The organism is Cellulomonas sp. zg-ZUI22 (assembly GCF_017353535.1).
Classification (GTDB): domain Bacteria; phylum Actinomycetota; class Actinomycetes; order Actinomycetales; family Cellulomonadaceae; genus Cellulomonas; species Cellulomonas wangleii.
Genome location: NZ_JAFMUZ010000001.1, coordinates 112,239 through 169,528, shown reverse-complemented (window position 1 = coordinate 169,528; position 57,290 = coordinate 112,239). Strand labels below are relative to the sequence as shown.

At 75.2% G+C, this 57,290-nt stretch carries 47 protein-coding genes (1 of these 47 only partly in view); 23 read left to right on the top strand and 24 right to left on the bottom strand.

From position 1 onward, the window contains the following. The 5 genes from J1G43_RS00795 to J1G43_RS00775 all read right to left on the bottom strand — a co-directional run. Positions 1–173, bottom strand: partial view of a hypothetical protein gene (locus J1G43_RS00795; RefSeq protein WP_207340138.1) — the 5' portion only. 40 nt of this gene lie to the left of the window's left edge; the window shows 173 of its 213 coding nt (coding positions 1–173); the start codon lies at positions 171–173; its stop codon lies off the left edge, out of view. 51 nt (positions 174–224) lie between these two features. After that, positions 225–830: a DNA-3-methyladenine glycosylase I gene (locus J1G43_RS00790; RefSeq protein ID WP_207340139.1), complete on the bottom strand. Its 606-nt coding sequence runs from the start codon at positions 828–830 to the stop codon at positions 225–227. A gap of 124 nt (positions 831–954) precedes the next feature. Further along, complete coding sequence (gene hrpA / locus J1G43_RS00785) at positions 955–5,538, bottom strand: ATP-dependent RNA helicase HrpA (RefSeq protein ID WP_207377752.1); 4,584 nt, start codon at positions 5,536–5,538, stop codon at positions 955–957. A gap of 156 nt (positions 5,539–5,694) precedes the next feature. Further along, entirely contained in the window at positions 5,695–6,420 is a 726-nt protein-coding gene (locus J1G43_RS00780) for a DUF1361 domain-containing protein (RefSeq protein WP_207340141.1), read from the bottom strand. Positions 6,421–6,498: 78 nt separating this feature from the next. Then, entirely contained in the window at positions 6,499–8,280 is a 1,782-nt protein-coding gene (locus J1G43_RS00775) for a lipase family protein (RefSeq protein WP_207377751.1), read from the bottom strand. A 151-nt stretch (positions 8,281–8,431) separates the two neighbouring features. On the opposite strand from J1G43_RS00775, the gene J1G43_RS00770 reads away from it, so the two are divergent. The 5 genes from J1G43_RS00770 (at position 8,432) to J1G43_RS00750 (ending at position 14,545) form a co-directional block, all read left to right on the top strand. Further along, on the top strand, positions 8,432–8,983 hold the full coding sequence (locus J1G43_RS00770) for a hypothetical protein (RefSeq protein ID WP_207377750.1): 552 nt from the start codon (positions 8,432–8,434) through the stop codon (positions 8,981–8,983). A 43-nt stretch (positions 8,984–9,026) separates the two neighbouring features. Beyond that, a complete protein-coding gene (locus J1G43_RS00765) occupies positions 9,027–9,545 on the top strand; it encodes an aminoacyl-tRNA deacylase (protein WP_207377749.1) in 519 nt (172 codons plus the stop codon). 200 nt (positions 9,546–9,745) lie between these two features. Beyond that, entirely contained in the window at positions 9,746–10,099 is a 354-nt protein-coding gene (locus J1G43_RS00760) for an STAS domain-containing protein (protein ID WP_207340145.1), read from the top strand. Positions 10,100–10,154: 55 nt separating this feature from the next. Continuing rightward, entirely contained in the window at positions 10,155–11,324 is a 1,170-nt protein-coding gene (locus tag J1G43_RS00755) for an exonuclease SbcCD subunit D (protein ID WP_207377748.1), read from the top strand. Next, positions 11,324–14,545 (top strand): AAA family ATPase, encoded by a 3,222-nt coding sequence (locus J1G43_RS00750; protein WP_207377747.1) that lies wholly within the window; start codon positions 11,324–11,326, stop codon positions 14,543–14,545. The genes J1G43_RS00755 and J1G43_RS00750 overlap by 1 nt, the downstream gene beginning before the upstream one ends. An 18-nt stretch (positions 14,546–14,563) precedes the next feature. Here J1G43_RS00750 and J1G43_RS00745 read toward each other — a convergent pair whose 3' ends face one another. Then, positions 14,564–14,980: a hypothetical protein gene (locus J1G43_RS00745; protein WP_207340148.1), complete on the bottom strand. Its 417-nt coding sequence runs from the start codon at positions 14,978–14,980 to the stop codon at positions 14,564–14,566. Positions 14,981–15,135: 155 nt separating this feature from the next. On the opposite strand from J1G43_RS00745, the gene J1G43_RS00740 reads away from it, so the two are divergent. From J1G43_RS00740 to J1G43_RS00730, 3 genes are all read left to right on the top strand, one after another. Then, positions 15,136–15,819 carry a DUF2993 domain-containing protein gene (locus J1G43_RS00740; RefSeq protein ID WP_207377746.1) on the top strand — a complete coding sequence of 228 codons (684 nt, stop codon included), beginning with the start codon at positions 15,136–15,138 and terminating at the stop codon, positions 15,817–15,819. Beyond that, on the top strand, positions 15,816–16,547 hold the full coding sequence (locus J1G43_RS00735) for a M50 family metallopeptidase (RefSeq protein ID WP_207377745.1): 732 nt from the start codon (positions 15,816–15,818) through the stop codon (positions 16,545–16,547). The genes J1G43_RS00740 and J1G43_RS00735 overlap by 4 nt, the downstream gene beginning before the upstream one ends. Before the next feature lie 107 nt (positions 16,548–16,654). Then, on the top strand, positions 16,655–17,467 hold the full coding sequence (locus J1G43_RS00730; protein WP_207377744.1) for an IclR family transcriptional regulator: 813 nt from the start codon (positions 16,655–16,657) through the stop codon (positions 17,465–17,467). A gap of 130 nt (positions 17,468–17,597) precedes the next feature. Here J1G43_RS00730 and J1G43_RS00725 read toward each other — a convergent pair whose 3' ends face one another. Together J1G43_RS00725 and J1G43_RS00720 are read right to left on the bottom strand one after the other, a co-directional pair. After that, positions 17,598–18,320, bottom strand: a complete 723-nt coding sequence (locus J1G43_RS00725; protein WP_307859432.1) for an HNH endonuclease family protein — start codon at positions 18,318–18,320, stop codon at positions 17,598–17,600. A 151-nt stretch (positions 18,321–18,471) separates the two neighbouring features. Then, positions 18,472–18,975: a hypothetical protein gene (locus J1G43_RS00720; RefSeq protein WP_207377742.1), complete on the bottom strand. Its 504-nt coding sequence runs from the start codon at positions 18,973–18,975 to the stop codon at positions 18,472–18,474. Between the two features lie 160 nt (positions 18,976–19,135). Between J1G43_RS00720 and J1G43_RS00715 the strand changes: the two genes are divergently transcribed. The 4 genes from J1G43_RS00715 (at position 19,136) to J1G43_RS00700 (ending at position 23,405) form a co-directional block, all read left to right on the top strand. Next, a complete protein-coding gene (locus J1G43_RS00715) occupies positions 19,136–20,677 on the top strand; it encodes an amino acid permease (RefSeq protein WP_207340154.1) in 1,542 nt (513 codons plus the stop codon). Between the two features lie 134 nt (positions 20,678–20,811). Further along, positions 20,812–21,279 (top strand): NfeD family protein, encoded by a 468-nt coding sequence (locus tag J1G43_RS00710; protein WP_207340155.1) that lies wholly within the window; start codon positions 20,812–20,814, stop codon positions 21,277–21,279. An 84-nt stretch (positions 21,280–21,363) separates the two neighbouring features. After that, positions 21,364–22,833 carry a flotillin family protein gene (locus J1G43_RS00705; RefSeq protein WP_207340156.1) on the top strand — a complete coding sequence of 490 codons (1,470 nt, stop codon included), beginning with the start codon at positions 21,364–21,366 and terminating at the stop codon, positions 22,831–22,833. A gap of 119 nt (positions 22,834–22,952) precedes the next feature. Next, positions 22,953–23,405, top strand: a complete 453-nt coding sequence (locus tag J1G43_RS00700; protein WP_207369632.1) for a nitroreductase family deazaflavin-dependent oxidoreductase — start codon at positions 22,953–22,955, stop codon at positions 23,403–23,405. A gap of 55 nt (positions 23,406–23,460) precedes the next feature. Here J1G43_RS00700 and J1G43_RS00695 read toward each other — a convergent pair whose 3' ends face one another. The 3 genes from J1G43_RS00695 to J1G43_RS00685 are packed head-to-tail and all read right to left on the bottom strand — an operon-like array spanning position 23,461 to position 25,981. Continuing rightward, positions 23,461–24,327: a metal ABC transporter permease gene (locus J1G43_RS00695; protein WP_207340158.1), complete on the bottom strand. Its 867-nt coding sequence runs from the start codon at positions 24,325–24,327 to the stop codon at positions 23,461–23,463. Then, entirely contained in the window at positions 24,327–25,058 is a 732-nt protein-coding gene (locus tag J1G43_RS00690; protein WP_207369631.1) for a metal ABC transporter ATP-binding protein, read from the bottom strand. Before J1G43_RS00690 ends, J1G43_RS00695 begins: the two co-directional genes overlap by 1 nt. Further along, a complete protein-coding gene (locus tag J1G43_RS00685; RefSeq protein WP_207369630.1) occupies positions 25,055–25,981 on the bottom strand; it encodes a metal ABC transporter substrate-binding protein in 927 nt (308 codons plus the stop codon). Before J1G43_RS00685 ends, J1G43_RS00690 begins: the two co-directional genes overlap by 4 nt. Positions 25,982–26,061: 80 nt before the next feature. Between J1G43_RS00685 and J1G43_RS00680 the strand changes: the two genes are divergently transcribed. From J1G43_RS00680 to J1G43_RS00665, 4 genes are all read left to right on the top strand, one after another. Then, positions 26,062–28,455 carry a glycoside hydrolase family 31 protein gene (locus J1G43_RS00680; RefSeq protein WP_207377741.1) on the top strand — a complete coding sequence of 798 codons (2,394 nt, stop codon included), beginning with the start codon at positions 26,062–26,064 and terminating at the stop codon, positions 28,453–28,455. A 90-nt stretch (positions 28,456–28,545) separates the two neighbouring features. Continuing rightward, a complete protein-coding gene (locus tag J1G43_RS19505; RefSeq protein ID WP_207377740.1) occupies positions 28,546–30,204 on the top strand; it encodes an OmpA family protein in 1,659 nt (552 codons plus the stop codon). Between the two features lie 44 nt (positions 30,205–30,248). Then, complete coding sequence (locus tag J1G43_RS00670; protein ID WP_207378249.1) at positions 30,249–31,526, top strand: alpha/beta fold hydrolase; 1,278 nt, start codon at positions 30,249–30,251, stop codon at positions 31,524–31,526. 103 nt (positions 31,527–31,629) lie between these two features. Continuing rightward, a complete protein-coding gene (locus J1G43_RS00665; RefSeq protein ID WP_207377739.1) occupies positions 31,630–33,240 on the top strand; it encodes an OmpA family protein in 1,611 nt (536 codons plus the stop codon). 85 nt (positions 33,241–33,325) lie between these two features. Here J1G43_RS00665 and J1G43_RS00660 read toward each other — a convergent pair whose 3' ends face one another. From J1G43_RS00660 to J1G43_RS00650, 3 genes are read right to left on the bottom strand one after another with little or no spacing between them, the layout of a single operon-like run. Next, entirely contained in the window at positions 33,326–35,296 is a 1,971-nt protein-coding gene (locus tag J1G43_RS00660) for a carbohydrate-binding domain-containing protein (RefSeq protein WP_207377738.1), read from the bottom strand. A gap of 24 nt (positions 35,297–35,320) precedes the next feature. Next, positions 35,321–36,136, bottom strand: coding sequence for a polyphosphate polymerase domain-containing protein (locus tag J1G43_RS00655; protein ID WP_207377737.1), 816 nt, complete (start codon positions 36,134–36,136; stop codon positions 35,321–35,323). Next, positions 36,133–36,741, bottom strand: coding sequence for a DUF4956 domain-containing protein (locus J1G43_RS00650; protein ID WP_307859429.1), 609 nt, complete (start codon positions 36,739–36,741; stop codon positions 36,133–36,135). Before J1G43_RS00650 ends, J1G43_RS00655 begins: the two co-directional genes overlap by 4 nt. A 198-nt stretch (positions 36,742–36,939) precedes the next feature. Between J1G43_RS00650 and J1G43_RS19500 the strand changes: the two genes are divergently transcribed. Continuing rightward, positions 36,940–38,622, top strand: a complete 1,683-nt coding sequence (locus J1G43_RS19500) for an OmpA family protein (protein WP_207377736.1) — start codon at positions 36,940–36,942, stop codon at positions 38,620–38,622. A 40-nt stretch (positions 38,623–38,662) separates the two neighbouring features. On the opposite strand, the gene nrdI is transcribed toward J1G43_RS19500, so the two are convergent. Together nrdI and fabG are read right to left on the bottom strand one after the other, a co-directional pair. Then, positions 38,663–39,088 carry a class Ib ribonucleoside-diphosphate reductase assembly flavoprotein NrdI gene (gene nrdI / locus J1G43_RS00640; protein WP_207340167.1) on the bottom strand — a complete coding sequence of 142 codons (426 nt, stop codon included), beginning with the start codon at positions 39,086–39,088 and terminating at the stop codon, positions 38,663–38,665. Positions 39,089–39,282: 194 nt separating this feature from the next. Beyond that, the gene (gene fabG / locus J1G43_RS00635) at positions 39,283–40,044 is read right to left on the bottom strand and encodes a 3-oxoacyl-ACP reductase FabG (protein ID WP_207369622.1); all 762 of its coding nucleotides are present in this window, start codon (positions 40,042–40,044) and stop codon (positions 39,283–39,285) included. 146 nt (positions 40,045–40,190) lie between these two features. On the opposite strand from fabG, the gene J1G43_RS00630 reads away from it, so the two are divergent. Then, positions 40,191–41,096, top strand: coding sequence for an ATP-grasp domain-containing protein (locus tag J1G43_RS00630; RefSeq protein WP_207340169.1), 906 nt, complete (start codon positions 40,191–40,193; stop codon positions 41,094–41,096). 363 nt (positions 41,097–41,459) lie between these two features. After that, positions 41,460–43,043: a M20/M25/M40 family metallo-hydrolase gene (locus tag J1G43_RS00625; protein ID WP_207340170.1), complete on the top strand. Its 1,584-nt coding sequence runs from the start codon at positions 41,460–41,462 to the stop codon at positions 43,041–43,043. Between the two features lie 508 nt (positions 43,044–43,551). Here J1G43_RS00625 and J1G43_RS00620 read toward each other — a convergent pair. The 4 genes from J1G43_RS00620 to J1G43_RS00605 are packed head-to-tail and all read right to left on the bottom strand — an operon-like array spanning position 43,552 to position 46,077. Beyond that, positions 43,552–43,890: a helix-turn-helix transcriptional regulator gene (locus J1G43_RS00620; protein ID WP_249670682.1), complete on the bottom strand. Its 339-nt coding sequence runs from the start codon at positions 43,888–43,890 to the stop codon at positions 43,552–43,554. Continuing rightward, positions 43,883–44,743, bottom strand: coding sequence for an ABC transporter permease (locus J1G43_RS00615; RefSeq protein ID WP_207340171.1), 861 nt, complete (start codon positions 44,741–44,743; stop codon positions 43,883–43,885). The genes J1G43_RS00620 and J1G43_RS00615 overlap by 8 nt, the downstream gene beginning before the upstream one ends. Then, on the bottom strand, positions 44,740–45,651 hold the full coding sequence (locus J1G43_RS00610; protein WP_207377735.1) for an ABC transporter ATP-binding protein: 912 nt from the start codon (positions 45,649–45,651) through the stop codon (positions 44,740–44,742). The genes J1G43_RS00615 and J1G43_RS00610 overlap by 4 nt, the downstream gene beginning before the upstream one ends. A 33-nt stretch (positions 45,652–45,684) precedes the next feature. After that, positions 45,685–46,077, bottom strand: coding sequence for a VOC family protein (locus tag J1G43_RS00605; protein ID WP_207340173.1), 393 nt, complete (start codon positions 46,075–46,077; stop codon positions 45,685–45,687). Between the two features lie 131 nt (positions 46,078–46,208). On the opposite strand from J1G43_RS00605, the gene J1G43_RS00600 reads away from it, so the two are divergent. Next, positions 46,209–48,323, top strand: a complete 2,115-nt coding sequence (locus J1G43_RS00600) for an alpha/beta fold hydrolase (RefSeq protein ID WP_207377734.1) — start codon at positions 46,209–46,211, stop codon at positions 48,321–48,323. A 69-nt stretch (positions 48,324–48,392) separates the two neighbouring features. Here J1G43_RS00600 and J1G43_RS00595 read toward each other — a convergent pair whose 3' ends face one another. After that, the gene (locus tag J1G43_RS00595; protein WP_207377733.1) at positions 48,393–49,541 is read right to left on the bottom strand and encodes a hypothetical protein; all 1,149 of its coding nucleotides are present in this window, start codon (positions 49,539–49,541) and stop codon (positions 48,393–48,395) included. Next, positions 49,541–50,116, bottom strand: a complete 576-nt coding sequence (gene dcd, locus J1G43_RS00590) for a dCTP deaminase (protein WP_207340176.1) — start codon at positions 50,114–50,116, stop codon at positions 49,541–49,543. The genes J1G43_RS00595 and dcd overlap by 1 nt, the downstream gene beginning before the upstream one ends. Before the next feature lie 324 nt (positions 50,117–50,440). Between dcd and J1G43_RS00585 the strand changes: the two genes are divergently transcribed. The 3 genes from J1G43_RS00585 to J1G43_RS19300 are packed head-to-tail and all read left to right on the top strand — an operon-like array spanning position 50,441 to position 55,161. Beyond that, positions 50,441–52,909, top strand: a complete 2,469-nt coding sequence (locus J1G43_RS00585) for a GH36-type glycosyl hydrolase domain-containing protein (protein WP_207340177.1) — start codon at positions 50,441–50,443, stop codon at positions 52,907–52,909. A gap of 46 nt (positions 52,910–52,955) precedes the next feature. Next, positions 52,956–53,957 carry an aldose epimerase gene (locus J1G43_RS00580; protein ID WP_207340178.1) on the top strand — a complete coding sequence of 334 codons (1,002 nt, stop codon included), beginning with the start codon at positions 52,956–52,958 and terminating at the stop codon, positions 53,955–53,957. 49 nt (positions 53,958–54,006) lie between these two features. Further along, a complete protein-coding gene (locus tag J1G43_RS19300) occupies positions 54,007–55,161 on the top strand; it encodes a GNAT family N-acetyltransferase (RefSeq protein ID WP_207340179.1) in 1,155 nt (384 codons plus the stop codon). Positions 55,162–55,252: 91 nt separating this feature from the next. Here the strand turns inward: J1G43_RS19300 and J1G43_RS00570 are convergent, their stop codons facing one another. Both J1G43_RS00570 and J1G43_RS00565 read right to left on the bottom strand, forming a co-directional pair. Then, complete coding sequence (locus J1G43_RS00570) at positions 55,253–56,551, bottom strand: YibE/F family protein (RefSeq protein ID WP_307859428.1); 1,299 nt, start codon at positions 56,549–56,551, stop codon at positions 55,253–55,255. Positions 56,552–56,635: 84 nt separating this feature from the next. After that, on the bottom strand, positions 56,636–57,235 hold the full coding sequence (locus J1G43_RS00565) for an N-acetyltransferase (RefSeq protein WP_207340180.1): 600 nt from the start codon (positions 57,233–57,235) through the stop codon (positions 56,636–56,638). Positions 57,236–57,290 lie beyond the last annotated feature (55 nt).

Below are 57,290 nucleotides of genomic sequence, written 5' to 3'. Positions count from 1 at the left end.
GTGCGCTGGTGCGGCAGCCCCGGGGACGAGGTGGGGACCAGGACGGGGACCGCCAGCAGACCGTGCTGGACGGCCTCGAGCACCACGGCGTCCGCGTCGTCCTCGCTCAGCCACGCGTCGTGCGCGGCCCGTACGGCCGCGTACCGCCCGTCGAGCTCCCGATCCTCCGCCATGCGGGCACACTAGCCGCGAGGTGGGCCCGTGCCGAGCCCGTGGGCGCGCTGTCACCCTGGGGGAGTATCGGCGCCCGTCGCGGCGGCCGCCCCCCGCCGCACCACGACGCAGCCCTCGAGGTGGTCGTCCACCACCCCGCACGCCTGCATCGCCGCGTACGCGGTGGTCGGGCCGACGAACCGAAACCCGTGGCTCTTGAGCTCCTTGGCCAGCGCGGCGGAGTCCGGCGTGCTGGACGGCACGTCCGCGAACGTGCGGGGCCGCGGCCGCGGCCCGGGCGCGTACGACCACAGCAGCTCGTCGAGGGTGCGCCCGGACGCGTGCAGCGCGAGCACGGCGCGCGCGTTGGCGACGGTCGCCTCGATCTTGGCGCGGTTGCGCACGATCCCGACGTCGGCGAGCAGCCGCTCGACGTCGTCCTCGCCGAACCGGGCCACCGCCTCGGGGTCGAACCCGGCGAACGCCTCCCGGAAGGCGGGCCGCTTGCGCAGGATCGTGATCCAGGCGAGCCCGGACTGGAACGCCTCGAGGGCGAGGCGCTCGTACAGCGCGTGCTCGTCGTGCACGGGCACGCCCCACTCGTCGTCGTGGTAGGCGGTGTAGAGGGGGTCGCTGCCACCGAAGCAGCGGAACGGCGGCGTGGGTGCTGACGTCATGCCCCGAGTCTGGACCGGCCTCCCGACGGCCCGCGCCCCGCGCGGCGGCGCGGTGGGGACCCGCGCGCGCCGCAGGGCTGTGGGCGGCCGGACGAGCGCCGGGGCCGCCGGCGCACGGGAGCCGTCAGGTCAGGCCGGCGAGGGTCTTGCGGATGCGCGTGGGGCTCACGGGCACCGGCGTGCCGAGCTGCTGGGCGAACAGGCTGACGCGCAGCTCCTCCAGCAGCCAGCGGACGTCGTCGAGCGTCGCGTCGCGGGCCGGGTCGGGGGAGGCGGTCCGTGCGCGCTCGCGGGCGCCCGTGTACAGCTCCTCGACGTCGTGCACCTGCCAGGCCAGGTCGGCGTCGCGGGTGGGGTTCTCCGCGGCCTTGGCCAGGCGGTGCCGCGCGGCGCGCAGGTAGCGGACCAGCTGCGGCAGGCGCTCGGCGCCGACCTCGGAGACGAACCCGTCGTGGACCAGGCGGGCCGACTGCTCCCGCACGTCCTGCGCGGTGGCGAGCAGCGCGAGGCTGTTCGCGCCGCGGACCTCGGCGTCGAGCTCCCGCGACGCGGTGAGCACGGTGACGAGGTCGCCGACCACGCGGTGCACGTCGTCCTCCAGGCCGTCGCGGACGGTCGCGCGCAACGTCGCGTACGCCTCGGCGTCGCGTACGTCCCGTGCCGTCCGCCCGCCCAGGTGGCGGGCCACGAGCCGGTCGATCGACGCGAGCTGCACGTCGGCGACCAGCGCGTCGGTGCTCGGGTACGGCGACGCGGCCAGGGCGAGCGCCTGCGTCCCGCTCCAGCGGCTGGTCACCCGTGCGGTCGCCAGGCCGACGTCGAGCAGCAGCAGCCGGCGCAGACCGCGGCGCGCGGCCGCCTGCGCGACGGCGCCGTCGGCCAGGACGCGCAGCGCGACGCCCGCCCGCGGGCCCGTGCCCTCCTCGACGATCGTCGGGTAGGCACGCACGACGCCGCCGGCGGCGGTGGTCGCCTCGACCACGTCCGGCAGCGGGGCGGGCAGGTCGGGCCAGGTCGTCAGGCCGGTGCGCTCCAGGTCGGGGGTCGGGGCGCCACCGGGGCCGGGGGTCGGTCCGGGACGTCCGGTCGCGCGCGGGGTGCCGCCCGGGCCCGGCTGCTTCCCCGCGTCGGCACCGCGGGCCGGGCGACCGGACCGCTCGGCGTCCCCCGCAGCCGGGGTGGTGGTCGCGGGCACGCCCGCCTGGGCGGCGGCCTCCTCCATGGCGGCGCGCACGGCCGTGCGGACGGCGGACGCGACGGCGTCCTGCGCCCGGTCGGCGTTGCGGCGCTGCAGGGCGAGCAGGTCCTTGCCCTCGTCGATGACACCGCCGCGGTCACCGACCACGCGGAACGTCATGCGCAGGTGGGCGGGCAGGCGGTCCTCGTCGACGGCGTCGGGGGGCACCTCGACGTCACGCAGCGCACGCACGGCCCGGGCGAACATCTCGCGGAACGACGGGGCGGCGTCGCCGGCGCGCACGGTGTCGACCCACGACGCGGAGTGCTCGTCGAGCCACGCGTCGACAGCCCGCGCGACGTCCGGCGCGGGCACGAGCTGCACGCGCACCGGCTTGGGCAGCGCGCGGATCGTCGCCGTCAGCAGCTCGGCGCGCATGCCGGGGACCATCCAGTCGAACCCCTCGGGCCGCACGCGCGGCAGCTGCGAGATCGGGATGTGGACGGTGACCCCGTCGGCCTCGGTGCCGGGCTCGAACTGGTACGTCAGCGGGAACGACAGCTCACCCTGCGGCCAGCGCGACGGGAACGCGTGCTCGTCGATCTCCGCGGCGTCCTCACCGACCAGCAGGTCGCGCGTGAACGACAGCAGGTCGGGGTCGGCGCGCCTCGCGGATTTCCACCAGGTGTCGAAGTGCCGCGCGGAGACGACCTCCGGCGGGATGCGCGCGTCGTAGAAGTCGTACAGCGCGTCGTCGTCGACGACGAGGTCCCGGCGGCGGGCGCGCGCCTCGAGCGCCTCCGCCTCGTCCAGCAGGCGGCGGTTCTCGTGGAAGAACGCGTGGTGCGTCGTCCACTCGCCCTGCACGAGCGCGTGCCGGATGAACAGCTCGCGGGCCTGCTCGGGGTCGGTCCTCGCCAGCAGCACGCGGCGCTGCGCGACGACGGGCACGCCGTACAGCAGCACCTTCTCGTTGACCATGGCCGCGCCCTGCCGCGTCGACCACGCCGGCTCCGAGTACGTGCGCTTCACCAGGTGCGCGGCCGCCTCCTCGACCCAGTCCGGGTCGACCTTCGCGACGTCGCGCGCCCACAGCCGGGACGTCTCGACGAGCTCGGCGGCCATCACCCACGACGGGGGGCGGCGCGACAGGCCGGACCCGGGGAAGATCGCGAAACGCGCTCCGCGCGCGCCCAGGTACTCGTTGCGGGCGCGCGCGTCGGGGCGGCGCGGCTTGCCGTCGCGGCCCTTCGGCGCGTTGCCGGCGGCCACGTCGGTGACGAGCTGCATGCCGATCTGGCTGAGCAGGCCGGGCAGCATCGCGCGGTGGATCGCGTCACCGTCCCACGTCCAGCGGGTCTGCACGGCATCGGGACGCTCGACGGTGCCGGCGTCCTGCGTCGGTGCGCCCGTCGGGGTGTGCCGGCCGCCGTCGCGGCGCCCGTCGCGCCCGTGCCCGTCGGCCGCGGGGGCGTCGTCGGACGTCGGGGTGGGGGCGCCCTTGGCGTGCACGCCCAGGCCCTTGGCCATCTCGCGCAGCTGCGTGACGACGTCCTGCCACTCGCGCACGCGCAGGTAGTGCAGGTGCTCGGCCTTGCACATGCGCCGGAACGCGGAGCCGGACAGCTCGCGCTGCCGGTCGCGCAGGTACGTCCACAGGTTGAGGTAGGTGAGCAGGTCCGACGACGGGTCGGCGAACCGCCGGTGCAGCGCGTCGGCCGTCTCACGGGACTCGGCGGGGCGCTCGCGCGGGTCCTGGATCGACAGGGCCGCGGCGATGACGAGCACCTCGCGCGCGACGCCGCGGCGGCCGGCCTCGACGACCATGCGCGCCAGGCGCGGGTCGATGGGCAGCTGGGCGAGCTGGCGGCCCGTCTCGGTCAGGCGCGTGCGGCCGTGGACCTCCTCCAGCGCGTGCAGCTCGGTCAGCAGGGCGACGCCGTCGCGGACCGACCGCACGTCCGGCGGGTCGACGAACGGGAAGTCGACGACCTCGTCCGGGGACGTCACGACGCCCACCGCGATCATCTGCAGGATCACGGACGCCAGCGACGTGCGCAGGATCTCCGGCTCGGTGTACTCCGGGCGGGACTCGAAGTCCTCCTGCGAGTACAGGCGGATCGCGATGCCGGGCGCCACACGCCCCGAGCGCCCCGACCGCTGGTTGGCCGACGCCTGCGAGACCGGCTCGATCGGCAGCCGCTGCACCTTCGTCGCCTTGGAGTACCGCGAGATGCGCGCGGTCCCGGGGTCGACGACGTACCGGACGCCCGGCACCGTCAGCGACGTCTCGGCGACGTTGGTCGCCAGGATCACGCGGCGGCGCGTGTGCGGCTCGAAGACGCGGCGCTGCTCGGCGGCCGACAGCCGCGCGTACAGCGGCACGATGTCGACGCCGTTCGGGTGCTTCGGGTCGACACGCGGGCCGAGCGAGCCGCGCAGCGCGTCCTCCGCGTCGCGGATCTCGCGCTCACCGGACAGGAACACGAGGATGTCGCCGGGGCCCTCGGCCATCAGCTCGTCGACGGCCTCGGTGATGCCCGTGACCATGTCGCGGTCCGGGCCGTCGTCGGGGGACAGCGGCTGGTACCGGATCTCGACCGGGTAGGTGCGGCCGCTGACCTCGACGACCGGGGCCGGGACGCCGTCGGGGTGCTCCGCGGTGGGCGGGCCGGCGAAGTGCCGCGCGAACCGGTCGGAGTCGATCGTCGCCGACGTGATGACGAGCTTGAGGTCCGGGCGCTGCGGCAGCAGCCGCGTGAGGTACCCGAGGATGAAGTCGATGTTGAGGCTGCGCTCGTGCGCCTCGTCGATGATGAGCGTGTCGTACATCCGCAGCATCGGGTCGCGCTGGATCTGCGCGAGCAGGATGCCGTCGGTCATCACCTTGACGAGCGTCGAGTCGGACGACTCGTCGGTGAACCGCACCTGGTAGCCGACGACGCCGCCCAGCGGGACGTTCAGCTCGTCCGCGATGCGCTCCGCGACGGTGCGGGCCGCGATCCGCCGGGGCTGCGTGTGGCCGATCTGGCCGGCGCGGCCGCGGCCGAGCTCGAGCGCGATCTTCGGGATCTGCGTCGTCTTGCCCGAGCCGGTCTCACCCGCGACCACGACCACCTGGTGGTCGCGCAGGGCGTCGGAGATCTCCCGGCGGCGGGCCGAGACGGGGAGCTGCTCGGGGTAGACGATCGCGGGGAGGGCGACCGCGGCGCGGGCCTCGGCGGTGCGCGCGAGGCGGGCGTCGTCGCGGCGGGTGCGGTCGGCGCGGGCGGGCTTGCGACGCTCGTCGCGACGAGGGCGGCCGCGGTCGTCGTCGGCGCGGCCGCGAGATCCGTCACCGGCGGCACGTTCGTCGCGACGTCGCCCCTCGTCGCCACGTCCCGGACCCTGACCCCTGCCGCGGCCGCCGCGACGACGACCCGTGGGCGTGCTGCGGGCGTCCGTGCCGGTCGCGTCCGCGCCACCCTGCGCGGCAGCGCCCCCGGGGGACGTGCCCTCGGGGGCGGCGGGGGTGGGATCGGACGTGCTCACGACCGTCCATCCTCGCAGGACTCTGCGCGACGGCTCATCCTGATACCGCCGACGGGCGCACACGCCGGGCGTGCGGGGTCCCCTGTGCCGAGAGTCCTGGCTCCACGACTGCACCGCGTACGGCATCGTGCGGGAGATGTCGCACACGGCCTGCCATCAGGTCGTCGCCTGCCGCACGGACTCCACGTCGACGAGCCCCTGCACCACGGGCCCGATCATCACCAGGTACATGAGCGCGAAGAACAGGGCCCCGAGCAGCGTGAAGCCGATCGCGTTGCCGACGGCGCCGGGTCCGCGCAGGTGGCCGAGCACCTTGCGGACGAGGTGCGGGGGGTGCTTGACGTCCCAGGAGTTCAGGCGCACGTGCCGGCCCAGGTAGATGCCGAACGCGACGAGCACCAGGAGCACGCCCTCGATGACGCGCGCCGACGTGCCGGCCAGGGGTGTCGCGGTGTCGTCCCCGCCGACCACGAGCAGCACCAGCACCATGAGGAACACGTTGAGCACGGTCGTCAGCACGCCGGACATCGCCAGCACGAGGACGAGCAGCACGTCGTACCACTCGGGCACGCGCTCGCCCTCGCGGCGGTGGTTGAGGTTGAGCTCGGTGATGAGGTAGCCGGAGTTCGGCAGCAGCAGCAGCCACACCAGGCCGAGCACCACGGCGACGGCCCACACCGCCGGCCGCGGCACGCCCACGACGACCAGCGGCAGCACCACGACGACGGCGAGCCCGAGGACCACCAGCGGCGCGACGGACAGCACGAGGTTGAGCAGCATCGGCCGGTACAGCCGGGTCCGGTAGACGGGCGCCCGTGCGACGACCAGCGCGGCGGCGAACACGTTCATGAGCAGGACGCCGATGATGAGGCTGGTCAGCACGCGTGCTCCCTCTCGTCCGGAAGCGCCCATCATGGCGGCACGGGCACCCGCGCTCCAGGGACGGGCGCGCAGGGACCGTCAGGGGCAGGTGTCGGTGGCCGGCACCCCCGCGAGCCGGTCGCGCGTCCACGCGAGGAGGTCCGGGACCAGCGGGGAGTCCGCCTCGACCAGCGCGACGTGGTCGAGCCCGTCGTAGGCGCGGTGCTCGACGGCGTACCCGGCGGCGCAGCGGGCGGCCACGTACTCGTCCTGCGAGGACGCGACGACGATCGAGTCGGCCGTGCCCTGCGTGACGAGCAGCGGTGCGGCGATCGGCCCGGACGGCACGTTCTGCGTCAGCCGGTCGCCGAACGCCCCGGTGAACGGGTCGGCGTGCGCCCACACGGGCTGGTCGAGCAGCAGCGCCGTCAGCGCGGACACGACGACGCCGCGGTCGGCGAGGCACCGGTGCGCCATCTCCCGCACGACGGTCCGGGCGCCCGGCCGCACGACGTCGGCGAACCGCACGTCCGGGTACGTGGCGGCGTAGCCCTCGGCCAGGTACGACGCGAACAGGGCGCCCACGGACACGTCGGGCAGGTGCGCGAGCAGCGCGGTCGGGTTCGACGCGGGCGCCAGCGCCGCGACGCCCAGCAGGTCGACGTCCGGTGCGTAGTCGGGCGCGACGATCCCGGTCCACAGCGCCGCGCCGCCGCCCTGCGAGTGCCCCCAGACCACGTGGCGGTCGCTGAGCGCGACGTCGTCGAGCTGGTGCGCCGCGCGGACGGCGTCGAGCACGTCGTGCGCCGCGGGCTCCCCGACGAGGTAGGCGTGCGGCCCCGCCGTGCCGAGGCCCGCGTAGTCGGTCGCGACGAGCGCCCAGCCCTGCGCGAGCACGTCGTCCTGGACGAACAGCGCGCCGGCGGCGAGGCCGTCGGGCAGCACGGACGGTGCGCAGCCGGGCGTGACGCCCGTCGTGCCGTGCGCCCACGCGACGACGTCCGCAGGCTCGCGGGCGTCACCGGTCGCCGTGTCCGGTGCGACGACCAGGCCCGAGGCGACCGTCGGCGTGCCGTCGCCGCGCGTCGTCGTGTAGAGGATGCGCCACGCGGTGGCGCCGTGAGGGATCTCGGCGCTGGTGAACGGCTCGCTGCGCACGAGGCGCCCGGGGGCGTCCGGGACGTCGGCGGGTGCGGCGTAGAAGTCGTCGGGGCGGGCGGTGCCACCGTCCAGGGCGACGCCGACCGCGGCGAGGGCGAGCGTCGCGACGAGCGCGGCGACGTTCACGACGAGCCGCCCGCGTCCCGGCCGGGCGCGGCGGTCCTGCCGCGACGGGCGGCGCCGCCACGTGCCGCGCAGCGCGGCCGCGACGCCGCGGATGCCGGTCACCAGCACGCGGATCCCCACGAGCACGGCCACGACCAGCACGGTCACGTCGGGCCACGCGAGTGCCAGGACGCCGAGCACGACCGACGTCACGCCCGACAGCGCGGCGTTCGCCCGGCCGGTGCCGCAGCCCCGCCGGGCGGCCAGGGCGTCCAGCGCGCCGTCGACGACGAGCGCGACGCCCACCACGCGGGCCAGCACGGCGATCGTCGGCCCGGGCCAGACGACCACGACGCCCGCGGCCAGCAGGTACGCGACGCCCGCGAGCCACCACCAGCGTGCCGCCGCGCCCGCGTCCGAGGCCGCGGTCGGGCGGTCCGCCACCAGGTGGACGACCCCCAGCGCGGTGAGCCCCGCGACGACGGCGACGACGAGCACCGCGAGGGACACGAACGGCCGCAGCGCCAGGACGGCGCCCACGGGCACCGCCAGCGACGAGACGACGAGCAGCGCCCACCGCGCGCCCGGGTGCGCACGTCGCGCGGGCTGGACCATGGCGTGAACGTAGCGACCCGCGGACGCTCGTCGTGCATCAGGTCGTGATCGCGTCGCGCGGGGTGGTCCCGGGAGGGAGCGGCCCGCGTGCGGATGAGAGAGTGCTCACCTTTTCGGGTGATCCGGTCCTCGTCCGGTCGTGGAGGGCGGCATGCTGGTCCCTGGGCGATTCGTCCGGATCGCCGCCGACGTCGACGGGAGCGCCGTGCTCGCACAGCCGTGGCCGCCCCCGGCCCCGGGCCCGCGGCAGCCTCGCGACGCGCACGGGTCCGTGTGGGCCAACGACGTGGGACGTGCGCTCGTGCGGCGCGCGGGACCGCCGCTCCCCACCGTGGACGCGGTGGCCCCCGCGGGGTGGCCCACCGCCGACCCCGCGACCCGCCGCCGTCGTGGTCAGGGGCAGCGCGGTGAGCGCGACCCGTGGGTCTCCGACGGTCCAGAGCCCGACGCGCCGGCGCGCGCCCGTCCGCTGCCCGCGCGGTGGCTGCCGCAGGAGGAGTGGATCCCCGACCCCGCGCCGGCCCCCGAGCAGCGCTGGACGCCGGAGCAGGACTGGCTCGGTCTCTTCGCCGCGCAGGCCGGCCCGCGGCCGGCCGACGAGCACGCCCTCCCGCCGCCGCCCAGGGGTCGCGGGTGGCTCGTCGCGGTGGCGGCGGTGCTGCCGCTGGCGCTGGTCGCGGCGCTCGTCGCCGCCCTGGCCTGACGGCGCCCCGGACCGGTCGCGCCCGCGTCGCTACCGTGGGCACGTGAGCGACGCGACCCCCGGCCCCACCGCCGCCCCCGACGCCGAGCTGCGGACCGACGGTGAGCGGCGCACGGTGCAGGCGCTGGACGCCGCCGCCATCCCCTACGTCCGGACGCGGCACGGGCGCGTCGGGTCTCTCGCGGAGGCCGCCGCCGCCCGCGGCATCGAGCCGGCCGACCTGGTCAAGACCATCGTCGTGCGCCGCGGCGAGGACGACTTCCTGCTGGTGCTGCTGCCCGGCGACCGTCAGATCTCGTGGCCGCGGCTGCGCGCCCTGCTCGGCGTCTCGCGGCTGTCCATGCCGGACGCCGCCGTGGCCAAGGACGTCACGGGCTTCGAGCGCGGCACCATCACCCCGTTCGGGACCACCCGCACCTGGCCGGTGGTCGTGGACCGGCGCGCGACGGGGCGGCGCGTGTCGATCGGCGGTGGTGGCCACGGCGTCGGGATCGAGCTGGCGACCGACGACCTGGTGCGTGCGCTGGGTGCCACCGTCGCGGACGTCAGCGACGACGGCTGACGCCGCGCAGGTCACGTTCCGGTCACAGCCGACCGGCGGTCGGGGTGCCGTCCGGGAACACCGACGGGTCCGGTCGTGTTGGCAGGCAGCGAGGCGTCGTCCCGCCGCGCCGATGTGGGCGGTGGTGGGTACCGTCTTCCCGCCCGTCGCACCCCGGTACGACGACGTACCGGCCCGAGGCACGAGGAGCACGAACGCCCATGACCGAGCTCACCAGCGCGGCACTCGAGAGCACCCCCGACCCGACGGACCACGAGATCCGTGTCGAGCACCGCGGGGGTCGGGCCGTCGTGTGCCTGGTCGGTGAGATCGACGCGTCCCTGCGCGAGTCGGCCTCCGCGTCGATGGGCATCGCGCTGATGAGCGGGCTGCCGCTCCTGGTCGACGCCAGCGAGGCGACGTTCATCGACTCGTCGGGCGTGGCGTTCGTGCTGCAGCTGCACCTCGCCGCGTCCGAGGCGGGGGTCGACCTGAGGCTGCACGACCCGCACCGCGTGCTGCGCGACCTGCTCGACATGGTCGGTCTGGGAGAGGCGGTCCCGGACGACGTGTGACGCGCGGCCGCGGGTCGACCGCGGCGATGTCGGACCGCTCGGTTACGTTCCGGGCATGCGGTTGCTGCACACGTCGGACTGGCACCTGGGGCGCTCCCTGCACGGGGTCGACCTGCTCGACCACCAGGCCGCGTACCTGGACCACCTGGTCGACCTGGTGCGCGCGGAGCGGGTCGACGCGGTCGTCGTCGCCGGCGACGTGTACGACCGGGCCATCCCGCCCGTGGAGGCCGTGACCCTGCTGTCCGACACCCTCGCGCGGCTCGCCGAGCACACCACCGTCGTGGTGACGTCGGGCAACCACGACTCCGCGACCCGGCTCGGCTTCGGGTCCCAGCTCATGCGCGAGCGCGTGCGGCTGCGCACGCGCGTCGCGTCGCTGGCCGAGCCGGTCGAGGTGGGTGACGTGCTCGTCTACGGGCTGCCGTACCTCGACCCGGACGTGTGCCGGGCGGAGCTCGCACCGGTCGACGCGACGGGCACGCGCACGCTGCTCGCGCGCTCGCACGAGGCCGTGACGTCCGCCGCGATGGCGCGCGTGCGGGCCGACGCGGCGACCCGGCGCGGGTCCACGCGGCCGCGCGTCGTGGTGGCCGCGCACGCGTTCGTCGTGGGCGGCCGGGCCAGCGAGTCGGAGCGGGACATCCGCGTCGGCGGCGTCGACCACGTGCCCGCCGCGGTGTTCGCCGACGCCGACTACGTCGCGCTGGGCCACCTGCACGGCCCCCAGGTCGTCACCGGGCCGGACGGCACCGTCCTCCGGTACTCCGGCTCGCCCCTCGCGTACTCGTTCTCCGAGCAGCACCACACCAAGTCCTCCGTGCTGGTGGACCTGTCCGGGGCGGCGCCCGTGACGACCCTCGTGCCCGCGCCGGTGCCCCGCCGCCTGAGCGACGTGACCGGCCCGCTCGACGACCTGCTCGGCGCCGCCGGTGAGCCGTACGTCGGGGACTGGGTGCGGGTGACGGTGACCGACGACGCGCGCCCCGCCGACCTGTTCCGCCGTGTCCGCGAGCGGTTCCCGCACGCGCTGGTCGTGCAGCACCGGCCCGCGCGGCCCGACGAGGAGCGTGCGCGGCCCGTGCTGGTCACGGCCGCCGCCGACCCGGTCGAGGTCGCCGCGGACTTCGTCGCGCACGTCACCGGTGCCCGGCCCACGGCCGCGGAGCGTGCGGTGCTGCGTGCCGCGCACGAGCACGTCGCCGCCGCGGAGCGGAGCGCCTGATGCGGCTGCGCTCGCTGACCGTCCAGGCCATCGGCCCGTTCGCCGACCGGCACACCGTGGACCTCGACGCCCTCGGCGCGTCCGGGCTCTTCCTGCTCGAGGGCCCCACGGGCGCGGGCAAGTCGACGCTCATCGACGCGATCGTCTTCGCGCTGTACGGCAAGGTCGCCGGCGCCGACGCCTCGGACGAGCGGCTGCGCTCCGCGTACGCGGCCGACGACGTCGAGAGCGTCGTCGACCTGGTCTTCGAGGTGCCCGCCGGCATCTACCGCGTGCGCCGCACGCCCGCCCACCAGCGCGCCAAGCGCCGCGGTCTGGGCACCACGACCGCACAGGCGAGCGTCAAGGCGTGGCGGCTGCCGCCCGACGCCGACGTGTCCGGCGGCCCCGACGCCCTCGACGGCGTCGGCGTGCTGCTCGGCACGCGCCTGGACGAGGTCGGGGCCGAGCTGCAGCGCGTGGTGGGGCTGGACCGCACGCAGTTCGTCCAGACCGTGGTGCTGCCGCAGGGGGAGTTCGCGCGGTTCCTGCGCGCGACCGGCGAGGAGCGCCGGGTGCTGCTGCAGAAGATCTTCGGCACGCAGGTGTACGAGCAGATGCAGCAGCGGCTCGCTGCCCTGCGGGCCGAGGCCGCGCGCACCGTGGAGGCCGCGCGCGGGCGCCTCGGGGAGTCGGTCGCGCACCTGCTCGGCGCGTGCGCCGGGGGACCCCAGGAGCAGGACGCGGCCCGCGCCGCGCTCGAGGAGGCGGTGCTCGCCACGCCCGCCGCACCCGCGGTCGGCCAGGTGCTCGCCACGCTCACGGCCGGGCTGGACGCCGTCGCCGACGCGCTGACCCGCGAGGCGGACACCGCGCGCGGCGCGTGCGAGGCGGCGCAGGCGGTGCACGAGCAGGCCCGCGCGACGGCCGCGCTGGTGGCCCGGCGCGACGCGCTGCGCGCGGAGCACACCCTGCTCGACGCCGCCGCCGCCCGGCACGCCGACGACGTGGAGCGCCTGGGCCGGGCACGGTCCGCCGCGGCGGTGCGTCCGCTGCTGACGGGCTGGGAGGAGGCCCGCACCACGCACGCGTCGGCCACCAAGGCGCTGGTGGCGGCGGCGGACGTCGCACCCGCCGACCTGCTGCCCGCGGACCTGCCGACCCTCGACGTGCCGGCTCGCGACCTGCCGACCCTCGACCTGCCGAGCCTCGACCTGCCGACCCCCGCCCCGCAGCCGGGTGACCCGGCGGACGGCGACCCGGCGGCGCTCGGGCTGCCGGCGGCGCTCGGACTGCCGGGTGCGCTCGGCGAGGACGCGCTCGGCGCCTGGCGGCCCCACCTGCGGGCGGAGCACGACGCGGCGGCGGCCGCGGCCGCGTCGCTGCGCCGTACCGTCGACGTCGAGGCGGGGCTCACCGAGCGGCGCCGCGCGGTCCGTGACCTCGCGGCCGTGCTCGACGACCTGCGGGCCGAGGTCGACGCGGCCACGACGTGGCTCGCGGACCGTCCGGCGGCGCGGGCCGTGCTCGAGCAGGAGCGCGACGCGGCACGCGCGCAGGCCGGGCGGGCGGACGCGGCCGAGGCGGCGCGCACCGCCGCCCGCGCGCTCGTCGCCGACGTGCAGGCCCTCGTCACCGCGCGGGCGGACCTGGCGACGGCCGAGGCCGCCGTCGCCGCCGCGGCCCAGGACGCCCGCGCCGCGCTCGGCGCCGAGGCCACCCTGCGGGCCGCACGGGTCGCCGGACTCGCGGGTGAGCTGGCAGCGGACCTGGCGGACGGGGACCCGTGCCCGGTGTGCGGCGCCTGCGAGCACCCCGCGCCGGCGACCGTCGGCGCCGACCACGTCACGGCCGAGCAGGTGCAGGTTGCCGAGCAGGCGCGGGCGGACGCCGAGTCCCGGCTCGCGGCGGCCGGCGCACGGCGCGCAGGGCTCACGGAGCGGGTCGACGGCCTCGCCGCGCGCACCGGTGAGCACGACACCGGGTCCGCCGGGGCGGCACTGCGCAGCGCCGACGCCGAGGTGGCAGCGGTGGCCGCCGCGGCCGCGCGGGTGACCGAGCTCGACGCGCAGCTGACGGCCCACGACACGGCCACCCGACGACGCGAGGCCCTGCGGGACGAGGTGCTGGCGCAGGTGCGTGCCGCCGAGGTGACGCTCGAGACGGAGCGCGACGCGCTGGGCCGCGCCGAGGCCGAGGTCGTCGAGGCGCGGGCGGACCACCCGACCGTCGCCGCCCGGCACACTGCGCTCGAGGCACGCGCACGGCAGGCCGTCGACCTGCTGGACGCGCTGGACGCCGAGCGCTCGGCCGCCGCCGACGCGGGCCGCCGCCGTCGGGAGCTGGACGCCGCCCTGGCCGAGCACGGCTTCGCCACGGACGCCGCCGCGCGCGACGCGTGGTGCCGCCCGCCCGAGCTCGCGGAGCTCGAGCGGCGCGTCGTCACGCACACCGCCGACCTCGCGCGCGTGACCGCGGGGCTCGTGGAGCCCGCGGTCGCCGCGCTGCCGGACGACGTGACCGTCGACGTGGCCGGTGCCCGGGCCGCCGAGGTCGCCGCCCGTCAGGTCGCCACGGACGCCGACGGCCGGGCGCGCGTGGCGGCGTCCCGCGCCGAGGCGGCCGGTGACGCCGCCGAGCGCGTCCGCCGCGCCGCGGAGGGTCTCGACGCCGCCGTGGCCGCGGCCGCGCCGGTCACCCGGATGGCGAACCTCGCGTCCGGCACCGGCTCCGACAACGCGCACGCGCTGTCGCTGGCCACGTACGTGCTGGGCCGGCGGTTCGAGGACGTGGTGGCCGCGGCCAACGAGCGGCTCGCGGTCATGTCCGACGGGCGCTACGAGCTGGTGCGCTCCGACGAGAAGGAGGACGTGCGCGCGCGGGCGGTGGGCCTCGCGATGCGTGTCGTCGACCACCGCACCGAACGCGCGCGCGACCCGCGCACCCTGTCGGGGGGCGAGACGTTCTACGTGTCGCTGTGCCTCGCGCTCGGCATGGCCGACGTCGTCACCGCCGAGGCCGGGGGCGTCGAGCTCGGCACCCTGTTCGTCGACGAGGGCTTCGGGGCGCTCGACCCGCACGTGCTCGACCAGGTGCTCGCCGAGCTCGGTAGGCTGCGCCAGGGCGGCCGCGTCGTCGGCATCGTGTCGCACGTCGAGGCGCTCAAGCAGGCCGTGGCCGACCGGATCGAGGTGCGCCCGACCCCGGGCGGACCCAGCACCCTCACCGTCCTGGCCGGCTGACCCGCGGCGACCGCGGCGTCACCACGTCCAGCCGCGGGCGGCCAGCTCGACCTCCTCGCGGAACCGCTCCTGCGGGTCCCCGAGCGCGGCGGGCCGCACCTCCACACCCGCGAGCCGGCACGCCTCGGCCAGCAGCTGGTCGTACGCGAGCTGCGAGGCGATGATCCGCTCCGCCCGGGCGAAGGTGTGCTCGTCCACCTCGAGGCGGCGCACGTGGTCGGCCACGGCGCCCAGCCGCTCCTGCACCCGCAGCGTGAGGAAGGGGTCGTACGGGTCGGGGCGTCGCCGGCGCAGCCGTCCGGCCAGCGCCTCCAGCCGGTCGGCCAGCGCGGTGCGCCAGCGTGGGGGCTCGTCCGGCGAGGGGATCAGTGACCACACCAGGCACAGCAGCACCGTCGGGGCCACCGAGATGAGGATGAGGAGAGCCCAGGTCATCGCGCCTCCGTCGTACGTGCCACCAGCCTAGGCAGCGGATGTGACGTGTGCCACATGTGCGCCGGGCGCCCGGGGTGCGCCCGCGGCTCTGCACGCGCGACGCTCCCGCGCCCCCTACGGTGTGCCGGGGATCGGCGTCGACGGACGGGGAGCGCATGGGAGCCAAGGCCGCGGTCGCGGGGTTCGTCGCGATCGGACTCGTCGTCGGTGGCGCCTACCTGGCCGACGGCCTGGCGCGCGACGAGGCCGAGGGCCGGGTCGCGGACGTCATCACGCGCGAGCTGCAGGTCGAGGGGACGCCGGAGATCCGGATCGGCGGCTTCCCCTTCCTCACCCAGCTGCTGGGGCGCTCGCTCGACGACGTGACCGCGACGGCCGGTGCCGTGACGCTCGACGGGCTGCGCGTCACCGACGTGACGGTCGACGCGACGGACGTCTCCCTCGAGACGCCGTACCGCGTGGGCGACGTGCGCATCGACGCGACCGTCCCCACCGCGTCGATCGAGCAGGCGGTGCGGGACGAGGCGGACCTCGCCGTCACGGTCGACGGGTCCACGCTGCGCGCGTCCGGCGAGGTCCTCGGCCTGACGCTGACCGCCGGGCTCGTGCCGCGCGTCGAGGACGGCCGGCTGCTGGTCGACGTGCAGGACCTGACGCTCGGGGCGGGCACCCTGCGGCTCGACCAGCTGCCCGGCAACCTCGCGGAACGACTCGTCGGGATCGAGGTGCCGCTCGACGGGCTGCCCCCGGGCATCGTGCTGCAGGACGCCGAGGTCGTGCCCGACGGGGTGCGGGTGAGGGCCACCGGCGTCGACGTGGTGCTGGAGGGCGCGCGGTGAGCGGCCTGGCCGACCTGTGGACCCAGGTCACGACGCCCCAGCCGGCGCCCGACCGGCTCACCGTCGCCGTGGTCGCGCTCGTCGTCCTCGTCGCGCTCACCGTGCCGGGCGTGTGGCACCTGCTGCGCCACGGCCTGACGATCGTGCACGAGGCGGCCCACGCCGCGGTCGCGGTGCTGGTCGGGCGGCGCCTGTCGGGCATCCGTGTGCACTCCGACACGTCCGGCCTCACCGTCTCGCGCGGGCGCCCCCGCGGCCCCGGGATGGTGGCCACGGTCGCCGCGGGCTACCCGGGGCCCGCCGTGCTGGGACTGGCGGCCGCGTGGCTGCTGTCCCGGGGGTACGCGCTGGCGGTGCTGTGGCTGCTGCTGGTGGTGGTGGTGCTCGTGCTGCTGCAGATCCGCAACTGGTACGGGCTGTGGGCGGTGCTCGTCAGCGGGGCCGTCCTCGTCGTCGTGACCGTGTGGGCACCGGCGCAGGTGCAGGCCGTGGTCGCGGCGGGCCTCACGTGGTTCCTCCTGCTCGGCGCACCGCGCGCGGTCCTGGAGATGCAGTCGCAGCGGCGGCGCGTGCGACGCGGCGGCGGTCGTGACCAGTCCGACGCGGGACTGCTCGCGGGTCTCACGCACCTGCCCGCGGCGGCCTGGGTCGGGTTGCTGCTGGTGCTCTGCGTCGCGCTCCTCGGCATCGGCGGTGCGTGGCTGCTCGCGGCCTGGCCGACGCCCTGACCTGCGCGCCCGTTGTGGGACGGTGTGACCACGTGTGCGCCGAATGCGCTCCGCGGACGCGTCGGACGGAGCGCAGGACGACTGTTCAGATCTGCGATAGTGAAGCGGTGAGCACAACAGCAGACGTCGCTTCCCGGCCGGGACGTAACGAGTCGTTGTCGCTGCGACGGGCGCTCGCACTGCTCGAGGTGTGCGCCCAGGAGACCGACCCTGCCGGCCTGACCGCAGCCGAGATCGGCCGACGCCTCGGCGTCCACAAGTCCACCGTGCTGCGGCTCGCGGCACCGCTGCTGGAGTCCGAGCTGCTGCGCCGCGACCCCACCAGCGGACGGTTCCGCCTGGGTCCCGGCGCGCTGCGGCTGGGCCACGCCTACCTGTCGAGCCTCGACGTGGAGACCGTCGCCGCCGGTGCGCTCGACGACCTGGCCCGCACCAGCGGCTGCCTGGCCGTCCTGACCGTGCCGGACGGCGTCCACGTCCGGCTGGCTGCCCACCGCTCCGGCCCCGGCAGCGCCGGACGGTTCCCCGGTCGCATCCCGGCCACCGTGCCGATGCACTGCTCCGCGACCGGCAAGGCGATCCTGTCGGTCGCCGGGGCCGCCACCGTCGAGCGTGTGGTCGCCGCCGGCCTGCCGCCCGCGACGGGCCGCACCATCACCGACCCGGGCGAGCTGCGGGCCGAGCTGGTGCGCACCCGCCGGCGCGGGTTCGCCGTCGACGACCGTGAGCTCGACGCGGACCTGCGTGCCGTCGCGGCGCCCGTCCTGGACCACACGGGGGGGCGTCGTCGGGGCGTTGGCGCTGGTCGCGCCCGCCGCGCGGATGCCCGCCGCCGCCGTGCAGGAGCACGCCCGCGCCGTCGTCCTGGCCGCCCGCGCCGTGACCCGGCGGCTGGGCGGCGCCGTCATCGGACCGCGTGAGGCGTCGCCCGCACCCGCGGAGGCCCACCAGGTGCGCCGCGGCGCCTGACGTCACGGCCGCGACCCGCGGCGAGCGGGTCAGCCGCCGCCGTTCGCGGGCCGGTTGCCGCGTCGCCGGTGCGCGCGTCCGTCAGTCCACGACGACGCACCGGTCGATCGCCCGGGTCAGCGCGGTGTGCTCCGCCGCGGTCACCCACAGGCCGTACGCCGCCTTCACCACGGTCTGCCGCAGCGCGTACGCGCACCGGTAGCCGCTGCTGGGCGGCAGCCACGTCGCCGCGTCCCCGGCGCCCTTGCGCTGGTTGGCGGTCCCGTCGACCGCGAGCAGGTTGGCCGGGTCGTTGGCGAACGCGGCGCGCTTCTCCTCGGTCCACCCCTGGGCGCCCTTCTGCCAGGCGTCGGCCAGCGCGACCACGTGGTCGATCTGCACCTCGGACGACCGCTCACCGCGCTCGAACGGGATCGTCGTGCCGGTGTACGGGTCCAGCAGGGTGCCGCGCAGGACGACGCAGTCGTGCGTCCCGGGCTTCAGCTCCACGTCGACGAGGTCGCGCCGCAGGATGTCGTTGCGCGTGTCGCAACCGTTGCGGTCGACGTCCTCCCAGCGCTGCCCGAACGCCTCGCGGCTGTACCCGGTGCGCGGTGCACGACCCTTGACGGCCAGCTGCTCCAGGGCTGTGCGACCGGCGGCCAGGTCGGCGGCGGTGACCGGGTACTGCGCCGCTGCCCTGGCGTCGAGGACCACCGGCGTGCCGAGACCACCGGCCAGCCCGACCAGCAGGACGAGCACCCACGGCCAGGCGCGACGGGCGGACGAGCGGGCGGGGACCACGGACCGGGGACGACGGGGCACGGGGGGAGCATGCCGCACCGCGGTGACAGTCCCGCACTCCCTGGTGCCGGCGTGCGGTGGGGGCGTCCGCGGGCGGCCGGGGTCGGCTCGGTGGAGGCCGGGGTCGGCCGGGCGGGGGTCGGGTCCGCCGGGCGGGGGTCGGGTCGCCGGCTCAGGCCACCGGTCCGGGGCTGCCGGGCTCGTCGGCGTCGTTCGGCACGTCGGCCGGCAGCGCCTCGTGCCCCGGGCGGCCGTGGGTGCGCCCGTGCTCCTTGAGCCGGGCCTCGTACACGTGGCGGCGTCCAGCGGTCAGCTCGTCGCGCACGTGCCGCTCGGCGTCGGCGAACGCGCGGTGGTACCCCTCGTCGAACTCCTCGACCACCTGGAACGTCCACCGGCCGGGCAGCACGTTGCGGCCCACCACGTCCGCACGGACCCGGTCGGCGAGCTCCCCGTGCCCGGCCGCCTCCAGGTCGTCGAGCGCCTGCTGGAGCTCGGCGTCCGCGCGGCCGATCAGGCGGTGGAAGGCGTACAGCGTGCCCCGGGCGTGCTCGACGACCTCGAAGGCGGCCGTCACCGCACCGACGGCTGCCACGGTCGCGTCGTCGGTGCCGGGGGGCGGCAGGTGGTGGTCGTCGGGGCCGCCGTCCGCGACCGGTCGCGTCGTGTCGTCCATGCGCCCACCCTGCCGAGGACGCCGGCGGCCCGCATGCGGGGGCGTGCGACCGGACGCACCCGGACGCACCGGACCGCGTCCCGGGACGAACGTCCGGTGGCCGCCGTCCCGGGGGGGCGTCATGCTCTCGGGTGACGTCCAGGCACCCGAAGGAGGGACGATGACGACACCGAGCCCGGCGGACCGTGCCCGCGAGTACCGCGGCGTCCTGCGGCGCAGGTCCGTGGAAGACTCGATGGCCCAGCTCGACGACCCGGATCGTCGGCTGCACCGCACCCTCAACGCGTGGGACCTCGCCGTCCTCGGCGTCTCGGTGGCCGTGGGCGCCGGCATCTTCTCGGTGGGTGCGACCGCGGCGGCGAACTACGCCGGCCCGTCGGTCATCCTGTCGTTCGTCATCGCCTCGGTCGTCTGCGGCCTGGCGATCATGTGCTACGCCGAGTTCGCCTCGACGATGCCGGTCGCCGGGTCCGCGTACACGTACTCGTACACGACGATGGGCGAGCTCGTCGCCTGGATCATCGGCTGGGACCTGATCCTCGAGATGCTCCTGGCGTCCGCGGTCATCGCCAAGTTCTGGGGCGTGTACCTGTCCGACGCGTTCGGGCTGTTCGGCATCGACGTGCCCGCCACGGTGGAGGTGCTGGGCGCCGACGTCGCGTGGGGCCCGATGCTCATCGTCGCCGTGTTCACGGTGCTGCTGGCCATCGGTACGCGCCTGAGCACCCGCGTGAACAGCGTGTTCACGATCATCAAGGTCGGCATCACGCTCTTCGTCATCGTCGCCGGGTTCTTCTACGTCAAGGCGGAGAACTGGACGCCGTTCGTCCCGCCGTCGCAGCCGGCCGAGTCCGGCACCAGCGCGCTGCACCAGCCGCTGACGGGCTTCCTGCTGGGCATGGAGCCCTCCATGTACGGCGTCATGGGCGTCCTGTCCGGCGCGGCGCTGGTCTTCTTCGCGTTCATCGGGTTCGACGTCGTGGCGACCACCGCCGAGGAGACCAAGAACCCGCAGCGCGCCGTGCCCCGCGGCATCCTCGGCGGGCTCGCGCTCGTCACCGTCCTCTACATCCTGGTGACCGTGGTCGTCACCGGCATGGTCAGCTACACCGAGCTGGCCGAGTCCGGCTCCCCGTCCCTCACCACGGCGTTCGTGCTCGTGGGGGCCGACTGGGCGGGCCGGGTGATCTCGGTCGGCATCCTCGTGGGCCTGACGAGCGTGCTCATGGTGCTGCTGCTCGGCCTCACGCGCGTCATCTTCGCGATGAGCCGCGACGGGCTGCTGCCCCGTCCCCTGTCGCGCACCTCCTCGCGGTTCGGCACCCCGACGTGGCTGCAGGTCGGTGCGGGCGTGGTCGTGGCGCTCATCGCGGGGCTGTCGGAGGTCGAGCTGCTCGAGGAGATGATCAACATCGGGACGCTCTCGGCGTTCGTGCTGGTCAGCTTCGGCATCCCGCTGCTGCGCCGGTCGCGCCCCGACCTGACGCGCGGGTTCAAGGTGCCGTTCTCGCCGGTGCTGCCGATCATCTCGGGCCTCGCGTGCATCTGGCTGATGCTCAACCTCACGACGCTGACGTGGCTCCGGTTCCTCGTGTGGGTGCTCGTGGGCCTGGTCGTCTACTTCGGGTTCTCGTACCGGCACTCGCTGCTGGGCAGGGGGACGCCGGTGCCGGTGACGGCGGCGGACGAGCCGCTGCTGTAGCGGCCGGGCCGCGGTGACGGGCGTCCGGGTCGGTTCACCCGGACGCCCGTCCGCAGGAGTCTGCGGACCCACCCCGGTGGTGTGCGCCCTGGGGCATACTTGCGCGCACAACCCACCCGAAGGGACCCCTCTCCGTGACCGTCTTCCTCGTCATCGGGGGCATCGGCCTCGTCGTCCTGCTCGCGTCGCTGGTCTTCGGCGACATCTTCGAGTCGTTCGACATCGGTGAGGGCGGGTTCTCCGGCATCGCCGCCGGCGTGGGCGCCGTCGTGTTCGGTGCCAGCGGGGTCATCGCACTGTCGTCGGACCTGCCGCTCGTCTGGGCGTACGTGATCGGCGTGGGCTTCGCCGTCGTCGCCTTCGCCGCTGCCCAGGGCCTGGTCAAGCGGCTCTCGGAGACCGAGGACGCGCCGCCGCCGCCGCTGGACGGCGCGTTCGGCACGACGACGTCGACCACCGGCCCGTCGGGCGGCGAGGTCCGGCTCGAGGGCGTCCGCGACCTGGAGGCCCGGCTCGCCTGGGCCGACGAGGAGATCGCCGCGGGCACGCGCGTCGTCGTGGTCGCGGTGTCCGGGTCCCGCGTGCACGTGCGTCCCGTGTGACGTCCTCGACCACCTGAGCCGCACCGCGGCCCCGGGCACCATCCGCAGTACCCACAGGAAGGAGCCCGGCCCGGCCGGGACACCATGCTCGAGCTCGCGCAGGGAAGCATCACCGTCATCGCGGTCGGCGCGCTGATCATCGCGTTCGTCGCGGTGATCGCGCTCATCACCAAGCGCATCCGCCGGGTGCCGCCCAACGAGGCGCTCATCATCGTCGGTCGCGGGGCGGGGCGCGGTGCGGCTGCCGACACCGGCCAGCGCGTGGTCGTCGGCGGGCGGGTCTTCGTCTGGCCGGTGCTGCAGCAGGGCTTCCCGATCTCGCTCGAGCAGCGTCAGATCGGCATCACCGTCGAGGGCGTCGACAAGAACCGCATCAAGCTCGCCATCAAGGCGTCCATCAACTTCAAGGTCCGCGGCGACGAGGAGGGCGTGCGGCGTGCCGCACAGCGCTTCCTGTCCCAGCAGGCGACGCTCACCGACGTCATCCGGGAGTCCCTCGAGGGGTCGCTGCGCGCCATCATCGGCGACATGACGATCGAGCAGATCATCTCCGACCGCAAGTCGCTCCAGGACGCGGTCGTCGCCTCGACGAAGACGGACCTGGCCGAGCAGGGTCTGCAGGTCGACCTGCTCAACATCTCCGACATCTCGACGCCCGGCTCGGACTACCTGTCCAACCTGGGGCGCGCCGAGGCCGCCCGCGCCCGGCAGGTCGCCGAGGTCAAGGAGGCCGAGGCCCAGCAGGTCTCCGAGTTCGCCAAGATCCGGGCGATGGAGCAGATCGCCGAGCGTCAGCGCGACCTCGCGCTCAAGCAGGCCGCGATCAAGGCGGAGACCGACAAGGCGAACGCCGAGGCCAACGCCGCCGGCCAGCTCGCCCGGGCCGAGCAGGACAAGCTCGTCGCCCTGCAGGAGCGCGACGCCCTCGCCGAGAAGGCGAAGGTGACCGAGGAGCAGCTCGACATCGACGTCCGCAAGCCGGCCGAGGCGTCCGCGTACGCCGCGGTCCAGCAGGCCAACGCCGAGCGTGACGCCGCCAACGCGGCCGCCGAGGCCGACGCGTACCGCCGCATGAAGGTCGCCGAGGCCAACAAGATCGCGACGGTCCAGGACGCCGAGGCCGCCGCCGAGGCCACCATCCGCGCCGGTAACGCCGAGCGCGACCGGCAGCTCGCCGAGGCCAAGGCGCTCGAGGCGCTGGGTCTGGCGCGCGCCGCCGCCGCCCGTGCGGAGGGTCTGGCGCAGGCCGAGGCCACGCACGCGCAGGCCGAGGCGCTGCGCGAGCAGGGCGAGGCGGTCCTGGCCCAGCAGGTCATCGCGCTGCTGCCCGAGATCGTCCGCGCCGCCGCCGAGCCGATCGGCTCGATCGACCAGCTCACCGTGGTGTCGACCGACGGCGCGTCGGCCATGACGCGGACGGTCGGGCAGGTGCTGGGCGAGGGCCAGGAGGTCATCAAGTCCCTGACCGGCCTCGACCTCAACACGCTCGTCGCCGGCATCGCCGGCCGCGCCGTGGGCACCAACGGCGCACCCGCGGGCAGCAACCGCAGCTGACCGGCCCGGGCTGGATCGCCCCTCGTCATGAGAGGGCGATCCAGCCCGGTCGCCGAGAAGAGCTCCTCCGGCAGCGACCCGCACGGAATCCCCGGCGGGCACGCCGGGTTGTGCCAGGCATGCCCCTCACCGGTGAGTACGCCCCCAGCACGTCGGACCGCGCCCGCGAGCAGGTGGAGCTGTACGAGAGCTCCGGCGGGACGCGCGGCACGACGCTCGACGGGCAGCCCGTCGTCGTCCTGTGGACCCTCGGCGCGACGAGCGGGAAGATCCGCAAGACCCCGCTGATGCGCGTCGAGCACGACGGCGAGTACGCGGTCGTCGCGTCGCTCGGCGGTGCGCCGACGCACCCCGTCTGGTACCGCAACATCGTCGCCCACCCGCAGGTCGAGCTGCAGGACGGGCCCGTGCGCAGGGACTACGTCGCCCGCGAGGTGACGGGTGCGGAGCGGGACGCCTGGTGGGCGCGGGCGGTCGAGGTGTGGCCGGACTACGAGGCGTACACCCGGCGCACGGACCGGCTGATCCCCGTGCTCGTGCTCACCCCCGTCGACCGGCGCGACCAGGGCTGACCACGGCAGGAACGGGCATCGCGCGCACCGGCGCGGACCGGGCCGCAGCGTCCTGTCACGGCGTGGGCGTGCGGAGCCGGCGGCGGGTCAGGCGGGTGGTGACCACACCGCGCTGCGGGCCGAACAGGTGCACGAGCGCGAAGACGACGCCCTGCGTGAGCACGATCGTCGCGCCCGACGCCGTGTCGGCGTAGTAGCTGACGTAGAGGCCCACGACCCCGCAGGCCGCGGACAGCGACGGCGCGATCAGCAGCATGCGGGAGAACCGGTCCGTCAGCAGGTACGCCGTGGCGCCGGGGACGATGAGCATGGCCACGACGAGCACCACCCCGACGGCCTGCAGGGCGACGACCGCGGTGAGCGCCAGCAGCCCCAGCAGCAGCGCGCCCAGACGCCGCGGGCTGATGCCGATGGCGTGCGCGTGCATCGGGTCGAACGCGTACAGCGTGAGGTCCCGGCGCCTGACCAGCAGCACGGTGAGGACCACGGCCCCCAGCCCGCCGATCTGCACCAGGTCGGTGCCGGACACCCCGAGCAGGTTGCCGAACACGATGTGGTTGAGGTCCGTCTGGCTGGGCGTCACCGACACCAGCACCAGTCCGAGGGCGAACAGCGACGTGAACACGATGCCGATCGCGGCGTCCTCCTTGACGCGGCTGGTGTCCCGGACGAACCCGATGAGCACGACCGCCAGCACGCCGAACACCACGGCCCCGAGCGCGAACGGCGCCCCCACCACGTACGCGAGGACCACGCCGGGCAGCACGGCGTGCGACACCGCGTCACCCATGAGGGACCACCCGATGAGCACCAGCCAGCACGACAGCACGGCGCACACGACCGACGCGACGACGATCGTGACCAGGGCGCGCACCATGAAGTCGTAGGTGAGGGGCTCGAGCAGCAGGTCCAGCGGGCTCATCAGGGCACCTCACGGACGTCGGAGCCGAACGCGAGCGCCAGGTTCTCGGGCCGCAGGACGTCCTGCGGCGTGCCGTGCACCAGGACGTGGCCGTGCAGCAGCGCGGCCTCGTCGGCCAGGGCGGGCAGCGCGTGCAGGTCGTGCGTCGAGACGAGCACGGCGGCCCCGGCGGCGGCCAGCTCGCGCAGCAGCCGGGTGATCGTGGCCTCGGAGCGCTTGTCGACCCCCGCGAACGGCTCGTCCAGCAGCAGCACGGTCGCGCCCTGCGCGAGCCCGCGCGCGACGAACGCCCGCTTGCGCTGCCCACCCGACAGGCGCCCGATCTGCCGGTCCGCGAGGTCGGTCAGCTCGACCCGGGCCAGGGCCTCGTCGACGGCGGCGTGGTCGGCGCGGCCGGCGCGGCGCGTCAGGCCGAGGTGCCCGTAGCGGCCCGTCATGACGACGTCCCGCACCGACAGCGGGAACGTCCAGTCCACGTCCTCGCTCTGCGGCACGTAGCCCACGGCCCCGCGTCGGCGGGCGGCCGCGGGGTCCGTGCCGTCGACCAGCACCGTGCCCGCGTCCGGGCGGACGACCCCCATGACGCACTTGAAGAGCGTGGACTTGCCGGAGCCGTTGACGCCGACCAGCCCGCAGACGCGGCCGTGGTCGAGGGTCAGGCTCGCCCCGTCCAGGGCCCGCACGGTGCCGTAGCTGACGTGCAGGTCGCGGACCTCCAGGGCGTGCGTCACGAGGTGCGCCCGGTGAGGCCGTCGACGATGACGCGCACGTCGTGGCGCAGCAGGTCGAGGTACGTCGGGACGGGACCGTCGGGCTCGGACAGCGAGTCGACGTAGAGCGTGCCGCCCAGCACCGCGCCGGTGGCCTCGGCGACGCGGCGCATGGGGGCGTCGGAGACGGTCGACTCGCAGAAGACGGCCGGCACCTCGTCCGCGCGGACCGTGTCGACGACGGCCGCGACCTGCCGCGGCGTGGCCTGCTGCTCGGCGTTGACGGGCCAGATGTAGTGCTCCGTGAGCCCGGCGTCCCGCGCCAGGTAGGAGAAGGCGCCCTCGCAGGTCACCAGCGCGCGGTGCTGCTCGGGCAGGGCTCCCAGCGCGGTGACCAGCTCGTCGTGGACCTGCTGCAGCTCGGTGCTGTAGGCGTCGGCGTTGGCGCGGTAGTCGTCGGCGTGCGCGGGGTCGAGGTCGGCGAAGGCGTCGGCGATGTTCCGCACGTACACCTGGGCCTGCAGCGGGCTCATCCACGCGTGCGGGTTGGGCCGGCCGGCGTAGGCGTCGCCCGTGACGTCGATGACGTCCACCCCGTCGGAGACCACCACGTGCGGGGCGTCCAGGCCGTCGACGAACTGCTCGAACCACCGTTCCAGTCCGAGGCCGTTGTCGAGGACGAGGTCGGCGCGACGGGCGCGGGCGATGTCGCCGGGGGTGGGGTCGTAGCCGTGGACCTCGGCACCCACGCGGGTGATCGACTCGACCTGCAGGTGCTCGCCGGCGACGTTCGCGGCGATGTCGGCCAGGACGGTGAACGTGGTCAGGACGACCGGGCGGCCGTCGTCCGCGGGGCGTGCGGTGCAGCCCGCGAGCAGCGCGAGGACCGTGAGCACGGCTCCCGCGCACCACGACCGGCGGTGCCGCGGGGAGGGGTGTCGCATGCTGCCGAACCTAGTTTCGGCCGACCGAACTCGCAAGATCCCCCGGACGTAACTTCATGCGCTGACCAAGGATGGACGCCATGACGCTGCCCACCCTGCCCACCCGCCCGGTGGCCGACCCCGCCGCCGTGGTCCAGGGGGACACCTACCGGATCACCGTCCTGACCGACGGTCTGCTGCGCCTGGAGCACTCCCCGGACGGTGTCTTCGAGGACCGACCGTCCACGTTCGCGCTGCACCGCCGCCAGCCCGTCCCCGAGTTCCGCGTGGTCGACCGCGGCACCCACCTCGAGGTCGTCACGCGGCGCCTGCGCCTGACGTACGACAAGGGGCCGTTCACCACCAGCGGGCTGTCGGTCGCGGTGCTGGGCGCCGTCACCACCTGGCACTCGGTGTGGCGCTACGGGCAGGACGACGACGGTCGCAACCTCGGCGGCACGGCCCGCACGCTCGACGAGGCGGACGGGGCCGTGCCCCTGGAGCCGGGCGTCGCCGGCCGCTACGGGTACGCCGTGATCGACGACTCCCGCTCCCTGCTGCTCACCGAGGACGGCTGGGTGGCGCCGCGCGACGACCGCCGCACCGACCTGTACGTCTTCGCGTACGGGCACGACCACGCCGAGGCGGTGCGCGCGCTCTACGCGGTGTCCGGCCCGCAGCCCGTGCTGCCGCGCTGGGCGCTGGGCAACTGGTGGAGCCGCTACCACCGCTACACCGCCGACGAGTACGTGGCCCTGCTCGACCGGTTCCGCGCCGCGGGCGTCCCGTTCTCGGTCGCGGTCCTCGACATGGACTGGCACGTCACGGACGTGGACCCGGCGATCGGCAGCGGCTGGACCGGCTACACCTGGGACCGCGAGCTGTTCGGCGACCCGGCGGCCTTCCTCGCCGAGGTCCACGCCCGCGGTCTGCGCGTCACCCTCAACGTGCACCCGGCGGACGGCGTCGGCCCGCACGAGGAGGCGTACGGCGCGATGTGCCAGGCCCTCGGCCTGGACCCGTCGACCCGTGACCCGATCGCGTTCGACGTCACCGACGAGGCCTTCCTCACCGCCTACCTCGACGTCCTGCACCGCGGCCTGGAGGACGAGGGCGTCGACTTCTGGTGGATCGACTGGCAGCAGGGGCCGCACTCGCGCGTCGCCGGCATCGACCCGCTGTGGATGCTCAACCACTTCCACTTCCTCGACAACGCGCGCGACGGGCGCCGCCCGCTGACGTTCTCGCGGTACGCCGGGCCCGGGTCGCACCGGTACCCCGTCGGGTTCTCCGGGGACGCGGTGGTGTCGTGGGCGTCGCTCGCGGCCCAGCCGCACTTCACGGCCACCGCCGCGAACATCGGGTACGGCTGGTGGAGCCACGACATCGGCGGGCACATGTTCGGCGCCAAGGACGACGAGCTCGCGACGCGCTGGGTGCAGCTCGGCACGTTCTCGCCCGTCCTGCGGCTGCACTCGTCGAACAACCCGTTCCTCACCAAGGAGCCGTGGGCGTTCGGCCCGGAGCACGCCGCGGTCCAGACGGACTTCCTGCGGCTGCGCCACCGCCTGGTGCCGTACCTGCACACCATGAACCACCGGGCGGCGCGCGAGGGCGTGCCGCTGGTGACGCCGATGTACCACCGCTGGTCGCGGCACCGCGAGGCGTACGGCGTGCCCGGCCAGTTCCTCTTCGGGTCGCAGCTGCTGGTGGCGCCCGTGACGTCGCCGCGGGACCGTGGGTCGGCCACGGCAGCGGTGCGTGCGTGGCTCCCGGACGGTGCGTGGGTCGACGTGCTGACCGGCCTCGTCTACGACGGCGGCCGCGAGCTCGTGCTGCACCGCGACCTGGCCGCCGTGCCGGTGCTCGCGGCGGCCGGCGCGATCGTCCCGCTCGACGCGGCGGACGTGCCGGACGACGACCCGGTCGAGCCGCGCGCGCTGGAGGTCCTCGTCGTCGTCGGCGCGGACGGGGCGTTCACGCTCGTCGAGGACGACGGCACGGGCGACGGCCTGGACTCCTCCCGCGTCGCGCGCACGCCGCTGACGTGGGACCAGGCGCGCGGTGCGCTGACCGTGGGACCGGTCGAGGGGGCCGCCGGCGTCGTGCCCGCGACGCGCACGTGGACCGCGACGTTCGTGTCCGTCGCCGACGACGTCACGCCGGTGACGACCGTCGAGGGCGCACCGGCCGAGCCCGTCGTCGCCCGTGCCGCCGACGGCCGGCTGCGGGTGACGGTGGCCGACGTGCCCGTCGGGGCCACGCTGCGCGTCGGGCTCGGCGAGGCGCCGGCGCTGCGGCCGAACGACGTCGCGGGGAGGCTGCACCGGCTGCTGGACGTCGCGCAGGTGGGCTACGAGCTCAAGAGCCGCGTGCTCGACGTGCTGACGTCCGACCGTCCGCTGCACGTGCGGCTGTCGCACCTGGCCGCGCTCGACGTGCCGCCGGCGCTGCGCGGGGCGCTGGAGGAGGTCGTGCTCGCGCGCGTGCCCTGAGGGTGCGAACGGGTGACGACGGGGTCGGTGGCCCGGTCGACACGGACAAGTCCGGCATCATGAGGGCCCCACCCTCTGGAGGACCCTCTCGTGCGTGCTGCCCGCCGCCGTCGCCCGGCTCGTGCCGGCCTCGTCGTCGTTCTCGTCGCCGTGCTGCTCGCCGCCTGCACCGGCGGCGGCGCGACCCCGGACGGCGAGACCGACGGGACGCCCACCGCCGACCCCGGGCCGCGGCCCGAGGACGTGGTGGCGAGCGAGGTGGTCGTGACGTCGGAGGCCGAGGTGCGCGTCGACGTGCACCCGGTGGTGCGCGTCGGGGACCTCGCCGTGCTGACCCTCGACCTCATCCCGCCCGACCCGTTCCCGGAGACGGGCAGGGTGCACGTGCACGGGTGGGACGTCGACGGGCTCACGTACCACCTCACCAGCGAGGCCCCGTCGAACGTGCGGCTCGTCGACCTCGTCCGTGACGTGGTCCTGCACGGCGGCACGGACGGCGAGGGCGCCCCGGTCGTGGCACCCGAGGGCTGGGCGACGCTGCGGGACCCCGCCGGGACCCGCCTGCAGATCCCGTTCGCGGCCCCGCACCCCGACGCCGACGAGGTGGCGCTGTTCCTGCCCGGGGCGCCGCTGGTCGCCGCCGTGCCCGTGATCGACGGGGACGTGCCGGCGAGCGTGCGTCCGGCGTCGGCCGCCGCGCCCACCGGGACGCCCGGCGCGTCCGGGTCCGCCACGGCGAGCGCGTCGCCGGCGCCGGCCCCCGAGGTGCTCGACCTGGACGCCGTGGCCGCCGCGCCCGTGTTCCCCCTGGAGTCGACGAGCATCGAGCTCGCCGGCGCGGTGACGACCGTGGAGTCGCAGGAGCGCGTCGACGTGTCCCTCGGGTCGGACGTGCTCTTCGAGTTCGACCAGGACGTCCTGACCCCGGCGGCCGACGAGGCGCTGCGCCTGGTGGCCCAGCGGCTGACGGAACGCGCGCCGGGCGACGTCACGGTCGTGGGGCACACCGACGACCAGGGGGACGAGGCGTACAACGCCGACCTGTCGCAGCGCCGTGCCCGGACTGTCGCCGACGCCCTGGGTGCCCTCGTCGACCCCGCGTCGTACCCCATGGGCGTCGAGGGGCGGGGCGAGTCCGAGCCGGTCGCGCCGAACACGTCGGACGAGGACCGGGCCCTGAACCGTCGCGTGACGGTCACCCTCACGTCCACGATGGTGACTCGCACCGAGCTGACGACCGGGGGCGAGCTGCCCCCGTTCGGCCAGGAGGGCCAGGTCGGCACGGCGGGCACGCCGCTGCCGGTCGACGCCCTCATCGACTGGGAGGTGGAGGCGACCGCGCGACGCGTGCACGGGCACGTCGTGGTGGACCTGGTCGCCCGCAACGTCGACGACCGCTCCAGCTCCGGTGCCAAGATCGGCTCCCTGGACGGCGGGGACCGGGGCCGGGGCGAGGGCACGACGGCACCGAGCGCGTCGTCGAGCGGCACGATCCTGCACGGCGCGACCCGGGTGCTCCCGCTGGACTACCGCACGGGCGTCTCGGAGCGGCACCCCGGTGGCGAGTGGTTCGCGCTCGCGGACCTCACGGTCGGCGGCGACATGGACCCGGGGCAGGCGCGCACGTTCTCCTTCGTCTACCCGGAGCTGGACGTCGACACCGTCACGTTCCAGGCGGGGACCGGGCGGAGCTCGTCGTACGACTTCCGCATCCTCGACATCCCCGTCGCGGCGGAGGGGACGGGCTGACGCCGCGCCGCCGCTCGTAGGCTGACGACGTGGACGAGTACACGATGACCGGGTTCCGGGTGCGCGAGCACCGCGTCGAGGTGCCGGTCGACCGGGGGGACCCGCAGCGGTTCGGCTCGGTCGAGGTGTTCGCGCGCGAGGTCGTCGACCCGGAGCGCGACGGCGAGGACCTGCCGCTGCTGCTCTTCCTGCAGGGCGGCCCCGGCGGCATGGGGCCGCGCCCGACGCCCGGCGGCGGGTGGTGGGCGACCGCGCTGCGCACCCACCGCGTCGTGCTGCTGGACCAGCGCGGAACGGGCCGCTCGTCGCGGATCGAGGGGGCGGACGTCGCGGCGTTCGACGACCCCGCCCGGGCCGCGGACTACCTGGCGTGCTTCCGCGCGGACGCGATCGTCGAGGACGCCGAGCACCTGCGCCGCACCGTGTACGGCGGGCGGCGGTGGACGACGCTGGGGCAGTCCTACGGCGGGTTCCTCACCCTCACGTACCTGTCGCGGTACCCCGAGGCGCTCGAGGCGTGCTGGATCACCGGTGGTCTGCCGCCCGTCGGCGCCACGGCCGAGGACGTGTACGCCGCGACGTACCCCCGGCAGGCGGCCCGCAACCGCGCGCTGCACCGCGCCTTCCCGACGGACGTCGAGCTGCTGGGGCACCTCGCCGACCGGGTCGCGGCGGGGGGCGTCGTGCTGCCGACGGGTGACGCGCTGACGGTCGAGCGGCTGCAGACCCTGGGGATGTCGCTGGGCATGAGCACCGGGGTGGACGACCTGCACTGGCTGCTGGACACCGCGCTCGACCGCCACGGCGAGCCCGCGCCGGGGTTCCTCGCGCAGGTCGCCGCGCGCACGGGGTTCGACACCAACCCGCTGTACCTGGTGCTGCAGGAGGTCATCTACCACTCCGGTGAGCGTGAGCCCGGGTGGGCCGCGGCGGCCGAGCACGCCCGCCACCCGGCCTTCGCGGCCACCGCCCGCCCGCTGCTGCTCACCGGCGAGGCCGTGTACCCGTGGATGTTCGACCAGGTCGCGGCGCTGCGCCCGTTCGCGGCCGCCGCCCACGAGCTCGCCGCCCGGACCGACTGGCCCGCGCTCTACGACGTCGACCGGCTCGCCGCCAACGAGGTCCCCGTCGCCGCCGTGCAGTACCTCGACGACCCGTACGTCGACGTCGACCTGGCGCGCGCGACCGCGGCGGGCCTGGGCAACGCGCAGGTGTGGCTCACCAACGAGTACCTGCACGACGGGCTGCGCGTCGCCGGTGACACGATCCTGCCGCGGCTGGCCGACCTGACGTCGGGCCGCTGGACGGTCACGTCCGGCTGACGCGGTCCGCGGTGGGCCGAACGGGCGGAGTCGGGGCCGTCACCCCGACGACCGGGGCGAATCGGGCATCATGAGCAGCCCCACCCCTGAGGAGATCTGACCCGTGCCTGCTCGCCGCCTCCGTCCGCTGACGACCCTGGCCGCTGCGCTCGTCCTGGCCCTCGGGGCCTGCACGACGGGGGACCCGGGTCCCGCCGCCGGCGCGACCACCGCGGCCGGTACGCCGTCGGCTGCGCCGGCGCCCCAGCCCGACGACGTCGTCGCGTCGTTCGTGGTCCCCTTCAACGGTCACGACGTGGACGTCGAGGTGTACCCCCTCGTGCGACACGGCGAGCACGTCGTGCTCACGGTGGACTTCACCGCCCGGGCGCCCGCCGTGCCGGAGGAGGACAGCGTGATCCTCTTCGGCCTCGGGGGCCGGGCCTTCACGACGGAGATCCTGCACGGTCCGGTCAACCTGCGGCTGCTCGACCTGGAACGCGACGTCGTCCACCACGTCGCGCGTGACGCGCAGGGACGTCCCGTCGTCACCGACGGCGACTGGGACGTCATCGGGACCGCGGACGGTACCCGGCTGCAGACGGCGTACGCCGCCCCGCCGCCGGACGTCCGGAGCATGTCCCTGTTCCTGCCCGGTGCGCCGCTGGTCGCGGACGTCCCGGTCGTCGACGGCGACGCGCCGGCCCCGGTCCGTGCCGTCGCCGGCGCGACCGCCACGCCGGCGGAGGAGCCCGACGGGCTGGACTGGGACGCGGTCGTGGCCGCACCGACGTTCCCCCTGGAGTCCGCGAGCGTCGAGCTCGCCGGCGCCGTGACCACGACCGAGTCGGTCGAGCGGGTCGAGGCGTCCCTCGGGTCCGACGTCCTGTTCGAGTTCGACCAGGCCACGCTGACGCCGCAGGCCGGCGAGGCGATCGCGCTCGTCGCGCAGCGGCTCGCCGAGCGCGAGCCGGGACCGGTCACCGTCGTCGGGCACACCGACGACCAGGGGGACGACGACTACAACCTCGACCTGTCGCGGCGTCGCGCGCAGACGGTGGCCGACGCCCTCGGGGCGGCGGTCGGCCCGTCGTACCCGTTGCAGGTCGAAGGACGGGGCGAGGCGGAGCCGTTCGTGACCAACGACTCCGACGACGACCGCGCCCGCAACCGGCGCGTGGCCGTGACCCTGGAGTCGACCGTCGTGACGCAGACCGAGGTCACCGCCGCCGGGGAGCTGCCGCCGTTCGGGGAGGACGGCACGGTCGGCAGCGCCGGCGGAGGGCTGCAGCTCGGGGACGACCGCGCCCGGTGGCTGCTGGACGCGACGGCCCGTCACGTCCACGGGCACCTGGTGGTCGACCTGGTGGTGACGGCACCCGAGGGGCAGGACGAGGCGGTCTTCGCGGCCCTCAGCAACGTCCTGTCGTCCCACCGCGGCGACGGGACCGTCGTGCCGATGCAGAACGCCGCCCGCGTCTCCGTCCTCGACGGCGCGGTCCGGCTGTTCCCGCTGGACTACCGCACGGGTGACCGTGAGGGCTTCCCGGGAGGGGAGTGGTGGAGCGTCGCCGACCTCGAGGGCACGCCCACGCTCGCCGGGGGTCAGCGGCGCACGTTCAGCGCGGTCTACCCCCGCATGGACACCGCCGAGGTCACGCTGCAGGCGGGCGACGGCGGCTTCAGCTCCAACGACTTCCGGATGACCGGTGTGCCCGTGGTCGCGGACGAGTAGGGGACCGTCGGGCTGACGCGCGGCACCCGGTGCGCCCCGCGGGCCCCACGCCCGTGCGGGGCGCAGGACCGCGCGCAGCACGTGCTCAGGCCGAGCTGCCGGTCCCGGCGTCGCCGGGCCGTGCCGGCGGGGTCCTCCCGTCGGTCGGGGCCTCGGGACGCCGGCCGTCGCCGGCCGGGGGCTGCGGCCTGCCGCCCCCGTCGGTGGGCGCCTGCGGCCACGCGTCGTCCCCGGTCGGCGGCTGCGGCGCGGTCCCGCCGCCCGGGGCCCCGCCCGGCCCGCCTGTCCCGCCCGACGCGACGCCCGCCGTCGCCGTGGCGCGCTCGGTGCCGCCGGTCGCGTCCCCACCGGCGCGCAGCCCGCCGACCGACTCCCCGGACGCGGACCCCCCGACGACGAGCCGGTACGTCGCGTCCGCCACGACGTCGCCCGACGAGTACACGACGTTCCGGACGTCCCGGCCGGTCTCGAAGGTCGCGACGAGCGTGCCGTCCTCCGCGACGACGTGCACGACGCTCCCGGCGGGCACGGCCTCGTCGGACGTCAGCGACACGAACGACTGCGGGCTCGACACCGCCGGGGTCTGCGCCATCTCCCCCGCGCCGGTCGCGAGCAGGACGCCACCGCTGACGGTGATCGCGCCGTTGGCGTCGAACGCCGACTCGGGGCCGCGGGCCGGGCCGTCGACCACGACGGTGCCGCCGCTGATCGTCACGGTGCCGTTCGAGTCGATCCCGTCGCCGTCCGCGTGCAGCACGACCGTGCCGCCCGTGACGGCCACCTCGACGCCCTCGACGGCCTGCTCGGGTGCGCTGGTCGCGGGGTCGGAGCCGTTGACGGCGTCGTCGGACGCGACGACGGTGACGTCGCCGCCGGTGACGGTCACGACCGTGCCCTCCAGGCCCTCGACACAGGCCGCGACGTCGACCGTGCCGCCCTCGACCAGCAGGCCCGCCTCGGCGTGCGCGGCGTCGTCCCCGGCGGACAGCTGCACGTCGCCGTCGGTGACCGTGAGGTTCCCGTCGGAGTGCAGCGCGTCGTCGGCCGCGTCGACGCGCAGCTGCCCGCCGCCCACGACGAGCGCGACGCCCGCGGCGAGCCCCTTCGGGCTCAGGTCGTCCGTCACGGACGCCGCCTGCGACGCGCCCCCGCCCGCGACGACGGACACCGACCCGCCGCCGACCAGCACGTCGGTGGTCGCCGTGATCCCGTCGTCGCCGGACGTCACGTCGGCCGTGCCGCCCGCGACGTGCACGTACCCGCGGGTCGCGTCGTCGTCCGCGTCGGACTTCAGGCCGTCGCCGCCCGCCTCCACGGTGAGCGCACCGTCGAGCACGACGAGCGCGTCCTTGCCGCGCACGCCGTCGTCGACGGCGGTGACCGCGACGGTCCCGGACGCGAGGACGAGGTCGTCCTTCGACGCGATCCCGTCGTTCGCGTTGCCGGTGACCTGGAGCGACCCGGCGCCGGCGATCGTGAGGTCCGCGGTCGAGAACACCGCCGCGTCCGGGGCGTCCTCGGCGTCCGCGTCGGCGTACGTCGCGGCGTCCGCCAGGGTGTTGGACGACCCCTGGGCCAGGCCCACCACGACCTCCTCGGCGGCGGTGACCTGCAGCGCCGACGTGGTCGACGACGTGATCGACGCGCCGTCCAGCACCACGGTCACCTGCTCGTCGTCCGCGGTGTCGACGACGACCTGGCCATCGGAGAGCGTCCCGGTCAGCACGTACGTGCCGGCGGCGGTGATCGTCACCGTGCCGCCGTCGACCTGCACACCGTCGCCGTCGGCGTGCGCCGTGGTGCCGTCCAGGGTGACGGTGACGGCGCTCGCGGCGTCCCAGGTGGTGTCCGACGTGACGTGGTCGTGGTTCGCGGCGAGCTCGGCCTCGACGGTCGTGTCGGCGTCGGCCGGGTCGACGTCGGTGACCGCGCTCGTGGCGGAGTCGGTGGCCGCGTCGGTCGCGTCGGCCGACGGCGTCGCGGTGCTCGTGCAGCCGGCGAGGAGGACGGCGGTGAGCGCGGCCGGCAGGGTCAGCCGGGTGAGGGTGCGTCGCATGGGTGCTCCGTTCGTGGGGGCCGGTCAGCCGGCGGGGACGAGGGCGGGCGCGACGTGCCGGTCGAGCACGGGCCGCCAGGGGGTGCAGGGCAGGCGCGGGTCGAGGACCGCCATGCCGGTGCCGTACTTGGACAGGCGTACGGGCCGGTGGCCGTGGCGCCACAGCAGACGGTCGGCGGCCGAGGGCGTCGAGCCGGTCTTGGTCTCGACGACGGCCAGGCCGTCGAGCCGCAGGGCGGCGTGGGACGGCGCGACCGTGCCGGTCCCGGCCCAGGTGAGCCCGGTGTCGACGGTGACGCGGGAGGGTGTCGGGCCCGTCAGCAGGAACGTGCGTCGCGCGTACCGCGTGACCAGCGCCGGCGTCAGCGGGTCGGCCGGGGCGGGCACCGTGGCGGCGTCGAGCACACCGGCGACGAACGCGGTCGCCGCACCGGTCAGCGGGGCGGACGGGTCGGCGTCGTACGGCAGCCGCGTCTTGACGGTGGTGCCGCGCGGTCCGCGGGTCTTCACCTCGACGAAGCAGGCGCCGGAGTCCAGGTAGGTGCGGGCGCGGACCTTGAAGCGCCGACGCCTGCGCCGCGCGGCGCCGCGGAAGCAGGTGAGGTCCGGGGTGTCGAGGTACACCGACGCGTAGCCGAAGCGCTCGCGGCCGTCGACGCGCAGCACCCGCAGGCCGTCGCCCAGCCGGTCGTGCAGCGCGGCCACCAGGGCCTCGGCGACGGCCACGGGGACGACGTACTTGCGGTCGACCCGGGTCTGCAGGCCGGCACGCGCCCTCAGCTCGTCGAGGGTCACGCCGGCGAGGTCGCCGAGCGGGACGGACCCGGACGGGGCGCTCACCGCGCCACCCCCGCCAGGACGGGTGCGCCGGCGGACGCCGCGTCGGCGGGACGGCGCGCGCCGTCGAGGAGGGAGTAGCGCACCTCGACCCAGGTGGTGTCGTTGACGAGGTCGAGGCGCTGCACGTCCACCGCGTGCACCCGCGCGCCCAGCAGCTCCTCCAGGTGGGCGACCAGCGCCGCCTCGGACGTGAACGCCCGGTCCAGCACGACCGTCTGCGAGCGGTACCGGCGCAGCAGCCGCGGCGAGTCGCCGACCGCCATGACCGCGACCACCAGCGCCATCAGCCCCACGCCGAGCGGCACGGACGTGACCCCGAGCCCGCCGACGAGCCCGAGGGCCAGCGCCGAGAAGTAGTAGGCCACCTCGCTCTGCGCCAGCTCGGTGGACCGCAGCCGGATGATCGACAGCACGCCGAACAACCCGAGCCCCAGGCCGGCGCCGACCGTCCCGGACCCGAGCGCCGCCGACACGGCCAGCACGCCCACGTTGACGCCCAGGTAGGCCACGACCAGGTCGCGGCGGCGGTGCCGCGGCACGTAGAGGGCGAAGGTCAGGACGACGACGGCGACGAGGTCCGCCGCCAGCAGCGTGAGGTCGGGCACGGGTGCCTCCGAGCGTCGGTGACCCGCCGGGTGCGGGTGGGTCCATGGAGCCGCACGCGCCTGTGGCGACGCTGTGGGGACGCTGGGTCGAGGCTCTGACCTGGCGTGTCCTGCAAACGGGTGAGCGTGCCCGCCCGGCGGGCCCGCGTCCGGAAGGTCCGGCATCATGGCCGCACCCCACCCCCGGAGGACCCTTCCGTGCTCGTCTCCCGACGGACCCGCCCCCCGCTCGCCGCCGGTCTCGTGCTGGCCCTCGCCGTGCTCGCCGGCTGCACGGCGGGTGACGTGGACACCCCCGCCCCCGACGCGACCCCGACGCCCACCGTCGACCCGGGCCCGCAGCCCGAGGACGTCGTGGCGACCGCCGTGATCCCGGAGGGCGGCATCGACGTCGAGGTCGGGGTCCACCCGGTCGTCCGGGCGGGTGAGTACGCGGTGCTCACCCTCGACCTGACGCCGCTCGAGGAGCTGCCGGACGGCGACCCCGTGCACGTGAACGGGTTCGCCGGCGCGCTGTCGCGCAACGTGACGCTCCGTCCGCCGTCGAACGTCCGCCTGGTCGACCTCGAGCGGGACGTGATCCACCACCCCGGCGTCGGAGGGGACGACTGGCCGGTGGTGGCGCCGCGCCAGTGGGACGTGCTGCGCGGGCCCGAGGGCAGCCGCGTGCTGATCCCCTACGCGGCTCCCGCGGACGACGTCACGAGCGTGTCGGTCCTGCTGCCCGGCGCCCCGCTGTTCGCCGACGTCCCGGTGATCGAGGGCGACGTCCCGTCGAGCGTGCGCCCCGACGCCGGGGGCGGTGACCCGTCGGCGACGGGCACGCCGACGGCCGCGGGCACGGCGACGGCGACCCCGTCGCCCCGGCCCGAGCCGGAGACGCTCGACCTCGACGCGATCGTCGAGGCGCGCACGTTCCCGCTGGACTCGAGCAGCTCGGAGCTCGAGGGGGCCGTCACCACGACGGAGTCGACCGAGCGGATCGACGTGCAGCTCGGCTCCGACGTGCTCTTCGAGTTCGACCAGGCGACGCTCACCCCGGCCGCGAGCGAGGCCGTCGCGCTCGTCGCCGCGCGGATCGCCGAGCGCGAGCCGGGGACGGTCGACGTCGTCGGGCACACCGACGACCAGGGGGACGACGCCTACAACCTCGACCTCTCGCAGCGGCGCGCGCAGGCGGTCGCCGACGCCCTGGCGGCGCAGGTCGACGCGTCGTCCTACCCGCTGCAGGCGCAGGGCCGCGGTGAGGCCGAGCCGTTCGTCGCCAACGACTCCGAGGAGAACCGGGCGCTCAACCGCCGGGTGACGGTGTCCCTGACCTCGACGGTCGTGACCCGCACCGACGTGACCACCACGGGTGAGCTGCCGCCGTTCGGTGAGAAGGGCACCGTCGCCCCCGGCGACGCGCCCCTGAAGATCGTCAACCTCGCGCGGGCGTGGGAGGTCCAGGCGACGGCACGCCGCGTGCACGGGCACGTCGTGGTCGACCTCGCCGTGCGCGGCGACGACGAGGAGGACGGCCTGGGGTGGGCCGTCGGGTTCCTCCGCGGGAAGCACCCGCACCGCGGCGACGGCACGCGGACGCCGGAGAACGTCGCCGGCCGTGCGGTGATCCTGCACGGTGCGTCGAAGCTCTACCCCATGGACTACACCACCGGCCCGACGGACGGCGCCCCGGACGGGGAGTGGCTGACCGTGACCGACCTGGACGCCGGCGCGTGGATCGACGGCGGACAGACGCGGATGTACTCGTTCGTCTACCCGCGCATGGACGTCGACACCGTCACGTTCCAGGTCGGCAACGGCATCACGTACAGCGACGACTTCCGTCTGCTCGACGTGCCGGTCGCGCCCGACGCCTCGCCCACCGCGGACGGGTGACGGCCGGCCGGCGAGGGAGGTGCCCTCGGCGCGCGGCGCGTCAGCCCGCGTGCCGCACGTCGAGCGCCGCGTCGAGGTCCTGCAGGATCCGCTCGCACTCCTCGACGTCCCACGGCGTGCCGGCCAGCTCGAACTCGAACAGCACGGGCCGTCCGGACCGCTGCGCGATCTCGCGCGCGGCCTTCTGGTAGTACTGCCCGAAGTTGCGGTTGCCGGACCCCATCACCCCCACGAGCAGGCGGCGGTTGTGCGCCGAGCGCAGGAACCGGCGCACCGCCTCGGGGATCGTGTCGTTCGCGTCGTTGCCGGTCTTGTACGACGGCGTCAGCAGCACCCACGGCCCGTCGACCTCGCTGGTGCGGTGCTCGCGCTCGGCGAGGTTGTGCACGGGCCGGTCCAGGCGCTCGGCGAACGTGCGGACGAGTCCGCTCGCGGACGAGTAGTAGTAGACGGGCGTGCGACGCATGACCCCAGCCCACCTCCCGGGCGACGTGCGGGCCGTGGACGTTGGTCCTGGCCTGGCCCGGCCCGTGGCCGGCACCCGCGGTCAGGTGACCAGGTGGTGCACCGCGTAGACCAGCCCGACGACCGCGGCCAGCGCCACCGCCGTGCTCGTCCACACCAGCAGCCGGGCGACCCGGCGGGTGCGACGCTCGTCGGTCATGCCTCCGCCAACGCCTCCGGCGACTCGGGCAGCACCTGGCCGCCGTCGACGACGATCCCCTGCCCGGTGACGTACCGGGCGCCGTCGGACGCGAGGAACGCGACGACCTCGCCCACGTCCTCGGGCTCGGCGAGGAACCCCAGCGGCACGGACCGCGCCATCCGGGCCATGTACTCCTCACCCAGCGCCCGCAGCCCGGGCGTCAGCACGTTGCCCGGCAGCACCGCGTTGACCGTGATCCCGGCACGCGCGAGCTCGATGGCGGCGGTGCGCACGAACCCCATCTGCGCGGCCTTCGTCGCGCCGTAGTGCGCCCAGCCGGGGTACCCGGTGATGTTGCCCGTGATCGAGCTGGTCACGACGACGCGCCCGCGGCCCGACGCGGTCAGCGCCGGCAGCGCCGCCTGCACGGCGTGGATCGTGCCCTTGAGGTTGACGCCGACGATCCCGTCGACGTCCGTGTCCGTCATGTCCGCGACCCGTGCCTGCGGGTAGACCCCCGCGTTGGCGGCCAGCACCGACAGCCCGCCGAGGTCCTCGACGACCCGCGCGACGACCTCGCGGCACGCGTCGGCGTCCCGCACGTCCAGGACGTGGGCCGCCGTGCCGCGGGCGCGTGCGTCGTCGCACTCCTGCTCGGTGAGCCCCGTGACGACGACCTGCGCGCCGTGGCGCTGCAGGGTCTGCGCGATGCCGTGGCCGATGCCGAGGGTTCCCCCCGTCACCAGCGCGGTGCGTCCGGCGAGCAGCTCGGCCATGACGGTCCCCTCCCACGGCGACGGACGGCGCCGTCCCCGTCCGACTCTCGCGCACCCCGGCGCGGCCCGCACCCCGGCGCGCCGCCACCCCGGGTGGCCCGTCGGTACGCCGGGCGGCGCGCGTTCCCCGCCCCTACGATCCGAGGATGGGCGCAGGGGGAGCGCAGCGCAGGATCCTGGTGACCGGTGCTGCCGGTCCGGCAGGCCGGGCGCTGGCGAGCAGGCTCGTGCAGGTGGGCGAGACGCGCGAGGTCTGGGCGATCGGCGCGGACATGGCACCGGTCCCGGTGCCCGGCTACGAGGCGGTCGAGATGGTCGCCCCGGCGGTGGACCCGCGGTACGAGGAGGACATGCTGGCCCTCGTCGCAGGGCTGGAGCCGGACCTCGTGCTGCCCACGGTGTCGGAGGAGCTGCCACGGATCGCGACGCTCGGGCGGGCCGTCGGCTGGGGCCACCGGCTCGTGGTCTCGGCTCCCGGCCCGGCCGCCGTGGCGGGAGACAAGCTGCTGACGATGTGGGCGCTCGCGCGGGCCCGGGTCGACGTGCCGGTCTTCGCCGTCGCGAGCAGCTTCAGGTCCGCGGCGCAGGTCCTCGACTGGGCCGGTGGGCCGGCCGTCGTCAAGCCGCGCGTGGCGCGCGGCGGGCGCGGCGTGCACGTCCTGGACGACCCCGACGACCGGGTGTGGGGGCGGGTCGACGCGTCGTGGCTCGTGCAGGGCTTCGCCCCCGGCACGGAGTACAGCCCGCAGGTGTACCGCTCGCCGACGACGGGCGAGTGCACCGTCGTCGTCCTGCGCAAGGCGGCGCTCGAGCACGGACGGATCGGCAACGCGACGGCCGTGGACCGGGTGCCGGAGGGTGACGAGGCGGACGTCGCCGACCTGGCGGAGCGGACCGTGCGCGCGCTGGACCTCGTGGGCCCCGTCGACATGGACGTCCGCCGGCTCGCCGACGGCACCCCGGTGGTGCTGGAGGTCAACGCCCGGTTCGGTGCGGTCTCGGCGTCGGCGCCCGAGCTGCTGGACGCGGTCCTGGACGACTGGCCCGGCTGACCCAGCGCGTCCTCGGCGGTGGTGGCGACGTCGACGGACATCCCCCCGTGCCGTTCGAGCGCGATGCGCAGGAACTCCAGGGCGTCCGCGTCGTCCTCCAGCACGAGGGCGGTGCACGGGTCGTGGACTGCCATGGTCCCCCCGGGGGGCGTGCGCCGCTGCCGCTGTCCACCGGAGGGACGCGCGGCGGACGCCGCCCGGCGCCGGTGCGGGACGACGGCCCCGCCCCGGATGTCACCGGATGTCGTGACTTTCCGGACGGCATCGTCCTACCGTGTCGGGACGTCGCCCGCGGCAACCCCCGGGGGTGTCGTGGCCGCGGCCGCCCGGCCGCCGGTCCCTCGTGCAGAAGGGGACACCACCGTGGCAGCTCGACGCACCACCGCCCTCGCGGGCACCCTCGCCGCGCTCGTGCTCGGCACGAGCGCCCTGCTCGTCCCACCCGCGGCCGCCCACGGTCGCGGCGGTGGGCCAGGCCACGGCCCGGGCCACGGGTCCGGCCACGTCGTCGACGCCGAGCGGTTCGCCCGGCAGGTGACGACCCGCGGCGTCTGGCGGCACCTGGAGGAGCTGCAGCGCATCGCCGACCGCAACGACGGCAACCGCGCCGCGCTGACGTCCGGGTACGAGGCCAGCGCCCGGTACGTCGAGCGCACGCTGCAGCGTGCCGGGTACACCACGACGCGCGACCCGTTCACGTTCGAGTTCGAGGTGGTCGACGCCGCGACCCTGACGACCGACGGCGGGGCGACCTACGACGTCGACCAGATGCAGTACGCGCCGAACTCGCCCGAGGGCGGCGTGACCGCACCCGGGTCGGTCCCCGCCGACGTCACCGGGTGCACGGCCGACTCGTGGGCGGGCGTCGAGGTCACCGGCACCATCGCCGTGGTCAGCCGGGGTGTCTGCTCGTTCGCCGAGAAGGCGGTCGCTGCGGAGGCGGCCGGCGCCGTGGGCGTCGTCGTCTACAACAACGTCGAGGGGATCCTGTTCGGCACCCTCGGTGCGGAGGGTGTGGCCACGGTGCCCGTGGCCGGTGCCGACCTGGCCGACGGGCAGGCGGTCGTCGCGGACATCGTCGACGGCGGCGCGACGCTCACCCTGGACACCCGGTTCCACGTCCAGCAGGAGGAGAGCTTCAACGTCATCGCGGAGACGCGGGCGGGGCGCGACGACAACGTCGTCATGCTCGGTGCGCACCTGGACGGCGTCGAGGAGGGCCCGGGCCTGAACGACAACGGCAGCGGCTCGGCGGTCCTGCTCGAGGTCGCGGTGCAGCTGGCCAAGCAGAAGAAGCTCAACAACACCGTGCGGTTCGCGTGGTGGGGTGCCGAGGAGCTCGGCCTGCTCGGGTCGACCGCGTACGTCGAGGAGCTCGCGGGTCAGGAGGGCGAGCTGGACCGCATCGCCACCTACCTGAACCTCGACATGGTCGGCTCGCCCAACTACATCATCGGCGTCTACGACGCGGACGAGTCGACGTACCCGGCGCCCGTGACGGTGCCGCCGGGTTCCGCCGAGACGGAGGCCGTGCTGACCGGCTGGTTCGACGCGACCGGCCAGCCGTGGGTCGACACGGAGTTCTCCGGCCGCTCGGACTACCAGGCGTTCATCGAGAATGGCGTGCCGGCGTCCGGCCTGTTCACCGGCGCCGACGACATCAAGACCGCCGAGGAGGTCGCGCTGTTCGGCGGCACCGCCGGCATCACCCACGACCCGAACTACCACAGCCCTGGCGACGACCTGTCGAACGTCAGCCGTGAGGCGATCGGGATCATGGCCCCGGCGGTGGCGTTCGCGACGGCCAGCCTGGCCAACGACACCTCCGCGATCAACGGGGTGTCGGGTCCCGGCGACCAGGGCCACCAGCACGGACCCTGGAAGCCCGGCAAGGGCAAGGGGCACGGGCGCGGCCACGCGGGTGCCATGGACCTGCGGACGTCGTGACGCGCTGACGGCGTGACAGCCGGTGGCCCGGGTGCCTGCGGGTGCCCGGGCCGCTGTGCGTCCGGCGCCGTGCGCCCGGCGATGCACGTCCGGCGCCGTGCGCCCGGCGATGCACGTCCGGCGCCGTGCGCCCGGCGATGCACGTCCGGCGATGCTCGTCCGGCGCTGCTCGTCCCGTTGGCGTGGCCGCCCAGCCTCGCTCAGGACGGGCGACATCTTGCTCCTCCGCGCGGTCTCTGCCAAGGGGGTGCATGACCTTTTCTTGACCCGCGGACACGCGGAGGCCAAGACGCGACCGCAGAATCGCCCGCTTGTGACGAAAATGTGAAGATTCTCACCCGCACGTGCCGCTCGGCCGGGTCAAGGAGCAGGATGCGAGGTGGCCGCCCAGCCTCGCGCCCAACCCGCCGCGCACCGCGCCCCGGCGTCTCTGCGTCCCGCAGCGTCGCCGTGTTCCCGGGCGCTCGTGTGTTCCCGGCGCTCCTGCGCGCTCAGCGTTCCTGCGCGCTCAGCGCAGCCCGGACCTCGTGGCCCCGACCTGCGGCGTGTCGCCGATCCGCGGGAACGGTGCGAGCGAGAACGCCACCTCGACGGGGACGTCGAAGAACTGCGCGATGCGCAGCGCCAGGTGCAGCGACGGGCTGTACTCGCCGCGCTCGAGGTACCCGACCGTCTGGTAGTGCACACCGAGGGCCTCGGCCAGCTCCCGCCGGCTCACGCCGCGCTCGGCGCGCAGCACGGCGATGCGGTTGTGCACGGTCTCGCCGCCCGTGGGGCGGCGACGCGCGTCCTCGGCCGCGTCGGGGGCCGCGTCGTCCGGCGTGCCGGGGCGAACTCCGTCAGCCACGCTGCAGCGCCGCCTGGACGCGGTCGGCCAGCGCTCCGGCCGTCTGCCGGGCCTGGGTGCGGCGCAGCAGCAGCGGCGCCGCGACCAGGCCGACCACGGCCCACGCGAGCAGGACGACGGCCGCGACCTCCGGGTGCCAGGCGCCGCCGATCTCGAGGGACTCGGCGCCCGCGGGCAGCGTCGTCGCGCGCAGCCCGTGCGCGAGCCAGTACAGCGGGAACACCTGCGCGACGCCCTCCGCCCACGGCGGCACGGTCTGCGGGCCGAAGACGCCGGAGACGAACGCGAGCGCGACGATCGGGGCCATGACGAACAGCATGACGCGCGTCGGGCGTCCGGCGAGCGCGCCGCCCACGATGCCCAGCGGCAGGATCGCGAGCGTGCCGAGCAGCAGCCACCCGACCATCGCGGCCCACCCGGCCGCGCCCTGGTGCATCGGGTCGCCCAGCAGGAACGGCCACGGCAGCAGGATGATCGCGAGCATGGGCAGCGCGCCGAGCAGCTGGCCGACCACGACGCCGACCGTGTAGGTCGTCGTGCCGCGCGGTGCCGTGCGCAGCCGCAGCAGCGTGCCGTCCTCGGCCTCCGCCGCCAGTGCGAACGCGGGGCCGATGGCCATGCCGAACAGCACGACGGACGCGAGGATGCCGGGCAGGGCGAGGTTCGGCAGCGTCAGGCCCCCGCTGCCGGGCACGACCGTGTCGCGCTGGGACACGAGGTAGACCAGCACGGCGAGCCCGATGAGGACGTTCCAGCCGAGGTCCTCCGGGTTGCGCAGCATGTGCCGGAACTCGGTCACACCCCGGCGCAGGCCGAGCCGGACCGCCCAGGGCAGGGGTGCGGACGTGCTCATCGGGTCACCTCCAGGTCGTGGCGGGCCGTGTCGGCCTCGTGCCGGCGGACGATCTGCAGGTACGCGTCCTCGAGGCTCGCGCGCACGACCTCGAGGTCGTCGACCCCGCCGCGGGCGAGGAGCTCGCGCGTGAAGGCCACCGGGTCGTGCGTGCTGTGCACGTGCCGCGTGCCGTCGGCGCTCCAGCGCACCTCCGACGGTCCGGCGACCTCCCGGGCGACGGAGGCAGGGCTGCCGTCGGCGACGACGTGCCCTCCCGCCAGCAGCAGGATCCGGTCGGCGACGACCTCGGCCTCGGCGAGGTCGTGCGTGGTGAGCAGCACGACCGTGCCGTCGCGGTCGACCACCTCGTGCACGATCTCGTGGAACTCGCGCCGCGCCGCGGGGTCGAGGCCGGCGGTCGGCTCGTCGAGGATCAGCAGGTCCGGGCGCCCGACCAGTCCGACCGCGATGTCGAAGCGGCGGCGCTGACCGCCCGACAGGGTCGCCATCCGCTGGTGGGCGACGTCCGTGAGCCCCACGCGGGCGAGCAGGTCGTCGACGGGTCGGGGTCGCGCGAGCCCCGGCCGTGAGTACGGCTGGTACGCCTCGGCGAGATGGCCGAGCAGCTCCCGCACGCGCCAGCGGCGGTGGTCCCGCCACGACTGCAGCACCACGCCGATGCGGGCGCGCCAGGCGTCGTCGCCGTGCTCGGGGTCGGTGCCGAGCACGGTCACGTCGCCGCCGTCGCGACGGCGGAAGCCCTCGACGACCTCGACCGTGGTCGTCTTGCCGGCGCCGTTGGGGCCCAGCAGCGCGACCACCTCGCCGGCCCCGACCTCGAAGCCGATCCCGTCGAGCACCGTCCGCCCGCAGTACGCCATGCGCAGGTCGGCGACCCGGATGGCAGTGTCGTCGCATACGTCCATGTAGTAGGTCTACTACATGCCGTCGTACTTGCGCTACGGCTGAGTTGCGCCGATCGGCGTGGAGATCACCCACCGGTGCCCGAACGGGTCGACCAGCCACCCCCGTCGCTCGTCCCCCTGGTCGCTCGGCTCGCGGTCGACGGTCGCCCCGGCGTCGACGGCCCGCGCGTACGCGGCGTCGACGTCACCCACGGTGAGCGCGACCGCCCCCGTCGCGTGCCCGAGCGTCGCGGGCGCCCAGGCGCCGTACTCGTGCGCCTCGTCGGACAGGAAGAGCGGCGCGCCGTCGATCGAGAGCGCGGCGAACCCGACGCGACCTTCCTCCTCGTAGCGCTCACCGACCTCGACCGCGCCGAACGCCGCCGCGTAGAAGTCGATCGCCGCGTGCGCGTCGTGGACGGTCAGGTAGGGCGTGATGGTCGTCATGGCGCCTCCTCGTCGAGCCGCGTGGGCCTGGGTGCCCGCGTGCGTGCCGGCACTCAGGAACTTACTGCGCCCCTCTGACACCCGCGCCCGGCCGGGTCCTCGCTGTGGGCCCGGGGTGATAGGACGTTCCCATGACGACTGCCACCGACGGCGACACCCCTGCCGCCACCCCCTTCGAGGACCTCGACGACTACATCGCGCTGCCGCGCCTGTCCGGCCTGGTGCTCTCGCCCGACGGCACCCGGCTGGTCACGGCCGTGCAGACGCTCGACGCCAAGCGCACCGCGTACGTGACCGCGCTGTGGGAGGTCGACCCCACGGGCGAGCGTCCTGCGCGCCGCCTGACGCGCTCCGCCAAGAGCGAGGCCTCCGCGGCCTTCACGCCGGGCGGGGACCTGCTGTTCACCAGCGCGCGCCCCGACCCCGACGCCACCGACGCGGCCGACGACCCGAAGCCCGCCCTGTGGCTGCTGCCCGCCGACGGCGCCGAGGCGCGCGTGATCGCCGACCGCGCGGCCGGCGTCGGCGGGGTCCGAGCCGCCACCGCTGCCCCCGCGGTGCTCGTCGTGTCCGACGTGCTGCCCTCCGCCGCCGACGACGAGACCGACGAGCGGCTGCGCAAGGAGCGCAAGGACAAGAAGGTCGCCGCGATCCTCCACACCGGCTACCCGGTGCGGTACTGGGACCACGACCTGGGCCCCGGCTCGCCGCACGCCTTCGTCGCGACGCTCACCGACGACGTCGCGGCCCCGCTCGCCGGGCAGCGCGACCCGCGCCTCGCGCTCGCGGACGTCACGCCCGACGCGGACGTGGCCCTGCGTGAGGAGTCGCCGACGCTCAGCCCCGACGGCCGCACGGTCGTGACCGCGTGGCACCGCCCGGGCGCGCGTGGCGTCCTGCGGATGCAGCTCGTGGCGATCGACGTCCAGACGCGCGAGCGCCGCGTGCTCGTCGACGACGCGGACGGCGACCTCGCGCACCCCGTCGTGTCGCCCGACGGCCGGTGGGTGGCCTACGTGCGCGAGACGATCTCGACGCCGCACCGGGCGCCGTCCGTCCAGCTGTGGGTCGTGCCGCTCGAGGGCGGCGAGGCGCGCCACGTCGCGGCTGCGTGGGACCGCTGGCCGACCGACCTGGTGTGGCTGCCGTCGTCGGACGCGATGCTCGTCACCGCCGACGACGACGGGCGCGGTCCCGTCTTCCACGTCGACCTGGGGACCGATGCGGTCACGCGTCTGACCAGCGACGACGCCACCTTCGCGAACGTGCAGGTGGCGCCCGACGGCCGGACGGCGTACGCGCTGCGCACGTCGTACCTCGCCCCCGCGCACCCGGTGCGGATCGACCTCGCCGCCGCGCTCGCGGACGGGCCCGTCGCTGCCGAGCCGCTGCGCTCGCCCGCGGCCGACGTCCCGCTCCCGGGCCGTCTGGAGGAGGTCGTCACCACCGCCGCCGACGGCACCCGCGTGCGCTCGTGGCTCGCGCTGCCCGACGGCGCCGGCGCGGACGCGAAGGCGCCGCTGCTGCTGTGGATCCACGGCGGCCCGCTCGGGTCGTGGAACGCGTGGTCGTGGCGCTGGAACCCGTGGCTGCTGGTCGCGCAGGGCTACGCCGTGCTGCTGCCCGACCCCGCGCTGTCCACCGGCTACGGCCAGGACTTCATCCAGCGCGGCTGGGGCGCGTGGGGCAAGGCGCCGTACACCGACCTCATGGCCGCCACCGACGCCGCGCTGCAGCGCGACGACGTGGACCCCGAGCGGACCGCCGCGATGGGCGGGTCGTTCGGCGGCTACATGGCCAACTGGGTCGCCGGGCACACGGACCGCTTCCGCGCGATCGTCACGCACGCGAGCCTGTGGGCCCTCGACCAGTTCGGCCCGACCACCGACGCGTCCTACTACTGGGCGCGTGAGATGACGCCCGAGATGGCGCTGGAGAACTCGCCGCACCGGTTCGTCGGCGACATCGTCACCCCGATGCTCGTCATCCACGGCGACAAGGACTACCGCGTGCCGATCGGCGAGGGCCTGCGCCTCTGGTACGAGCTGCTCGCGGCGTCCGGCCTGCCCGCGGACGAGGAGGGGCGCACCCCGCACCGGTTCCTGTACTTCCCGGACGAGAACCACTGGATCCTCACGCCGCAGCACGCGAAGGTCTGGTACGGCGCCGTCGAGGCGTTCCTCGCCGAGCACGTGCTGGGGCGCACGGGCGACGACGCGGTGGCCTACCCCGAGGTGCTCGGCTGACCGTCGCGGACGCACGACGGCCGGCTCACCCCTCGGGTGGGCCGGCCGTGTCGTCGGGCCTGTGGCCCCTCAGAGGTCGGCCGGGTCCACCAGGAAGTCGGCCTCGTCGGCGATCTCGCCGCCGACGGCCGCCTGCAGCACCTTGGCCACGCCCGCGACCAGGGGTGCCGACCGGCTGCGCGCGACGCGGTGCCCCAGCGACGGCTTCTCCTGCTCGATCTGCTCGATCTCGAACGGCTCCCAGCGCACGCGGTACGCCACGACGCCGTCCTTCGTCCAGGGCAGGTCCTCCATGAGCGGCGGCAGCTGCTCGCACGCGGCGACCTCGACGGCGAGCATCCCGTCGACACCCAGGTCCACCAGCACCCCGAACGCCTCGGCCGGCGGCGGTGCGGCGAGCATGAGCTCGTCGAACGCGTCGGCCTCCGCCATGAGCCGCCGGCGGTCGTCGGGGTCGACCACGCCGTGCTGCTCGAGCGCGGCACGCAGCCCGGAGCCCCCGGCCTCGGGGGACCCGCCGACCGCGCCCTGCGAGCCGCGCCCGGCCAGGACGGTCGGGCCGGTCCACGACCCCGGGGTCGCGACGGACAGGTAGGCGCGCGGCTGCACGCGCTGCACCAGCGCGAGCACGTCCGCGGGCTCCAGCCAGCGGTCGGTCAGCACGGTGAGGTCCGTGGCGGCGTCGGGGTCCGGCGTCAGGACGACGCCCGTCTGCGTGCGCACGGCACCGCACAGCCGGCGCGCGGTGGCGACCAGCCACCGCAGGACGCGCTCCTCCTCGCGGACCGGCAGCCCGTCGGGGAAGGCCCGCTTGAGGCCCTCGCGGTCCCCGCCCGGCCAGGGTCGCTCGCCGCGCTCGCGCGGGGCCTCCAGCACCCACACCATCACGCTGGACGCGGGCAGGCCGAGGGCGACGGCGTCCTGCGCCTCGATCGAGTAGGGGCCCGCGAGCCGGGACAGGCGCGCCAGACGCAGCGCCCGGACACGCGGCGCGCGGCGGCCGACGGTGCGGATGCCGAACGCGGCGGTGACCGCCGGCATCATGCCCGTGCGCGTGGTCGTCTCCGGGGTGACGTCCTCCCACCCCACGGTGCGGAACCTGCTGGCGGCGAGCACCTCGACCTCCTCGGGCTCGACGCCCGCGGGCAGGGCCAGCAGGTGCCGGTCGGCCAGGGTCGGGTCGTCCAGGGGCAGCCGCGGGAAGGTGGGCTCGGCCATCAGACGTCCGTCCGGTGGAAGCCCTGCCAGGACCGCGACGCGGTCGGGCCGCGCTGCCCCTGGTATCGCGACCCGTACGCGGCGGAGCCGTAGGGGTGCTCGGTGGGGGAGGTCAGGCGGAAGAAGCAGAGCTGCCCGATCTTCATGCCCGGCCACAGCAGGATCGGCAGCGTGGCGACGTTGGACAGCTCCAGGGTCACGTGCCCCCGGAAGCCGGGGTCGATGAAGCCCGCGGTGGAGTGCGTCAGCAGCCCCAGGCGGCCCAGCGACGACTTGCCCTCGAGGCGCGCCGCGATGTCGTCGGGCAGCGTGACCTGCTCGTACGTGGACCCCAGGACGAACTCCCCGGGGTGCAGCACGAACGGCTCACCACGCTCGACGTCGACCAGGCGGGTCAGCTCGGGCTGCTCCGCGGCGGGGTCGATGACCGGGTACTTGTGGTTGTCGAAGAGCCGGAAGTACCGGTCGAGCCGCACGTCGATGCTCGACGGCTGGACCATGGTGGGGTCGTACGGGTCGAGGGCGACCCGGCCGGACTCGAGCTCGGCGCGGATGTCGCGGTCGGAGAGCAGCACGGATCCACCGTAGTGGAGCCGTGGCGGCCGCCCGGGGACCGTCCGGTGCGCGGTGCGCGGCGGGCCCGTGATGCGAGCGGAGCGGTGAAAGGTCACGGGGCATTCCAGGGGAACGTGCTTCGGGATATGCTGTGGCCGCTCCGGTGTGGGAGCGCTCTCGCCGCTTCAGGGCGACGCGCTTCGACGGGGGAGCCCGCGCGGACACCCGCCCGATGCAGTTCCGTGAGGACGACCAGGTACGTGAGCAGGGTCGCCGACGCCTGGCACCCACCATCCGGTGGGGCCTCGGTGGTGGGCCGTGCGACGAGGCACGAGAGGCATGCGATGCGGTTCGGCCACTTCGACGACGAGGCGCGCGAGTACGTCGTCACGACGCCCCACACCCCCTACCCGTGGATCAACTACCTCGGGTCCGAGCAGTTCTTCTCGCTGCTCTCGCACCAGGCGGGCGGGTACTCGTTCTACCGCGACGCCAAGATGCGCCGGCTCACGCGGTACCGCTACAACAACATCCCCGCCGACGCGGGTGGCCGCTACCTGTACGTCAACGACGGCGGCGACGTGTGGACCCCGTCCTGGCTGCCGGTCAAGGCGGACCTCGACCACTTCGAGGCGCGCCACGGCCTGGGCTACTCCCGGATCACCGGTGAGCGCGGCGGCCTGCGCGTCGCGACCACGTTCTTCGTCCCGCTGGGCGAGAACGCCGAGGTGCAGCGCGTCGCGGTGACCAACACGTCCGACGCGGAGAAGACGGTCACGCTCTTCTCGTTCGTCGAGTTCTGCCTGTGGAACGCGCAGGACGACCAGACGAACTACCAGCGCAACCTGTCGATCGGCGAGGTCGAGGTCGAGCAGGACGGCCCGCACGGCTCGGCGATCTACCACAAGACCGAGTACCGCGAGCGGCGCGACCACTACGCCGTGTTCGGCGTGAACACCCGCGCGGACGGCTTCGACACCGACCGCGACACCTTCGTCGGCGCGTACAACTCCCTCGGCGAGGCGGCCGTGCCGCGCGCCGGTGCGTCGGCCGACTCGGTCGCGTCCGGCTGGTACCCGATCGGCTCGCACTCGGTGCGCGTGACGCTCGCCCCGGGCGAGACGCGCGACCTCGTCTACGTGCTGGGCTACCTCGAGAACCCGCAGGACGAGAAGTGGGCCGACGACGCGCACCAGGTCGTCAACAAGGAGCGCGCCCACGCGCTGCTGGGCCGGTTCGCCACCGCCGCGCAGGCCGACGCCGCCGTCGAGGCGCTGCAGGCCTACTGGACGGACCTGCTGTCGACGTACTCGGTGCGCTCGAGCGACGAGAAGCTCGACCGGATGGTCAACATCTGGAACCAGTACCAGTGCATGGTCACGTTCAACATGTCGCGCTCGGCCTCGTACTTCGAGACCGGCATCGGCCGCGGCATGGGCTTCCGCGACTCCAACCAGGACCTGCTGGGCTTCGTCCACCTGGTCCCGGAGCGGGCGCGCGAGCGGATCGTCGACATCGCGTCCACGCAGTTCGAGGACGGGTCCGCGTACCACCAGTACCAGCCGCTGACCAAGCGCGGGAACAACGACATCGGCTCGGGCTTCAACGACGACCCGCTGTGGCTCATCGCCGGCGTCGCGGGCTACGTCAAGGAGACGGGCGACTTCTCGATCCTCGACGAGCCCGTGCCGTTCGACAACGAGCCCGGCTCCGAGGTGCCGCTGTTCGAGCACCTGACCCGGTCGTTCGACTTCACGGTGAACCACCGCGGTCCGCACGGCCTGCCGCTCATCGGGCGTGCCGACTGGAACGACTGCCTCAACCTCAACTGCTTCTCCACCGAGCCGGGCGAGTCCTTCCAGACGACGGAGAACCAGGCCGGCGGCCACGCCGAGTCCGTGTTCATCGCGGCGCAGTTCGTCCTCTACGGCGAGCAGTACGCCGAGCTCGCGGAGCGTCGGGGCCTGTCCGAGGTCGCGTCGCAGGCCCGCAAGGTCGTCGGCGAGGTCCGCGAGGCCGTGCTGGAGCACGCCTGGGACGGCCGCTGGTTCCTGCGCGCGTACGACTTCTACGGCAACCCCGTCGGCACCGACGCCACGCCCGAGGGCAAGATCTGGATCGAGCCGCAGGGCTTCGCCGTCATGGCGGGCATCGGCGTCGGCGACGGCCCGGAGGACGCGGACGCGCCCGCCATCAAGGCGCTGGACGCGGTCGACGAGATGCTCGGGACGCCGCACGGTCTGGTCCTGCAGTTCCCGGCCTACACGACGTACCAGATCGAGCTCGGCGAGGTCTCGACGTACCCGCCCGGGTACAAGGAGAACGGCGGGATCTTCTGCCACAACAACCCCTGGGTGATCATCGCCGAGACGGTCGTCGGACGCGGGGACAAGGCGTTCGACTACTACAAGCGGATCACCCCGGCGTACCGCGAGGACATCAGCGACGTCCACAAGCTCGAGCCGTACGTGTACGCGCAGATGATCGCGGGCAAGCAGGCGCCGCGCGCCGGTGAGGCCAAGAACTCCTGGCTGACGGGCACCGCGGCGTGGAACTTCGTCGCCGTGTCGCAGTACCTGCTGGGTGTGCGGCCGGACTGGGACGGCCTCGTGGTCGACCCGCAGATCGGCCCGGACGTGCCGTCGTTCACCGTCACGCGCGTCGCCCGCGGCGCGACGTACGAGATCACGGTGACCAACTCGGGTGCGCGCGGCGCGCGCGGCTCGCTCGTCGTCGACGGGACCTCCGTCGAGGGCAACCTCGTGCCCTACGCACCGGCGGGCAGCACCGTCCGGGTCGAGGTCACGCTCTGACCGGCGCGCCCGCGCGTCCGGTGCCGACAGCAGGGGGCTGCCACCGATGACGATCACCGCACAGATCACCGAGCCCGCACCGGTCGCACCGGCGGTGGCGGCGCCGCCCGGCGCCGTCACGCTCCGCAACGCCCGGTGGGAGGTCGACGTGCTGCCCGGCACGGGGGCCGCCCTGGGTGCGGGACGCATCCGCACGTCCGACGGGGTGTGGCGCGACCTGCTGCGCCCCACCCGGCGTGCGTCGTCCGGCGACCCCGAGAAGTGCGCGAGCTTCCCGATGGTGCCGTGGTCCAACCGCATCCGTGACGGTGTGCTGCCGTTCGCGGGGCGGCGCTGGCAGCTGCAGCGCAACGCGGCCGACGGCACCGCGATCCACGGTGCCGTGCGGTACGCGCACTGGGAGGTCGTCGAACGCACGGCCACCGCCGTCACGCTCGCGGTGGAGACCTGCGGCCAGATCGGCATCAACTTCCCGTGGCAGTTCGGCGCCACCGTCCGCTACGCGGTGGACGGTGACGACCTCGTCGTCACCACGTCGGTGCGCAACACCGACGTGGAGCCGTTCCCCGCCGGGTTCGGGCACCACCCGTACCTGAGCCGTGCGCTGCTGCCCGTCGGCGCGCCGATCCGGGAGTACCCGCCCACCGCCGGGCCGCTGCTGCGGGTCGCGGCCGAGGCGGGCTACCGGCTGTCCGGTGCCCTGCCCGACGGTCCCGCCGGGCCCGTGCCCCCGCGCGCCGACTTCCGCGCGGCGCGCCCCCTGGGGTCGGGGTTCGTCGACGACGTGCTCACCGGCCTCGACCCGGCGGCCCCCGTGCACGTCGAGTACCCCGACGAGGGGGTGGCCGTCGACCTGACGGTCGACCCGGTGTACCGGCACCTCGTGCTGTACGCCCCGCGCCGCCGCTGCTACTTCGCCGTCGAGCCGGCGACCAACGTCAACGACGGGTTCACGCTCCACGACGCCGGGGTCCCCGGCACGGGGGTGTTCGTCCTCGAGCCGGGTGAGGAGCGGTCCGGGACCTTCCGGCTCCGCGTGCGCGTCTGACGCGGGTATTCGATGGCGCCGGGGTGCCGGTGCGCAGGATGGTGGCGCCATGACCAGGACAGACCCCGCGACGACGTGGCGTGTGCAGCCCGCGCCGCCGCTGCCCCCGTCCCCGGACGACCCGGGCGCCTGGGCGTACGCCGGGATGTGCGAGATCGAGCGACTCGACGAGCTCGACACGTGGGGCTGGAGCGACCTGTGGACGCCGCTGCACGTGCGGCTGCCGCTGCTGCGCCCGACGCCCTACTCGCGGACCCTGGTGTGGGTCGCGGTCCAGGGCGCCGACGGCGACGCGCGCGACGTCGTCGGCTACGCGACGCTGTCGGAGCCGCTCACGGCGAACGAGCACACCGCGCACGTCGCCGTCGGCGTCCTGCCGGAGCACCGCGGACGTGGCATCGGGGCGGCGCTGCTCCGCGCGGCGACCGACCAGGCGGCCGTGGACGGTCGCGGCACGCTGCACGCGTACTCGACCCACAGCCCGGAGCCGGAGCCCGGTGCGGGCGCGCTGGAGTCGCCCGTCGGCAGCGGTCGCGTCCCCGTCGAGGACCCCGGCGTGCGGTTCGCGCAGGCCCATCGCTTCCGCCTCGAGCAGGTCGAGCGCTACTCCGTCCTGGAGCTCGGCGACGAGCACGGCGCGGGCACGCCCGAGCTGACGGAGCACCTGGCGGCGGCGCGCGCCCGGGCGGGCGAGGAGTACCGCACGCACACCTGGCTCGACGAGGTCCCGGACGACCGCCTGGAGGACGTCGCCCGGCTGTACACGCGCATGAGCACGGACGCGCCGATGGGCGCCCTGGACGTGCAGGAGAACCCGTGGGACGCGGACCGCGTCCGCGCGAGCCTGCAGCGTGCCGCCGACGCGGGCCTGCACCAGCTGGTGACGGTGGCCGAGCACGCCCCGACCGGGCGGCTCGTCGCGTTCTCGGTCCTGCGGGTCCCGCACCCCGACGTGCCGTTCGCGTTCCAGGAGGACACGCTCGTGCTGCGTGAGCACCGCGGGCGGTCGCTCGGCATGCTCGTCAAGGGCGTCAACCTCGAGCGGCTGGATGCCTGGCGCCCGGGCGTGCGGCGCGTCCACACGTGGAACGCGCAGGAGAACGACCACATGCTCGCGATCAACGTGGCGCTCGGCTTCCGGCAGGCCGGCGTCGCCGCCGCGTGGCAGCGCACGGAGCGCGGCGCCGCCACCCCGGACGCCTGAGGCCCGAGGGCCGGGCGCCGAGGCCCCGGACGTCGACGGGCGGGCGTCGGCGGCCGGGGCGTCGACGGGCGGGACGTCGACGTCGTGCCGGTCAGTGGCCGTGGCCGTGCGCGTGGCCCTCCCCGGCCGGGCCGGGAGGTGCGCTGACGGCGGCGACCGCCGCGACGACCGTCGTGAGCGGGATCGCCAGCACCAGGCCCGTCGCACCGGCGAGCGTCCGGACGATCTCCTCCGCGAACGCGCCGGACGTCAGCGTGACGAGCACCGGCTGCTGGTACAGCTCGAGCAGCAGGAGCAGCGGCAGCGACGCCCCGGCGTACGCGAACGCGATCGTGTACACGGTCGAGGCGATGTGGTCGCGGCCGATCCGCATGCCCCGCGCGGTGAGCGTGCGCCAGGACGCGGACGGGTCCGCGGCGCGCAGCTCCCACACCGCGGACGCCTGCGTGATCGTCACGTCGTTGAGCACGCCGATCCCCGCGAGCACCACGCCGCACAGGAACACCCCGCGCAGCACGTCCGTGCCGTCCGCACCCAGCACCCGCGCCAGCGCGAACGTGTCCTCCGAGGTCACGGGCTGCAGCCGCGCGGCGTGGGCGCCCAGCACGCCCAGGCCCGTGACCATCGCCACGCCCAGCAGCGTGCCGACCAGCGCCGTCGTGGTCCGCACCGACACCCCGTGCGCCAGGTAGAGCACGACCACGACGATCACGGTCGAGCCGGAGAGTGCCACGACCAGCCCGTCCTGCCCCGCCACCAGCGCCGGCAGCACGTAGGCCCCCAGCACCGCGAAGGCCAGGCCCAGCCCGAGCAGCGCCCGGAGCCCGCGCAGCCCTGCCACCAGCGTCGTGACCAGGGCGAACGCCAGGGCGAACGTGCCCAGCGGGAGTGTCCGGTCGACGTCGTGCCAGGCCCACACCTCCGGGTCGCCGTCCGCGGCCGGGTAGTGCTGCAGGAGCACGTGCGTCCCGGGCGGCACGTCGCCCGCCTCGGTGCCGCCCGTGGCGAGCACCTGGACCTCGCGGCCGGACGCCGTGCGCGCCGTGACCTCCAGGCAGTCGACCGTCTGCGGCACGGTCCCGTCGGGCAGGACGTCCTCGATCGTCCCGTCGCACGAGCGGACGGTCGAGCCGACCACCTGGGCGCCGACGTACGTCGTGCCGGCGTCGACGAGGCCCGTCGAGGGTGCACCGCCCCCCGGCCACGTCAGCGCGACGCCGAACGCCGCCGCCATCGAGGCGAGGACGACGACGACCGCGAGCACCGCGCGCGTCACCCGCCCGTCGCGCAGCGGGCCCGTCCGTGGGGTCGTCGCCGGCGCGAGGGCGTCGCGCGCGGGGGCGGACGCGTCGTGGACGGGGGCGGGGGCCGCGGGGTCGGTCGGACTCACGCCGCGAATCCTGCCCTGTGCGGGCGTCGGGGGCGGGCAGGCCGTGCGACGGTGCGCTGGATCGACCCGTCGCGGGTGCGGCGGTCAGGAGAGGGGGAGCGTGAGGCGGTGGCCCCAGGGGTACGTCGTGTCGCGGCGGAAGCCGAGGTGCTCGTAGAACGCGATGGCCCGGGTGTTGCGCGCGTCGACCCCCAGGTGGACGGCCGGGACGCCGCGGTCCCGCAGCCGGTCGGCGAGGCCCTCGATGAGCCGCCGGCCCCAGCCCTGGCCCTGCAGCCGGGGGAGCAGGTCGATGTGCAGGTGCGCGGGGGCGTCGGGCGGGGCGGGCGACGGGTCCGGGTGGTGGATGCGCTCGACCAGGACGTGGTCCTCGGTGCCGTCGCCCGGGTCGTCCCGCAGCGCCAGCCGGGCGCGCAGGGCCGGCCACCACGCGCGCTCGCACCAGGCGTCGAACGCCGTCGTGTCCGCCGTCGCGACCACGTAGCCCCCGACCCCCTGCGCGTCGACCACGACGAGGCTCAGGTCCGGGTCGGCCACCGGGTACGGGCCGCAGTACACGTGCCCGAGCAGGTCCGGGTCGCGGTACAGCGAGGTCGCGTCCTGCCCGGCGGCGCCTGTCTGCAGGCACACGCGGTACATGCCGGGCAGGTCGCTGGGGTGGAAGGGGCGCATCGACGCGGTCACGGGGCGACCCTGCCACCGACCACCGTCGCCCGGCCAGGGTCCCGCACGCACAGGC

What these genes read in the sequence shown, in the direction of transcription:
- J1G43_RS00790 (WP_207340139.1), bottom strand. Translation starts at nt 830, where the DNA reads ATGACGTCAGCACCCACGCCGCCGTTCCGCTGCTTCGGTGGCAGCGAC.
- J1G43_RS00775 (WP_207377751.1), bottom strand. Translation starts at nt 8,280, where the DNA reads ATGGTCCAGCCCGCGCGACGTGCGCACCCGGGCGCGCGGTGGGCGCTG.
- J1G43_RS00770 (WP_207377750.1), top strand. Translation starts at nt 8,432, where the DNA reads ATGCTGGTCCCTGGGCGATTCGTCCGGATCGCCGCCGACGTCGACGGG.
- J1G43_RS00760 (WP_207340145.1), top strand. Translation starts at nt 9,746, where the DNA reads ATGACCGAGCTCACCAGCGCGGCACTCGAGAGCACCCCCGACCCGACG.
- J1G43_RS00755 (WP_207377748.1), top strand. Translation starts at nt 10,155, where the DNA reads ATGCGGTTGCTGCACACGTCGGACTGGCACCTGGGGCGCTCCCTGCAC.
- J1G43_RS00750 (WP_207377747.1), top strand. Translation starts at nt 11,324, where the DNA reads ATGCGGCTGCGCTCGCTGACCGTCCAGGCCATCGGCCCGTTCGCCGAC.
- J1G43_RS00745 (WP_207340148.1), bottom strand. Translation starts at nt 14,980, where the DNA reads ATGACCTGGGCTCTCCTCATCCTCATCTCGGTGGCCCCGACGGTGCTG.
- J1G43_RS00740 (WP_207377746.1), top strand. Translation starts at nt 15,136, where the DNA reads ATGGGAGCCAAGGCCGCGGTCGCGGGGTTCGTCGCGATCGGACTCGTC.
- J1G43_RS00720 (WP_207377742.1), bottom strand. Translation starts at nt 18,975, where the DNA reads ATGGACGACACGACGCGACCGGTCGCGGACGGCGGCCCCGACGACCAC.
- J1G43_RS00715 (WP_207340154.1), top strand. Translation starts at nt 19,136, where the DNA reads ATGACGACACCGAGCCCGGCGGACCGTGCCCGCGAGTACCGCGGCGTC.
- J1G43_RS00705 (WP_207340156.1), top strand. Translation starts at nt 21,364, where the DNA reads ATGCTCGAGCTCGCGCAGGGAAGCATCACCGTCATCGCGGTCGGCGCG.
- J1G43_RS00700 (WP_207369632.1), top strand. Translation starts at nt 22,953, where the DNA reads ATGCCCCTCACCGGTGAGTACGCCCCCAGCACGTCGGACCGCGCCCGC.
- J1G43_RS00695 (WP_207340158.1), bottom strand. Translation starts at nt 24,327, where the DNA reads ATGAGCCCGCTGGACCTGCTGCTCGAGCCCCTCACCTACGACTTCATG.
- J1G43_RS00685 (WP_207369630.1), bottom strand. Translation starts at nt 25,981, where the DNA reads ATGCGACACCCCTCCCCGCGGCACCGCCGGTCGTGGTGCGCGGGAGCC.
- J1G43_RS00680 (WP_207377741.1), top strand. Translation starts at nt 26,062, where the DNA reads ATGACGCTGCCCACCCTGCCCACCCGCCCGGTGGCCGACCCCGCCGCC.
- J1G43_RS00670 (WP_207378249.1), top strand. Translation starts at nt 30,249, where the DNA reads ATGACCGGGTTCCGGGTGCGCGAGCACCGCGTCGAGGTGCCGGTCGAC.
- J1G43_RS00660 (WP_207377738.1), bottom strand. Translation starts at nt 35,296, where the DNA reads ATGCGACGCACCCTCACCCGGCTGACCCTGCCGGCCGCGCTCACCGCC.
- nrdI (WP_207340167.1), bottom strand. Translation starts at nt 39,088, where the DNA reads ATGCGTCGCACGCCCGTCTACTACTACTCGTCCGCGAGCGGACTCGTC.
- fabG (WP_207369622.1), bottom strand. Translation starts at nt 40,044, where the DNA reads ATGGCCGAGCTGCTCGCCGGACGCACCGCGCTGGTGACGGGGGGAACC.
- J1G43_RS00630 (WP_207340169.1), top strand. Translation starts at nt 40,191, where the DNA reads ATGGGCGCAGGGGGAGCGCAGCGCAGGATCCTGGTGACCGGTGCTGCC.
- J1G43_RS00615 (WP_207340171.1), bottom strand. Translation starts at nt 44,743, where the DNA reads ATGAGCACGTCCGCACCCCTGCCCTGGGCGGTCCGGCTCGGCCTGCGC.
- J1G43_RS00610 (WP_207377735.1), bottom strand. Translation starts at nt 45,651, where the DNA reads ATGGACGTATGCGACGACACTGCCATCCGGGTCGCCGACCTGCGCATG.
- J1G43_RS00605 (WP_207340173.1), bottom strand. Translation starts at nt 46,077, where the DNA reads ATGACGACCATCACGCCCTACCTGACCGTCCACGACGCGCACGCGGCG.
- J1G43_RS00600 (WP_207377734.1), top strand. Translation starts at nt 46,209, where the DNA reads ATGACGACTGCCACCGACGGCGACACCCCTGCCGCCACCCCCTTCGAG.
- J1G43_RS00595 (WP_207377733.1), bottom strand. Translation starts at nt 49,541, where the DNA reads ATGGCCGAGCCCACCTTCCCGCGGCTGCCCCTGGACGACCCGACCCTG.
- J1G43_RS00585 (WP_207340177.1), top strand. Translation starts at nt 50,441, where the DNA reads ATGCGGTTCGGCCACTTCGACGACGAGGCGCGCGAGTACGTCGTCACG.
- J1G43_RS00580 (WP_207340178.1), top strand. Translation starts at nt 52,956, where the DNA reads ATGACGATCACCGCACAGATCACCGAGCCCGCACCGGTCGCACCGGCG.
- J1G43_RS19300 (WP_207340179.1), top strand. Translation starts at nt 54,007, where the DNA reads ATGACCAGGACAGACCCCGCGACGACGTGGCGTGTGCAGCCCGCGCCG.